The sequence below is a fragment of the Sphingobium sp. Ant17 genome (assembly GCF_000588875.1).
Taxonomy (GTDB): Bacteria; Pseudomonadota; Alphaproteobacteria; order Sphingomonadales; family Sphingomonadaceae; genus Sphingobium.
Genome location: NZ_JEMV01000036.1, coordinates 1 through 42,232 on the forward strand (window position 1 = coordinate 1; position 42,232 = coordinate 42,232).

At 61.8% G+C, this 42,232-nt stretch carries 47 protein-coding genes and 2 pseudogenes; 33 read left to right on the forward strand and 16 right to left on the reverse strand.

The features are described 5' to 3' along the window. The 7 genes and pseudogenes from BF95_RS30745 to BF95_RS15880 form a co-directional block, all read right to left on the reverse strand. Nucleotides 1-291 (reverse strand): annotated as a pseudogene (locus BF95_RS30745) (TraB/VirB10 family protein); the annotation flags it as partial. Nucleotides 292-550: 259 nt separating this feature from the next. After that, on the reverse strand, nt 551-1,339 hold the full coding sequence (locus BF95_RS15855; protein ID WP_051520068.1) for a type-F conjugative transfer system secretin TraK: 789 nt from the start codon (nt 1,337-1,339) through the stop codon (nt 551-553). Further along, on the reverse strand, nt 1,329-1,928 hold the full coding sequence (locus BF95_RS15860; protein WP_200866986.1) for a TraE/TraK family type IV conjugative transfer system protein: 600 nt from the start codon (nt 1,926-1,928) through the stop codon (nt 1,329-1,331). The genes BF95_RS15855 and BF95_RS15860 overlap by 11 nt, the downstream gene beginning before the upstream one ends. 41 nt (nt 1,929-1,969) lie before the next feature. Next, complete coding sequence (locus BF95_RS15865; RefSeq protein WP_043152464.1) at nt 1,970-2,236, reverse strand: type IV conjugative transfer system protein TraL; 267 nt, start codon at nt 2,234-2,236, stop codon at nt 1,970-1,972. A 107-nt stretch (nt 2,237-2,343) separates the two neighbouring features. Further along, the gene (locus BF95_RS15870; RefSeq protein WP_043152465.1) at nt 2,344-2,661 is read right to left on the reverse strand and encodes a hypothetical protein; all 318 of its coding nucleotides are present in this window, start codon (nt 2,659-2,661) and stop codon (nt 2,344-2,346) included. 187 nt (nt 2,662-2,848) lie between these two features. Then, complete coding sequence (locus tag BF95_RS15875) at nt 2,849-3,613, reverse strand: DsbC family protein (RefSeq protein WP_043152466.1); 765 nt, start codon at nt 3,611-3,613, stop codon at nt 2,849-2,851. After that, a complete protein-coding gene (locus BF95_RS15880) occupies nt 3,597-3,914 on the reverse strand; it encodes a hypothetical protein (RefSeq protein ID WP_161774312.1) in 318 nt (105 codons plus the stop codon). The genes BF95_RS15875 and BF95_RS15880 overlap by 17 nt, the downstream gene beginning before the upstream one ends. Nucleotides 3,915-4,258: 344 nt before the next feature. On the opposite strand from BF95_RS15880, the gene BF95_RS15885 reads away from it, so the two are divergent. The 6 genes from BF95_RS15885 to BF95_RS15905 all read left to right on the forward strand — a co-directional run bounded on the left by BF95_RS15885 (nt 4,259) and on the right by BF95_RS15905 (nt 8,685). After that, nucleotides 4,259-4,708 carry a hypothetical protein gene (locus BF95_RS15885; protein WP_152542760.1) on the forward strand — a complete coding sequence of 150 codons (450 nt, stop codon included), beginning with the start codon at nt 4,259-4,261 and terminating at the stop codon, nt 4,706-4,708. 112 nt (nt 4,709-4,820) lie between these two features. Next, nucleotides 4,821-5,240, forward strand: a complete 420-nt coding sequence (locus tag BF95_RS15890) for a helix-turn-helix domain-containing protein (RefSeq protein WP_200866987.1) — start codon at nt 4,821-4,823, stop codon at nt 5,238-5,240. Next, entirely contained in the window at nt 5,237-5,869 is a 633-nt protein-coding gene (locus BF95_RS15895; RefSeq protein WP_152542762.1) for a GntR family transcriptional regulator, read from the forward strand. Before BF95_RS15890 ends, BF95_RS15895 begins: the two co-directional genes overlap by 4 nt. Nucleotides 5,870-6,054: 185 nt before the next feature. Beyond that, entirely contained in the window at nt 6,055-6,189 is a 135-nt protein-coding gene (locus BF95_RS27435) for a benenodin family lasso peptide (protein WP_152542764.1), read from the forward strand. 370 nt (nt 6,190-6,559) lie between these two features. Beyond that, nucleotides 6,560-6,913 (forward strand): lasso peptide biosynthesis B2 protein, encoded by a 354-nt coding sequence (locus tag BF95_RS31130; RefSeq protein ID WP_405053681.1) that lies wholly within the window; start codon nt 6,560-6,562, stop codon nt 6,911-6,913. A gap of 2 nt (nt 6,914-6,915) precedes the next feature. Further along, a complete protein-coding gene (locus BF95_RS15905) occupies nt 6,916-8,685 on the forward strand; it encodes an asparagine synthase-related protein (RefSeq protein WP_043152472.1) in 1,770 nt (589 codons plus the stop codon). On the opposite strand, the gene BF95_RS15910 is transcribed toward BF95_RS15905, so the two are convergent. The 5 genes from BF95_RS15910 to BF95_RS15930 form a co-directional block, all read right to left on the reverse strand. After that, nucleotides 8,626-10,620 (reverse strand): Atxe2 family lasso peptide isopeptidase, encoded by a 1,995-nt coding sequence (locus BF95_RS15910; RefSeq protein ID WP_161774320.1) that lies wholly within the window; start codon nt 10,618-10,620, stop codon nt 8,626-8,628. The two genes, BF95_RS15905 and BF95_RS15910, sit on opposite strands and share 60 nt — an antisense overlap. Nucleotides 10,621-10,776: 156 nt before the next feature. Continuing rightward, a complete protein-coding gene (locus tag BF95_RS15915; protein WP_161774322.1) occupies nt 10,777-13,350 on the reverse strand; it encodes a TonB-dependent receptor in 2,574 nt (857 codons plus the stop codon). Between the two features lie 108 nt (nt 13,351-13,458). Next, entirely contained in the window at nt 13,459-14,523 is a 1,065-nt protein-coding gene (locus BF95_RS15920; protein ID WP_043152521.1) for a FecR family protein, read from the reverse strand. Continuing rightward, nucleotides 14,516-15,064 (reverse strand): RNA polymerase sigma factor, encoded by a 549-nt coding sequence (locus BF95_RS15925; protein ID WP_043152475.1) that lies wholly within the window; start codon nt 15,062-15,064, stop codon nt 14,516-14,518. Before BF95_RS15925 ends, BF95_RS15920 begins: the two co-directional genes overlap by 8 nt. Before the next feature lie 276 nt (nt 15,065-15,340). Continuing rightward, nucleotides 15,341-15,691 (reverse strand): hypothetical protein, encoded by a 351-nt coding sequence (locus BF95_RS15930; RefSeq protein WP_235209798.1) that lies wholly within the window; start codon nt 15,689-15,691, stop codon nt 15,341-15,343. 441 nt (nt 15,692-16,132) lie between these two features. On the opposite strand from BF95_RS15930, the gene BF95_RS15935 reads away from it, so the two are divergent. Further along, on the forward strand, nt 16,133-16,768 hold the full coding sequence (locus tag BF95_RS15935; protein ID WP_051520073.1) for a hypothetical protein: 636 nt from the start codon (nt 16,133-16,135) through the stop codon (nt 16,766-16,768). A gap of 189 nt (nt 16,769-16,957) precedes the next feature. Next, nucleotides 16,958-17,887, forward strand: coding sequence for a DUF7146 domain-containing protein (locus tag BF95_RS15940; RefSeq protein ID WP_043152480.1), 930 nt, complete (start codon nt 16,958-16,960; stop codon nt 17,885-17,887). A gap of 128 nt (nt 17,888-18,015) precedes the next feature. Here BF95_RS15940 and BF95_RS15945 read toward each other — a convergent pair whose 3' ends face one another. From BF95_RS15945 to BF95_RS15955, 3 genes are all read right to left on the reverse strand, one after another. Further along, nucleotides 18,016-18,480, reverse strand: a complete 465-nt coding sequence (locus tag BF95_RS15945) for a GNAT family N-acetyltransferase (protein WP_043152481.1) — start codon at nt 18,478-18,480, stop codon at nt 18,016-18,018. A gap of 641 nt (nt 18,481-19,121) precedes the next feature. Continuing rightward, on the reverse strand, nt 19,122-20,165 hold the full coding sequence (locus tag BF95_RS15950) for an IS110 family transposase (RefSeq protein WP_152542766.1): 1,044 nt from the start codon (nt 20,163-20,165) through the stop codon (nt 19,122-19,124). Between the two features lie 11 nt (nt 20,166-20,176). After that, nucleotides 20,177-20,752, reverse strand: a complete 576-nt coding sequence (locus BF95_RS15955) for a MucR family transcriptional regulator (RefSeq protein WP_200866988.1) — start codon at nt 20,750-20,752, stop codon at nt 20,177-20,179. Nucleotides 20,753-21,112: 360 nt separating this feature from the next. Between BF95_RS15955 and BF95_RS15960 the strand changes: the two genes are divergently transcribed. The 25 genes from BF95_RS15960 to BF95_RS16075 all read left to right on the forward strand — a co-directional run bounded on the left by BF95_RS15960 (nt 21,113) and on the right by BF95_RS16075 (nt 41,330). Continuing rightward, on the forward strand, nt 21,113-21,319 hold the full coding sequence (locus BF95_RS15960; protein WP_043152484.1) for a hypothetical protein: 207 nt from the start codon (nt 21,113-21,115) through the stop codon (nt 21,317-21,319). Between the two features lie 279 nt (nt 21,320-21,598). Next, a complete protein-coding gene (locus tag BF95_RS15965; protein ID WP_043152485.1) occupies nt 21,599-23,236 on the forward strand; it encodes a PRTRC system ParB family protein in 1,638 nt (545 codons plus the stop codon). Between the two features lie 38 nt (nt 23,237-23,274). Next, nucleotides 23,275-23,706, forward strand: coding sequence for a PRTRC system protein E (locus tag BF95_RS15970; protein WP_043152487.1), 432 nt, complete (start codon nt 23,275-23,277; stop codon nt 23,704-23,706). A 48-nt stretch (nt 23,707-23,754) separates the two neighbouring features. Continuing rightward, nucleotides 23,755-23,961 carry a PRTRC system protein C gene (locus tag BF95_RS15975; RefSeq protein ID WP_043152489.1) on the forward strand — a complete coding sequence of 69 codons (207 nt, stop codon included), beginning with the start codon at nt 23,755-23,757 and terminating at the stop codon, nt 23,959-23,961. A gap of 75 nt (nt 23,962-24,036) precedes the next feature. Next, on the forward strand, nt 24,037-25,128 hold the full coding sequence (locus BF95_RS15980) for a hypothetical protein (protein ID WP_043152492.1): 1,092 nt from the start codon (nt 24,037-24,039) through the stop codon (nt 25,126-25,128). A 7-nt stretch (nt 25,129-25,135) separates the two neighbouring features. Continuing rightward, a complete protein-coding gene (locus BF95_RS15985) occupies nt 25,136-25,951 on the forward strand; it encodes a PRTRC system protein B (RefSeq protein WP_043152493.1) in 816 nt (271 codons plus the stop codon). Further along, nucleotides 25,948-26,607 (forward strand): PRTRC system protein A, encoded by a 660-nt coding sequence (locus BF95_RS15990; RefSeq protein ID WP_043152494.1) that lies wholly within the window; start codon nt 25,948-25,950, stop codon nt 26,605-26,607. Before BF95_RS15985 ends, BF95_RS15990 begins: the two co-directional genes overlap by 4 nt. Beyond that, nucleotides 26,597-27,355: a PRTRC system ThiF family protein gene (locus BF95_RS15995; protein ID WP_043152525.1), complete on the forward strand. Its 759-nt coding sequence runs from the start codon at nt 26,597-26,599 to the stop codon at nt 27,353-27,355. The genes BF95_RS15990 and BF95_RS15995 overlap by 11 nt, the downstream gene beginning before the upstream one ends. A 124-nt stretch (nt 27,356-27,479) precedes the next feature. After that, entirely contained in the window at nt 27,480-27,755 is a 276-nt protein-coding gene (locus BF95_RS16000) for a hypothetical protein (protein WP_043152495.1), read from the forward strand. Continuing rightward, on the forward strand, nt 27,752-27,952 hold the full coding sequence (locus BF95_RS27440) for a hypothetical protein (RefSeq protein WP_048578449.1): 201 nt from the start codon (nt 27,752-27,754) through the stop codon (nt 27,950-27,952). The genes BF95_RS16000 and BF95_RS27440 overlap by 4 nt, the downstream gene beginning before the upstream one ends. Before the next feature lie 122 nt (nt 27,953-28,074). Beyond that, complete coding sequence (locus BF95_RS16005; RefSeq protein ID WP_043152496.1) at nt 28,075-28,317, forward strand: AbrB/MazE/SpoVT family DNA-binding domain-containing protein; 243 nt, start codon at nt 28,075-28,077, stop codon at nt 28,315-28,317. Next, the gene (locus BF95_RS16010; protein ID WP_043152497.1) at nt 28,314-28,706 is read left to right on the forward strand and encodes a type II toxin-antitoxin system VapC family toxin; all 393 of its coding nucleotides are present in this window, start codon (nt 28,314-28,316) and stop codon (nt 28,704-28,706) included. Before BF95_RS16005 ends, BF95_RS16010 begins: the two co-directional genes overlap by 4 nt. A gap of 157 nt (nt 28,707-28,863) precedes the next feature. Beyond that, a complete protein-coding gene (locus BF95_RS16015) occupies nt 28,864-29,640 on the forward strand; it encodes a Mom family adenine methylcarbamoylation protein (protein WP_443018380.1) in 777 nt (258 codons plus the stop codon). 24 nt (nt 29,641-29,664) lie between these two features. Next, a complete protein-coding gene (locus BF95_RS16020) occupies nt 29,665-30,903 on the forward strand; it encodes a hypothetical protein (protein WP_043152498.1) in 1,239 nt (412 codons plus the stop codon). Nucleotides 30,904-31,051: 148 nt separating this feature from the next. Beyond that, nucleotides 31,052-31,534: a hypothetical protein gene (locus BF95_RS16025; RefSeq protein ID WP_043152499.1), complete on the forward strand. Its 483-nt coding sequence runs from the start codon at nt 31,052-31,054 to the stop codon at nt 31,532-31,534. Further along, nucleotides 31,531-31,896 (forward strand): hypothetical protein, encoded by a 366-nt coding sequence (locus BF95_RS16030; protein WP_043152500.1) that lies wholly within the window; start codon nt 31,531-31,533, stop codon nt 31,894-31,896. The genes BF95_RS16025 and BF95_RS16030 overlap by 4 nt, the downstream gene beginning before the upstream one ends. Continuing rightward, nucleotides 31,889-32,107: a hypothetical protein gene (locus BF95_RS16035; RefSeq protein WP_048577606.1), complete on the forward strand. Its 219-nt coding sequence runs from the start codon at nt 31,889-31,891 to the stop codon at nt 32,105-32,107. The genes BF95_RS16030 and BF95_RS16035 overlap by 8 nt, the downstream gene beginning before the upstream one ends. After that, entirely contained in the window at nt 32,104-32,385 is a 282-nt protein-coding gene (locus tag BF95_RS16040) for a hypothetical protein (protein ID WP_043152504.1), read from the forward strand. The genes BF95_RS16035 and BF95_RS16040 overlap by 4 nt, the downstream gene beginning before the upstream one ends. A gap of 64 nt (nt 32,386-32,449) precedes the next feature. Next, nucleotides 32,450-32,950: a hypothetical protein gene (locus tag BF95_RS16045; RefSeq protein ID WP_051520072.1), complete on the forward strand. Its 501-nt coding sequence runs from the start codon at nt 32,450-32,452 to the stop codon at nt 32,948-32,950. Nucleotides 32,951-33,165: 215 nt separating this feature from the next. Then, entirely contained in the window at nt 33,166-38,319 is a 5,154-nt protein-coding gene (locus BF95_RS16050; protein ID WP_043152506.1) for a lactate dehydrogenase, read from the forward strand. A gap of 59 nt (nt 38,320-38,378) precedes the next feature. Further along, nucleotides 38,379-39,074, forward strand: a complete 696-nt coding sequence (locus BF95_RS16055) for a DUF5983 family protein (RefSeq protein WP_043152508.1) — start codon at nt 38,379-38,381, stop codon at nt 39,072-39,074. Nucleotides 39,075-39,149: 75 nt separating this feature from the next. Then, entirely contained in the window at nt 39,150-39,797 is a 648-nt protein-coding gene (locus BF95_RS16060) for a hypothetical protein (RefSeq protein WP_043152509.1), read from the forward strand. Nucleotides 39,798-39,809: 12 nt separating this feature from the next. Beyond that, nucleotides 39,810-40,271: a hypothetical protein gene (locus tag BF95_RS16065; protein WP_043152512.1), complete on the forward strand. Its 462-nt coding sequence runs from the start codon at nt 39,810-39,812 to the stop codon at nt 40,269-40,271. 46 nt (nt 40,272-40,317) lie between these two features. Beyond that, nucleotides 40,318-40,902, forward strand: a complete 585-nt coding sequence (locus tag BF95_RS16070) for a hypothetical protein (RefSeq protein WP_235209800.1) — start codon at nt 40,318-40,320, stop codon at nt 40,900-40,902. Between the two features lie 53 nt (nt 40,903-40,955). Beyond that, nucleotides 40,956-41,330 (forward strand): DUF3560 domain-containing protein, encoded by a 375-nt coding sequence (locus tag BF95_RS16075; RefSeq protein ID WP_043152513.1) that lies wholly within the window; start codon nt 40,956-40,958, stop codon nt 41,328-41,330. A gap of 334 nt (nt 41,331-41,664) precedes the next feature. On the opposite strand, the pseudogene BF95_RS16080 reads toward BF95_RS16075, so the two are convergent. Next, nucleotides 41,665-42,232 (reverse strand): annotated as a pseudogene (locus BF95_RS16080) (IS110 family transposase); the annotation flags it as partial.

Here is a 42,232-nt window from a genome sequence, read left to right on the forward strand (position 1 = left end):
CGGCGCGGGTGGTGCCGCCGGAGCAGTAGGCGGCGCAGGGATTTCGTCGGCTGCGCCCCTGGCGTCGGGAGGAGCGGGCGGGTAGGCGGGGGCCTCGCCGGGTAGGGCAGGCGGAAGGTCTCCGTCGCCGCTCGCGCTTTGGGCGTGGCCGGTGTCGGCGGCGCCCGGGACCACCTTGCCTTCCTCGATCGCAGTCACCCGGTCTCCGAGCAGCGTCTGTCCGTCGAGGATCTTCTGGAGATCGCCGCGCAGCTTCACCTCGAGGCTGTCGCCGCGAAGGCCCGCGCCCATGTCGAGATTGGAGGCCTGGGGCGCCTTGGGCGCCTCCTTCTGGCCGCTGGTGCTCGCCGTGTAGAGACCGAGGCAAGCAGTGCGATCGTCGATACGACACCCAGTTGCTTGGCGCGTAACTTCTGGTTGGAACTGAGCTTCGACCACTGCGCCGGCAGATCGAGCAGAGCCGGGCGCGCGGTATTCGCCGTCTCGTTGACGTCCCCACCCTGACGGGCCGACGGGCCAGCCTCTCCCTGAGGTTTCTCTTCGGGCGCTGTCATGGCTGGACACTCCGGCGAACGACGATCAGCCGAGCCGTCTCATTGGGACCCAGCGTCAGTCGGTCGATCGTGATGGCAAAGATGTCGGCCCCGAGCGCCGTATCGAGGAAGTCGCGTTCATCGAGCGTGATCGCGACGCTGGTGCGGACCAGATATTCACTGACCGAAAGCCCGGCGCCCTCGACTTCGAGACGCCGCCGTTCGCTGAGCGACGCCGTGGGAAGGTCGGCAAGGGTGAGCCTGTCGTGGGACGGTGCCACCTCGGAGAACGACGCGGGCACCCGGTCCTGCAGGATCGCAAGCGCAATCCCGACAGCCCGCTCTTCCTCCACTAACGGACCCAGAAGCGCATCATTGGCGCGCGCGCGCTGTGCCCCGCCGGGGACCAGCGTCACGGTCTGGGCCGGAATGTCGGCGGGCTCGGTGTAGAGCGGATAGATTGCGCCGTTGCACGAGACGAAGAATTCGGACGGTGTCGTCACGTAGGTGCGCGTCTTCATGTCGCCTGGCGCCGCGCCCGGATCTTCGGTTTCGAGGACGAGGAACTTGATCCATGCGTCAGATCCACCGCGTTCGACCGCGAGGCCCTTCTCGGCCGAGAATTTGACGTCCTCGATGTCGCCGCCGATGCACACGACATGATTGACGTCGCGATTGGAGAGCCGGATGCGGCTCGTCTGATCGGGCAGTGCCGCGATCGACTGGGCGAATGCGGGAACGCAAGCGGGAAGGGACGCGACGAACGCCCCCGCGAGGCAAGCGAGCCTCGCGCGGTTACCGGACATCGGCACTGAAATTCTCCTCCTGGAGGGCGGTCAGCCAGAAGCGGCCGTTCTCGAGCGCGTAGCGAATGCGCAGATTGCCGCGGAACTTGCGGATGACGCCGCCGATCACACGGACCTTTTCGACGGGCACGAGGATTTCGCTGCCCGTCCATGTGACGGGCTGGTCGCCGCGGATATAGGTCGCGATCGAGAGCGTGGGATTGTTGCCGAGCTCATCGAGCAGCCGATTCAGACTGTCGCGCAGGCCATTATACGCGGTGGGATGCGCGATTCGCAGCAGTTCCTGGAACTGCCGGTCCGCCGAATAAGCGGAATAGGTGCCGGCGAGACCCACGATGTTGAACGTGATCGAGCGGAGATAGCTCTCCGACGGTTTGTTCCCCGTCACATAGAGGTCGCCGTCTGCGCCGAAGGGCACGATCACGGTGCGCGTGTTCTGGTTCGAGGTGTAGATGAGCGTGCCGAGCACCGCGGTGATGCCGAACAAGCCGGCGATCGCCACCTTGAGCAGCCGGTTCTCCTCGAACAGGTTGGCTGATCCCTGCAGATAGCGATGCAGGTGCCAGCTCGGGCGCGTGTCGCCGATCATGTCGGCCGCTGCCTTGCGTCGGAATGGATGTGCCATCTCGCCTACTCGAAGAAGCGGGTCTGGGTCGGACCCGGATAGTTGCGGAAGCGGGCAAGGCCCCATCGCCAGGCCAGGTGCGGGATGAAGCCGCGCGGCTTGGTCCGCTTCCAGGGAATGAAGAGGAGAAGAGCGCCGATGAGCGACCAGCCGATGATTCCGCCGACGATGACCGCGACGAAGATCACGCTCATCACGACGATGAACTCCTGACTGTCGAACCAGAGGATCTGGACCGGCCGGTGCAGGAACTGCGGAAGTCGTTCGTCCACGCCCTTCTCCCTTGCTTCACCACGCTGCTGAGCGTGGTCTTCGGAAGGCGACCATCACCTTCCGTTGCGGTGGACGGGCGCCGGCGGACCGGCCACCCGACCTGTCTTCAGATCAGCATGCCGAAGGTCTGGAGGATCGAATCCGCCTTGATGAGGCAGACCGCCGCCACGATCGTCGGGATGCCGATCATGATGTTCGAAAAGAGCCGCGAGACGCCGAACAGGAAGGCGGCAACGCCGCCCACGAAGCCGAGCGGTCCCTTCACGCCCTGGTTCACGACAATGTCGTAAATGTCGTAACCAAGGTCGCCGGCGGCCGGCGCCTGGAAGGCGTGGGCGACGCTCGTGCCGGCGATCGCGGTCAGAAGGAAAAGGACGGCCGCGTCGATCGTGCGGAACGTCCTTCCCCGAAGCAAAGTCAACATGTTCAGTCTCCTTGTGGTCACCAGAGCCGTCCAGATCATGCTTGCCGGTACCGATCGGTGGTCGTGTCCGGCCGGCGGCTTCGCTGGACGGCCCCTGGAGGCGCGCTGCCGCCGGCATCCCGGTCCTCGCCAGCGCGGCATTCGCCGCGCACGTGCGAGATCCGCCAAAGTCATTCGGGCCGACCCTTCAGGGACTGGGCTTGGGTTTCCGGCTTTCGGTCTCGAGGAACGCTTCGAGTTCGGCCTGCTGGAAGCCCGAAACGAGTTTGCCGTTGACGAAGAGCGTCGGCGTGCCTGAGACGCCCATCTTGCGGACGGTTTCGGCGTCGCGGGCGACCTTCTCGGCGCCGGGACGGCATTTGTGCAGCGTGGCGGGCTGAGCACCGGAGTAGACGGATTTGAAGGCCGCTTGGCTGTCCGGGGAACAGAGGATATGCTCGGCTTTCGCTGCCGCCTGCGGGTGAATACCGCTCACGAAGTAGACGAGGCGCTGGACTGGTTTCCCCTCGGCTTCCTTGGCCAGCCAGAAGCGTTCGAGCGCTTGGCAATAAGGACAGTCGGGATCGGTGAACTCGATGACCTTGGGCGCGCCTGCAGGCCCTATCACAAGGGCCTCTGCGGGATTGATCGCGCTGAGGCGCTTCCTGGCGCTCGCATCCTGCGCCAGCGCTGTCAGGTTGACCCCGTTCTTGTCGTAGATCGCCGCAAAGAGCAGATGCTGGCTCTCCGGCGCGAAATAGATGACTCGTCCACCGGCAATAGCCTGATATATCGGACCACTGACAGGCGCCGGACCGAAGTCCTCGAAGGTCAGATTGGTGAAGGTCTGGCGCAATTGACGCTGAGCCTCCGCGGCGGCCGCCGTGAGCGGCTCGGCGCTGTTCTCTTGCGCATTGGCGGGAGCCGACGCGCAAAGTAGCGCAGCCAGGATCAGTTTACCGCTGCGGGACATCGGAGGACTCCGGACGAACGAGGGAGGTGCGCGCGAAAATTCGCCTGTCGAGAGTGAGCGAGTTTCCGAGCTTGATCGCCGCCGACAGAGGCGCCGGTGTCGCCGCAGGGGGAGGCGGGACAGAGTCGGCCTTTTCGCGGATCGAAAAGCCGGTCTCGCCCTGGACGACCGCGAGTTGGGCGGTACGGGCGCAAGGATAGGCTTCCGCGTCGGGACGATAGCTCTGGCCGCTGGCGGGATTGGCGCCGATGACATGCAGAAGGGCTGCTGCAAGCATGGGCGGGGAGCATGGAAAGTCCATGGCACGCGTCTCCTCATGGCGCCGCAAGGCGCTCGGGTCTGGGGTTTGGATGGTCCGGACGGTGGAGCTGGAGTTAGGTTCTAGACCTCCCCCAATCCGGTGCGTTCACAGCAATGGCGGTCTCGAACGACTGCCGCAATAGGCAGGGCACTGAAGTGCCGAAGCGGCGCAACAAAGAAGAGATAGAGCAGAACGGATCGAATGAAGTCGAGGAATGTCGAGACGATCAGATTTGGCGTAAAGCGGCACTATAATGCCGCTTTTGCCTCCGTTCGTCTTGCAAAAGCACCTGTTCGGGTTCGCGAACGGGTGCCGGCGCACTAGTCAGGCAGGAGAGACAGGCAATGGGTCGAGCACGACGCAGCTTCAAACTCCGGCTTTCATCCGCAGGCCTTGACGTCCTGATCGATTCCCACTGCCATCTGATTCGCGTTACGCGCTCGCTGATCGCCTGGGGAACCACGCTTCACGTGGCGATCGAACATCTGAATACCCTACCACCGAGTATAATTGCCGACCAACTGAAGGAGCCGGAACTTGCCGGCTTTGGTGGAAATGAGGAGCATCATGTCGGGGCGTCGCACCAGCTCTGGAATATCGCCACAAGCATTACCGAACGCGTCCAGGGTCACATGGCGGAAGGCCGGGCGCCGACCCTCGGCATGATCTACATCCTGGCGCTCCGGCAGATCACCACGGCCGACCAGTCGGCGCTGTTGCGCGCGTTTGATCGCGCTCTACAATCGGGAGCCAGAACGCCTGCTATCCGGGATACCCATGATCTTGCTGGATAAATCCCGACAAGTTGGCCGAGGTTCCATATTGACACTAGTGGTAAGTACACCTTAGCGTTCGACCTTACGGAAATGCCTTGGCGGGCGGAATCTCCCGTAAGGAGACGCGGATATGTCGCATTTGATAGCGACTTCCGTTGCTGAAAGTCCGATCCTGTATGTGAAGGTGCAATCGGGGCGGCAAATTGAAGAGGCACGGAAGAAACGGCGCCTGACCCAGCGCGATCTGGCGCGCGAGCTCGGCATGGGTGTGCGTTGGCTTCGTGAAATCGAAGCCGGCAATCCCCGTTCGCGGCTCGATGATCATCTTGTCTGCGCCTACAAACTGGGGCTCTCGACCGGCCACATCCTCATTCCTCTGCTCTTCGCGGGGCAGAAGATGTGCTTTCCACGGCAGTTGGCAATGGGAGACCTCAGCGATCTTGAGCGCATGTGCATCGAGATGATTGCGCAGCGAAATTTGGATCACCTGACCCAGGCTCTCACCCCGGCGTGGGCGAGTCCCCCGGTCCCGGCCGGAGCCGGACTATGATGTCGGCAATGGACCCTCCATTGCAGGAGCGTGTCTATCTCGGGCTTAAGGCCGATTACCTGGCCGGTCAGTTCGTCCCGGGCAAACGGATCGACATTCAGGATCTCGCGAACCGGCATCATTCGAGCAAGACACCGGTTCGTGAGGCCGCCTTCATCCTCGTTGGCGAGGGGCTTTTCACGCATCATTCAGATGGGGGCTTCCTGGTTCCGATCCTTGAGCCGAACGAGCTCATCGAGCTTCTCGCATGGCACTTGCAGTTGTTGATGACGACCCTGTCGAACCTGAAGGAAACAACATTGCGTCGTGCCCTGCAGCAATACTCAACCCTTAGCGAACAACCCTCGTCGGTAAGCACCGCAGTACGGGCAACCGAGATCTTTTCCTCACTGGCTGAGGCAACAGGAAACCGCCAAGCTTCTTTCGAGGTGCGCCGGTTAAACGAACGACTTCACTATAGTCGGATCAGTGAGGCGGCCAAACCGGCCCTTGCCGAAAAGGAGTTGGCAATACTCGCTAGCATGGAGGTTGCGAATTTCCGCAAGGCAACTCGGCGACGCATTGAAGCGTATCATGCGAGGAAAATCGCCAATCAATGGAAAATTATCCAAGATTCTGCGGAGCACTGACAAAGGTAGTTAATTCAAAGTGATAGCGACTCTTCCTCGATCGGCCTTTCACTCGGGTCAAGATCGTGGGGCACAGCAAACGGATATCGCGTCAATTTGGCTGGATATATTCGTCACAAGTGCAGCTTCGACACCGTTAGCGTGGGGCTGCCGCTTTTGTCGCGGCAGATGAAGAGGAGTGTGTCATGGAACGCAACGATGATCGCAACGTCGATGAACTGATCGACCTCGGGTCGGTCACAGAAGAAACCAAGGGCCCCGGCATCGGCGGCAACGACGGCGCTGGCGAGCAGGTCCTGATGGGCCTCACCGACGAATAACCGCAGCGGCGCGCGGGCCTCGGCTCGCGCGCCGAATACCGGAGGAATAGGCGTCATGCCCTATGCTCTTCGAGACGGCCTCACCTTCTGCCGGGTAGGCGAGAGACATCTGTTTCTTGACCTGCATGACGATCGATACTTCGGATTGAGTCTGAAGGCCGATCATCAGTTTGACGCGTTCGTAGCTGACAATGCGGAAGCAGTTGAAGCCCCCTTAACTCTGGGTCGCTTGCTGGCCTGGGAGCCTCTGGCCACCCAGCACTCGACCGGAAATCTTAGCCCCTGTCTGCTTCCCGATCGACCAACTTCAACGGCATTAGATGAGATCCCAACCATCGGACCGAGCATTCACGCCATCGGCATATGGTCCATGCTTAGCAACACGGCGTGGCATTTACGTAGAAAGAACATCAGGGGCCTAATCGACGATCTCCGAGCCAGGAAGACGTCACGACCGAAGTCACCGGAGGGTGGTTGGCGTTGTACACTTCAGACTATCTGGGGCCTCCAAGCAGCTCGGGCTCTGATCACAGCCGAGAATAAATGTTTGCTGCGGTCAATGAGCTTGGCAAGGTATTTGGCAGGCAGAGGGATCGACGCAAAATTAGTTATAGGAGTGAAACTGGCTCCTTTTGGCGCCCACAGTTGGGTGCAGGATAATGATCGTATACTCAACGATCGACACGAGATCGTGAGAATATTTACACCAATCCTAGTTATCTGAATATGAGATATGTTTTACTCCGTAAAATCGATAACGACAAGACTGTCGATCTTAATCGAATCTGTGCTGCATTGAGCCTGGAGCTAGTTTACTCCGGGCGACATGTTGCCGTCTTCGCACATTCGAACTCCCAAATTGTTGAGCTGCCCGGTGGACGTGGAATTGTACTAGGCAAGCTGTACGAGCGCGAAAACTCGCAACCGCTTGTCAGCATGACCGATGCTCAGGCGGAACGCATCCTCGACAGCCATGGGCGCGTTCTGATGTCCGATTTTTGGGGCGGATATGTTGCAATTCTCACAACCCAGGAATTGGATCTCGTTATCCGCGACCCGTCCGGATCGGTGCCCTGCTATTATCTTTCACGACACGATAGTATCTCCCTCTCTTCTGACCCAACCCTTCTAGTTGAGCTTGGTCTGCTCGATCCCGACCTGGATCATTCCTATCTGGTCCAGCACTTACGCGCGATCTCACTACGGCCATCGCAAACGGGATTCCGCGGGCTGGTGGAACTTCTCCGTGGGGAGCGCCTCTTGATTCGACCTGCCTCGGTCGTGCGGGATACGCTTTGGTCGCCTTGGGAGTTTGCGATTCAAGCCAGCAATTATCATGAGCAGGACGGCGAGGCTGAGGAATTGCGCGCTCTCGTAGAAACCTGCGCGCGCAGCCTCACCGCCGGCATGGACCATTTGCTTGTGGATCTGTCGGGAGGCTTGGATTCTTCAATTCTTACAGCAGCCCTAGCCCCAGCAAATCGCGTGACATGTCTGAACTTCCTTACTTCTCAGGCATCGGGGGACGAGATTCATTTCGCTTCGGCGGTCGCGGGCGCATTTGGACTACCAATGGAAACGGTGCAACTTGATGTGGAGGAGGTCGATCTATCGACATCTGCCGCCAGCAGCCTTCCCCGACCGACCACGCGCTCTTTCGTTCAGGCCTGGGATTGCCGGGCGCGTGAGGTCGCCCAGCGGATCGGCGCCGATGGTTATGTAAATGGGGCGGGTGGGGACAATGTATTCTGCTCCCTGCAATCGGTCGCCCCCGTTGCGGACCGACTTCTCGTCTGGCGACATATCGGCGGAGTTCTTCGCTCGGCAGGCGACCTAAGCGAACTCACTGGCTGTTCCGCTCTCACGGCACTGACTCGGGGAATGCGTCGCGCCTGGCGAATGCCGCCGACTTACAGGTGGCTGGCAGATCGAGAATTTCTCCTTGAGCGGGTGGACGAGCCACATATTGATCCCTCACTGCATCCCTGGTTCAACGTACCGGAGGGAGGTCTGCCCGGAAGCGCAGCGCATATCGCGCTGTTACTCCAAATCGAGAACCATCTGGAGAGCTTTTCACGGAAGCCGATGATCTACCCGCTCCTTGCTCAACCAATTGTTGAGTGGTGCCTGAGCAAGCCCAGTTGGCGGTGGTGTCAGGGCGGTCAGAATCGAGTGCTAGCACGAGAGGCGTTTTCAAATATATTGCCGGATGGTGTTGTCCGGCGCCGCGACAAGGGCACCCCCGAGAGTTTCTTGGTTGATCTCTTCGAGGCTAAGAAAACCCAGATTCGGGAGATCGTTGGCGACGGGATGCTCGCCTCCTGGGGAATTATCGATCGCGAGGCTATTCTGCGCGCGATCGATCATGCCGGGCCGGCTCGTGGTCTGACCCATTCGAGAATACTCAGGATCGTGGACGTCGAGGCTTGGATACACTCATGGACTGAGAGGCGCATGTCCAGACAGGGAAAGACACCGCTGCTTTATAGCGCGTAGGCGGCTCCAACGGTCATATTGTTCGCGCTTGGCATCCGCGTTATCTTCTTGTCCGCGGAGCCAGTAGTTGAACCAATCGAGACTTCGCTCGTAGACCGCTAGGCGGTGTGCTGGCTGCCACTTTACATGGCGCTCATCAGGAAAAACATAGAGCTCTACGGGAGAGCCGGACTCACGGAGAGCATTAAAACTTTCCAGGCCCAACAGATACTCATCACTTGGAAGCTGCATCAGCACCGGCGCTTTCACGCGCGATGCGTTCAATGCAAGCGACATTGGGCGCCAGAACGCTTCGTCACGATCGACGGTGCGGGGAAAGCCCCGACTCCGATTGACGCGCGCCCAACGCTCGCCGCCATAGATCATGACCGTGTTGGGGTCGATGCAGCAGGAACTCACAGAGACAGCCGCAAAGGTTCGACTGTTGATCAAAGCAAATTGGGCCGTGGTTGCGCCGTCGCTCAGGCCTGTCAGCCCGATCCTGGCTGGATCTACCACGCCCATGTCGATGACTTTCGCGACCCCAATTTCCAACGATGATAGGAGACTTCGGCGTTCTCTCCATGCGGTCTCATCCTCCCGATTAGCGTCATCCCAATTCCGAATGTTCGGCAGGATGCGGGCGATGAAGTTCGGCTGCTCGAGACTGAGGACCGCAAATCCCGCAGTCGCGAATAGCTGGATTGGGTACTCGTCTCCGGTGCCACCCCGAAGAAATCCGTCACTATGATACTGCACGACGACTAGCGGAAGCTTGCTCTCCCCGTCGTAGCCGGGGGGCAGCACGAGATCTCCCCAGACTTCCAGACCATTCGCGTTTTTCCACCGGAGACGCTGAACCGACCCTAACGCGATCGATTCAAACTCTGGATTGGGATCGAAGAGTACGATGCCCTTGCCCGATTGCAGGTCGATGCTCACCAGCCTGCGTGGCGCTGTCGCACCATCTTTCAGGCACAGCAGGGCCGACGATGAGACCTTGCAGTCCGCCAGAGTGTCGAGCGTCGCGTATAGCGTCTTCGGAGCATCGACACCGTTCCAGAGATAGACAATCGTCTCCTCATTTTTCCATCCGCGACGGACCAGGAACACGAGCGATTTTCTGCTGTCGCTCCAATCGAGGGCGAACACATCCCCGCTGCATTCCTCATATTCGCAGCGCAATGGTTTCCCGTTCGGTGCCGTCGACCATACGACGCTCTCGCTGAACAGGGTATCATCGAGCTTTGCGATCCATGCCCAGCGACCGTTCGGACCAATCGCAACGGAATTCTCCTCGCTTGAACTCAGTGCAGCTTGTCCTTGAGGACGGGTTGCCAAATTCCCAATCGACGGAGCGTTTCCAACCGCGACGGTTTCCGTCACGGTGCGAAGAGGCTCCATCAGGAGTGGCCGATCTCCCTGGTTCGGCATGAACCGATCATCATAGTGGAAGCCGCGCCGTGCTTCATCGGCGCTTCGCGTGTCTCTCTGCGCAAGTTCGGGGCGCGTCTTGAGAACGAGAGACCGGCCATCGGCAGACCAAGCGACGCTTTCAACATCCGAGGCTAGTCCCGTTGCCAGGTGCGACTCTCCAGTCGCGATATCGACTATCCATGCTTCAGTGCGGCGATCCGACCGCTTCAACCAGGCGAGAGCCCGGCCATCCGGCCGCCAGACAGGTCTGTTCTGGGCCGGCATTCCCGAACTGACCACCAATTGGCGGATTGCGAGCGGCGGCTCGGCCAAGAAACCCCGCCACACGTCCATCAAGTGCAGGCCCTTGTCCGCCAGGTCGAGGATGACCAGTCCGTTGCAATAGGTGTTGCTCGCCGGATCTGCACGGCGGACCACAAAGGCAAGCCGGTTGCGGTCTGGCGAAATTGCCATCGGATGATCATACCGAAAGAGGGAACTTTCCGGTGATCCGATATCGCGCAGTTGCACAAGGTCCAAGGCGGTGAGGTTCCGCTTTGGGCCGGCCATATCCTTCTCCGGAAGGAGACCAGGACACCGGTTCGAAGTGGCAGCCATTGCGGACGTCGCTGAAAGCAGGCTCATGACGAGCAAGCTGGTACGAGCGCCCGTAAACGCGCAATCGATGATCATGATTTACCAGCGCTTTGTGATCGAGAGGCTAACGAACCGTCCGACGGCCGAATAATTGGTTGAATCGAACGGTGTTGCGTAGACGAACGTCTTGGCGATCATGTCAGGTTTGTCGTTGAATAGGTTCTGCACCGTGGCGGAGATCTCAAGACTAGGGCCGTCTCGGGATTCACCCATTGCCAGATGGCGAGCGCTCAAATCGACAGTCGTCATCGACGACACGCCGGGGCGGGCTGCCGACCGATTGTCGGTTACGCCTCCGATATAGTTGATGAATAGAGAGCCGCTGGTCGACCTGTTGTCGAATGAAGCCCCGCCGCGCGCTCTGAAGTGTGGCGGATTGAAAATCGTGCCGGCAAGATCGACCATGGGTTGACCGTCCGATAGCCGCTGCTTGCTCTCTATATAGCTGGCGTCGGCGTGAAGCGTGAGCCGCCCGGCCCTCGGTAGCTCGAAGCCGTATCGCCCGGAGAAATCGACGCCCTGGACCTTCTGGCTGCTCGCATTACGGTTCACGCCGTTCACGATCGCGACGACGGTTCCAAGGTCATATGGGCGACCGCTGGCGTTGAAGACCTGATCGGCAGAAGAATAAGTTCCAGCAATCTCCGTGGCGGTTGGATCCAACGCGACCAACGATCCAAATACCGGATTGGTCAATGCATTCGCGGAGGACGGAAACGGCGATACGACGCGGTTGCGATAGTCTACATGGAAATAGCTTATCTCGAGTGACGCATTCGGTATTAATCCGGGATCAAGGCTTGCTGTGGCGGTCCAAGTCGTGGCGCGCTCCGGGCCAATATTCGGATTACCGCCGGTGAGGAAGAGCACAGATGACCCAGCAGGATATGTTGATCCTCCAACTGCGCTAGCGTCATATATTGTTGCATTCCTGAGGGAGTATTGTTGATAGAACTGCGGAGCCTTGAATGAACGCCCCCACGATCCCTTGAGAGAGATGCCGGATATGGGCGAGTAGATCATGCCGATCTTTGGGGTCGTGACATTGCCGATATTATCATAATCCTCATGGCGAGCTGCAAGGTTGACCGTGAGGCGATGCACGAACGCGATGTCTTGGCTGGGGCCGATCAATGGGAAATTCAGCTCGGCGAACGCGTATTTGGCGCCCTGCGATTCATCGATTCCGCGTGGTTGACGCACACGGGTGGAGGTATAGTCGTTGTTGCGATAGCCTACGCCCGATGCGAGGCGGACAGGACCTCCAGGGAGGTCGATGAGTTTTCCCTCGACGCCGAGTTCGACAGACTTGGTCGTGTTATGGTAGGTGCCAGCGATAACCGAAACGACGGACCCGTTCTGGTAGGTCTCGGACCCATAGTCGGTATTGTCCTGAGCATAGACACCCGTCAATGAAACATTCCAGTCATTTGAAACGTCGAACTTGAGGGATGGAGCCAGCGCGAAGGCTTGGGCTTTAAACCAACCTAAACTGCCAAGAACCTTGTAGTCTCTGGTGTTCGTAAATGGAACGTTATATCCGGAATCGCGCCAATTATAGAGGGCATCGACCTTGAACTCGATATTAGGGGCGAGCATTTGATGTCCACTGAGGATCGCATTGTGCCGTTTTATTTCGGGCAGGATGGTCGTATCGCCCCACAGGCTGAAGGTGTAATCTCGCTGGCGGGCGATGACCGGAATTGTCTTCGCGAACTCATAAGCAAGCAGCACTCCTCCGGTCGACCAGCGCTTTCCACCGACCGCTGAATATTGCTGCTGTTCGTTGCCACCGTCGGTCGACGCGCCAAATCTCGCGGAAGTCGAAAGACCATCGAAGTCACGGGACAACACGATATTTGCCACACCGGCGACTGCATCCGATCCATACACTGCGGAAGCACCGTCGGCGACGATCTCGATTCTATCGACCGCCGCAAACGGGATCGTCGAGACGTCGATGCCTTGGAACGCCGAATTATAGGCGAGGCGGTGCCCATTCAGCAGCGTTAATGTCGCATCCTGGCCCAGACCCCTTAAATTGATCGAAGAACCCGAGCCATAGTTCGCGCCATTCCGCTCCGGGACACCCTGGGCCACACCGGGATTCTGGCCGCCGCTGAAATTCTGGGGAATGCTACGGATCGCTTCGTCCACATTGGACATGCCGGCGATACTCATCTCTTCTTGGGAAATCACTATCACAGGTGATGCAGCGGCAGCGCCCCTGATCCTTGATCCTGTCACGACAATATCTGATCCATCCGCCGAGCGATCACCTAGTCCGCTCGACGCCTTCGATCGCCCCCGGATGATGACAACATCCCTTCGGTACTGGGCCGTAAGATCGGAGCCTTCCAGAAGCGCCCGGACAGCTTCATCCGCGCTAAAGCTTCCACGCAGCCGCGGCGCGTGCCTTCCAAGCACCGCCTCGGAGTGGAAGATGATCTCCTTCCCCGACAAGCGGCTCACGGTCTTGAGAGCTTCACCCAGGTCGCCGGCCTCAATGTTGTACTCGATGCGGTGCTGCTCCTGGGCGAATGCGGGAGCGACTGGCACCAGCGTACCGATCGCCACCGCTGCAAGGAGAGCACACCGAAACCGATACCCCATTCGAACCATCTTGTGCCCCCTTCGAAACTCCCGACAATTTGGCGAGATTTTCAGGGAGCATCGCAACAAAACTGCAACCTACGGGGTAAGGGACAAAAAAGTTTTCGGTTATCGCTTCCGGAGCGTGATCTCGTCCGGTTTGGTCCTTTCGACTTCAAGATCGAACAGAGTTGCAAGTCGGTCGGCGACCTGATCGGCATCATTTACCCGGAATCGGCCGCTAACTCGCAACGTCCCGATACTCGGATCGCCCAAACGGATAGCGGTTGTAGAATCCATGTTGGCTTCGGCCACGACCGCAGCGAGGGGCGTGCGCTCATACTCACGCACGGCCGAGATGGCCGGTAGCGGGGCTATAGGCTGAAGCTCGGCTCTTCCCGGCGCGGATCGAAGCACGGTCGGCGTGATAGCCGCGAAGCTGAGGGTCTCGCCCGGTTCAAGACGCGCCACGGCTGTCCGGCCGGTCGTTCCCTTGATAGTGCTGGGGCGTTCGACGTCGACTGCACCGCGCAGCAGCCTAACGGTTACACGCTCATAGCGATCTAGACTGACGTCGAAGATCGTCCCGCGTGCAGTCACGCTTCCTCCACCAGCTAGGACGACAAAGGGGCGCGTCTCATGCGCAACATCAAAGCGGGCACCACCACGTTCGAGTTTCAACTCGCGCCGACCAGTGCTGAAGCTCGTGAGGAGTTCACTGTTGGGATCGAGATCGACCGACGAACCATCTGCGAGCCGCACCGTCTTTCGGGAACCGTTCAGCGTCGCATAGCGCTGGCGCTCGGCCGTTTGATCAACCTTGGGCTGTGCCACCTGGACCGGAGCGTCTCCAGCGCCTGGTAACTCCACCTTTGCGATCCATCCTCCGATACCGACGGTCAGGAGGAGACTGGCTGCGATTGCCACCCATTTCCAAGCGCGGCCGCTCTCTTCATTGTCGTTGGCTTCACCGGTTTGCTCTTCGTCCTGAGCCGCCATGAAGCGCCCCAATGCGAATATCTCGCCAGCTTCGTTGTATGCGCCTCGATGCGATGCCCCGAGGGCGAGCCACTGCTCGAACTGGGGGCGCCACTCCTCGGCATCAGGACCCCGCATCCTGGCGAACCACAGGGATGCCTCACGCATCTGCTGGTCCATCCTCGGCATAGCCTCCGGCATCTCATCTTCAGCCATGGGCATTTCCGATAATCTTGCCAATGCGCACAATGGCCTCCGCCACATGCCACTCCACGGTCCGGATACTGATATCGAGTTGTTCGGCTATCTGCCTATACCCGAGTTCTTCAGCGCGATGTAAAAAAAATACCTCTTTCGTCCTTGGCGGGAGGCGCTCGACAGCCAGTCGATAGCGGTGCCGCATCTCGTTCATTTCCGCGATGGCGTCCGGCCCGGCAATCTCCTCGCCGGCCGAATATACCACGGGATCGAAGGATTGTGCCTTGGTCCAGGCGCGCACGCGATCGGCCAGGAGATGTCGAACAATGCCCTGCAAATAAGCCCCGGGATTGCTCAAGGCGGCGGTGGATCGCGAAGCGACCAACCTCGTGAAAGCCTCCTGCACCAGATCATGCCTGTCCTCCTCGAGCCAGATGCGCCGCTTGAGAAAGGAAAGCAGCTTCGGCGCCTCCCTTCGATAAACGGCTTCGAACTGGCGGTCTTCATAGCGTGCAGACGCACGCGCGCAGATGCCATCATCCCCGTTGCCGCGAAACATTGGTCTACGCGCACGTTTGGAGGGCGAAGCGCGCCAAAGGGCGACGCCAGAAAAGTAGCGAAGACAGCATGACAGGACCACCCAAGGGTGGCGGGCAATAGCGTCCAATGCGTGCGCCCAACCGTCATGGATGGACACGTTGTCATGCCTGGAAGGTTTATCCTGCAGGCGGTCCCCAGCCGTTTCCCGCGCTGCGCGAAAACTCTGCAACGATTTCCAGATGGTTGCAAGGCGCTACAAGAAGGGAACTCCCATTTTCCCATCTGCATCGCCTCATCAGCCCTCGTTCTGCTTGCGCGCTGGCGGAACCGCGACGAGTTCGACCAACCGGTCAAAGAAGCGGTCGAGCAATTCTCTCGCCGCCGGCTCCAGCTCGACAAGGATCCTTCGGCCATCGTTCGGATCGCGTCGGAGTTTGACCAGCCCGCGTTGAGCCAGTCGGTGGACGATCCGTTGCGAATTCCGTTCCGATGCGCTCGATGCTGCTGTTAGAGCGGTCAGCGAACGCGGCTGGCGACTCCTGCAGGTATAGAGATCGAGGAGCATCTCGAATGCGGGAATCGTAAATAAGTCCCGGCCGAACTCATCTGCTCGCAGCCGCTGCACCTGTTCTGCAAAATCGACCATGCTGCACCTGTTTACGGTGGCTGTGATGCGCGAACCCTCCATCATTTCAACTGCTCCCGATCCGACTTGTCGGATGGGCGGGAACCGACGGGAATCATCTTAGGGCGAATGGGCATGACACGCTCCTTTCTCAGGCGAGAAAGAATCTCATGTCTCCACGCGCCATATTGTAAGTTCTTGCCCGTAAATGGCTTCCGGACTGCATTGATCCATTCTGGATGATTATGTGGGGGCCGCTAAATCGGACTCTGAGTTCGAGTGGGGCGTTCATGAAGCAATGCATTGCATCAGCCAAACGCATGCGCGACAATCGCCGTTGGACCGTTCGCGCAGGCGGCTCACGTTGTCCTGTCTGCACCAGATGGTGATTCCTCGCCGTGCTACGCTCGCTTAACGGTGCTCGGTATAGATGCCGCGCTCGATGTGGTTATGGAGCTTACCTTGATCGAGATCGACCAGATCATGTCCGAAATGGCCAGGCGGCGTCCGGTCTTCTGTTCGGAGGCCGATCTCCAGCACGAACTCGCCATGGAGCTGCGCTTGCGCCAACCACACAAGCAGATCCGATTGGAATATCCGCTTGGCGGTGACCTGCGCGGAGCGATCGATGTCCTCCTCCTTGGGGAGCGACCCTTTGCTCTGGAGTTGAAATATCTCTGCAAGGGGCTTGTTGTCGAGGTTAACGGAGAGCGATTTACACTCCGCCAGCAGAGCGCCCATGACATTCGGCGCCATGATGTCTGCAAGGATGTCGCGCGAATGGAGGCCTTTGTTCGCCGGACAAACCACGGCGCTGCCGTTCTGGTCGTTTCAAACGACCCTGCCTATTGGCAACCCCGCCGGCGCACCGATACGGTCGATGCGGCCTTCGATATTGCCGAGGCGAAGGAGCTCGCCGGGACACTCCAATGGGGCGCCAGCGCCGGCGCCGGAACGATCAGGGGACGAGATGTCCCTCTGCAGCTGACTGGCCGGTACCCGCTCGTCTGGCGGGACTATTCTGATCTAGGCGTCATGGCCGGCAGGTTTCGCTACCTGTGGATACCAGTATCGGCTCCGGGGGCCGAGGCTCATTGACGGAGCGTTGATCGGGATAGCGGCGCGAGCGCGTTCGGGAGGGGAGGGAGAGCAGGGTTGCCGGATGATTTCAAGGCTGCTTCAGCCCTGCGATTGCCAGCACTTGCCTGAACCGCCTGTCCGTCCAAGCCGTCGTTGAGACTTCGCTCCGGGACCGAGAGCGGCTGGGCCAATCGCTCGGATATCCCCATGGTACGCACCAGCAACAACCGAAGCCCGGAATTAGAGGCGATCGGTTCCGACATCGTTAAACGGCTCGGCGGCACATGGAAGCCCGGTGGGGCCATGTGCCTGTGCCCCGCGCACGCGGACCGGGCTCCGAGCCTCTCGGTGCGGGTCGGGGACCATGCGCTGCTCTTCAAATGCTTCGCCGGTTGCGACACGCGTGACGTCATCCACGAGATCCTGCGCCTCGACGAAAATGCCCTTCACCATGTCGAGAAAGCCGCAAAGGCGTCCTCAGCCATAGGAAAGGATTTGTGGCGGCGCCAGCGTGCGCAACGCATTTGGGACGATGCTCGGCCGCTCAGCGGGACGCCGGCCGAACTATACTTACGGCGCCGTCGCATTGCCATTCTGCCGCGCGCGCTCCGTTTCCATCCCCGCACACCTCTAGGCCAAGCCGACGCGGTGGATTTCCGTCCCGCAATGATCGCGGCGCTGCACGACGGCGGTTCCCACCCCGACGGGCGCTTCGTGGCGATCCAGCGGACCTTCTTCGACCGCGATGACGCACGCCGCGCCCGCGACCTGTCCGATCCAAGGATGATGCTCGGGCGGCCCGATCGCGCCGCCGTGATGCTCGCTCCAGCGACATTCGTTCTTGGTCTTGCCGAGGGCATCGAGACCGCGCTCTCGGCGATGATCCTGTTCGGCATTCCGGTATGGGCGACGCTGGGCAGCGACCGTCTGCACCAGGTTGCGATACCCGATTACGTGAGGCGGCTCGTCCTCTTCCCAGACAATGACATAGCGGGCGAGATCGGCGCCGCGAGCGCGATCGAGGTCTACGCGATGCCCGGACGCCTCATCGAGACCGAATACCCGCCGATGGGCTTCAAAGACTGGAACGACGTGCTGCGATTGGGAGGGGAGCGAATGAAGAGGCTGGCGAGCTAGTGGTCAAAATCGGACGCTTGGCACTCGGCACAGGCATGGCGGAACGACAATGAGTGGTGGTGAACGGTCTGACCGTTTCCGGGGACACGGCGGGCGATAGTTGTCGCCATCATCGGGCGCCGAATCGACTACAGGTGAAGGCCGAGGAAGGATGCGCCGGGGACCGGATTGAACGAGATCGGCTCCGCCGGTACGAAGCCGAACGCCGCATAGAGTTTACGAGCAGAGACGGACTTTTCCTGCACGTCGAGCCTCATTTCGCGGTATCCAACACCGCGAGCCTCCGCGATCAATCGTTCCACTAGCTTTTGGCCCACGTTACTGCCTCGTGCGGAAGGGCGCACATACAACCGCTTCATCTCGCATATGGCGGTGCTGACTTCGCGCAATGCGATGCAGCCTTCGATTTCGCCGTCTCGATCTGCAAGCAACACGCATCCTTTGGGTGCTGCATACTTGCCGGGCAAATTTGCGAACTCGGTGTCATTTCCCTGATAGTCGAGATTGACCGGGGAGTTTGCAATGAACTCACGCCAGATGCTCAGCACCGAAGCTGTGTCATCGGGAAAGATCGCGTACCTGATGATCGTCATAGCATGGGAGGTTAGCGACGATCATGGCGGCAATTGGACGAGGTCGTGGCAGCTCTGGAACGGCAGAGAATGGGGCGACAGTTGGGTGCCAAGCGTAAGATTTTCACCACTAGCCGGCCGCAGGCGCCTCGACGGGCGCTGTATCCGGTAGCGTCGCTGCAGCGTCGCCGGCCTTCGGTGCCCGGCTCCGTCTGGGCTTCGGTGCGGCCTTGGCCGCAATGGGCTTGGCGTCGCGATTCGCCGCATTACGCTTGGCATTCTTTGGCGCGACCGCCGCGGCTTCCACCGACGCAGCCTTTGTTCGAGCGAGCCGAACCGGTACGGCCTTAGCGGGAGCAGCCTCGACAGCAACCGGCATATGTGGACGGCTCCCTCTTGCAAGAGGCTGAGAGGATAATTTGATCGGATCGCTTGCGATCATATGTCCGGCCTTTTGTTGCGGCCACTGAGGACCGCTGGCCAAGATGGTTTCCGCAGCACAAGCTCCTAACACTGCCGCGGCCTAGAAGGCCATTGCCGGTTGCGGATTGTCTTGGGCCTTGGATCGATCGATCACACCATCTACTCGTTTCTTGCAAGATCCGGCATCAGGTCAACACGATAGCGCCTAGGATTTGCTCATCGTGTTTGGCTGATTCCTTTCACGCTGCGGCGGCTTGAACTGCCCGCGTAGTGCTTCGATGATACTGCTCGCCACTCACCATCATCTTCCAGGCGATCCGAGCGATCTTGTTGGCAAGAGCCACCGCTACAAGCTTCGGCTTTTTCCGATCAAGCAAGCCCAGGAGCCAGGGAGAGGCGTTCCGGCCTCGCGTCCGGCGAACATGGCCAATGACCGCAGTTGCTCCGACGATCAGTGTGCTTCTGAGCAACTCATCACCAGCCCGCGTGATGCCCCCAAGCCTGGTCTTGCCAGCGGTCGAATGATCTTTGGGCGTAAGCCCCATCCAGGCCGCAAAATCACGCCCGGACTTGAACAGCCGCGGATCGGGCGTCTTCATCATCAGGAAGGAGGCGCCGATCGGTCCAACACCTGGGATCTTGGCCAATCGCTGGCTGCATTCATTGCTGCGATGCCATGCCATCAGCTTCTCCTCGACCCGCTCGATCTCGCACTTAAGGGCACCGTACTCCTCCGCATGGAGCGCGAACAGTTCACGCGCCAAAGCTGGGATTGTCTCATCCGCGGCTATCGTTTCAAGCAAGGGCTCGATCCTGCACATTCCGGTTGCCGTGGTCACGCCAAACTCGGCCGCGAACCCGCGGATTGCGTTCGCAAGCTGAGTGCGCCGCTTAATCAGACGTGCGCGCATGCCTACCAGCATGAGCGCGGCCTGCTGGTCTGGGGTCTTCGCTGGCACGAAGCGCATCGTCGGGCGACTCATCGCCTCGCACAGCGCCTCGGCGTCAGCTGCGTCATTCTTGCCTCGCTTCACGTAAGGCTTGGCCAACTGCGGAGCGATCAACTTCACCTCATGACCGAACGAACCCAACAGCCGCGCCCAATGGTGGGAAGCTCCACAGGCCTCGATCGCGACGACCGTCGGCGGCAGCTTTTCAAAAAACCTGATCATCTCGCGGCGGCTCAGCTGCTTGCGTAACACCGGTCGTTCCGAAGCATCTACGCCATGCAACTGGAAAACGCTCTTTGACGTGTCGATGCCGATGCGGATAATATTTGTCACGGGCGGCTCCTTCATGTGAGTGTTTCAACGACCTCATCCTGGCACATCACGATGCCGTTGGGAGCCGTCCAACCCAACACTGCCGCTTCTGCGACACTTGCCGGCGCGGCTTCGGGTTCGGGCGCTGGAGGCGGCGACACGCCCTTGCGCTTTCCACCCAATCCAAGCCGCATCGCGACTTCGCGCCGCGCCGCGGAATAGCCCGGCGCGACCATCGGATAGTCGGCGGACAGGCCATAGCGCGCGCGATATTCGGCCGGCGTCAGTCCATGCGTCGAGAGATGACGCTTGAGCGCCTTGTATGGCTTCCCGTCGATCAGGCTCAGGATCTGGTCGGGCGAGGCAAGGCTTTCCTCCACCGTCACGGCCGGCCTGAAATCGGATGCGGGAGCGGGGACTTCGACCCCGTCTTCCTCGGTCTTCACTTCGGGCGCCGAGGCAGCGACTGGTGCGCCGCCCAGCAGGGCCCGTCGTGTGCCCTCGACGAGTGCAGGCAGTTCGCTGCTTGGGACGGTGTTGTTCGCAAAATAAGCGCTGAGTAGCGTCACGGTCAAAGACATGACGCCCGCTTCTTCGGTCTCGGCCATGCAACGTCCTTCTTCTGGCTGGAAATAGCGGTCTTGAACCGGGCTCACTTGCGCAAGCGTAAACGACAAGTGCCGAAATTCATCGCGCGAGTCAAAAAGGGAGGGGAGGAGGGCGGTCATGGTTGGCGTGGTTATTGGGCCGCGCAGTATCGTCCTGGAGAAGGCCCATGGCGGATCGGTTCCCGCGTAAATAGCCATCGACGGGCAAATCCCGCTCGCATGTATTTCCGAACTCATTCGGCATGTTCGCACTCGGTCAGCTGCGGACCACGGTGCGGCCCCTCCAGTTTCAACCCCGCTCATGCTCGGCGGCTTCGACCTTGGTCGGAGCCGCCCTTTTCGTTTCGAAAGGAAGTCATCATGCACGCATCTTCGCACATCGAGCTCCACAGCTTCACCGTCGAGATCGAATTCTCAAGCGGCGGTGAGCCCTATGCAACCGAGACCTACAAGGTCGAGGCCACCGACTGGTATCGCGCGCAGCGTGACGCGCTCGAGATGTCGGTCAGCAGTCCCTATGACAATGTTCGCATCCCCGACCTCACCCGCCGCGTGATCACGCGATAACCAACGGCGCAAGTGACGCGCACCGTGCGAGATTTCTCAACGCTCGACGTGGGGAAGCTCAACCCATTCGAAAACGACTGCCCCTCCACCGGGCCCTCCGGCCACGGGAGGGAAGGGGGAGGGGTAATGGTGATCCGACCGAGGTTGCCGTCATCCCCACCAATTCGGTGACCTGACCGATATCGATCGCGCGACTTCGCCATCGACAGCTCGACCCGCAGCAGCCGCACACACGGCCCGGCACGACGGGGCCTGTCACATTCCACGAGGAGATCAGCCATGGACGTACCGCAACCGACCTATCCCACCACGCTGCGACTCTCCAGGATCGTAAAGGGGGATAACCCCCGCCGCTATTTCGACCAGAAAAAGCATGATGATCTCGTAGCCTCGATCCGGCTGCGTGGCGTGCTCCAGCCCATCCTGCTTCGTCCGAAGGGCGACGTCTTCTCCATCGTCGCCGGCGAGCGCCGCTACCGGGCCGCGCTGGAAGCCTATGGTCCTGACGGTCACGTTCCTGTCGTCATCCGCGAAATGACCGATCAGGAAGCACTCGAAGCCGCGATCGCCGAGAATGACGACCGTGACGACCCTTCGGAAACCGAGCAGGCGGATGCCGCCGTCCGCTACCTCGCAGCGTGCCAGGGCGACCGTGCCGAAGCCGCAGGACGGCTCGGTTGGTCCCGGGCCAAGCTCGATCGCCGCCTGGCGCTCGCCGAGCTCAACGACTCCGTCAAGCTCGCACTCGATGAACGCCGGATCAAGATCGGGCATGCCGAGCTGCTCGCGGCCGTGCCCGGCGACAAGCAGGACAAGGCCCTCGAAACGATCCTGAGCGCCGGCCTCGACGTCGCCAAGACGCGCGAACTGCTCATGCGCGTCACGCAGAACCTTGGCAACGCCTGCTTCGATAAGACCGAATGCACCACCTGCCCGTTCAACTCGGGTGCGCAGCGCGTCCTCTTCGAAACCCATGTCGACGACGGGCACTGCACCAATCCGACATGCTTCGAGTTGAAGACCCAAACCGCCGAAATGATCCGTTTCGAGGAGCAGGAACGCGCCGAGAAGGCAGCAAGGGCCGCGGCTCCGCCTGCTGGCGATGACGGTGATCACGACGAACAAGAGCCGTCCGTCGACGATACCGCGTCGGCGGGAGACTCCCGACATCCGTCAGCCGACGATGCCCGATCCTCCGGCGGGAACGAGACGCGCTCATCCGCCCGTTCGCCCTCGGTCCCTTCCGCGAGCAGCACGTCGACCGCGCACAAGCAGACCGTCACGGCCCAATCGATCGCGCGACGCATCACCGACCTGCGCGAGGCGACATGGCGAACCGCGCTCGCGCGTGCGCTTGCCGGCAATGGTGGCCGCGCCCACACGACGATCCTCGTCGCCGCGATGTCCGGCACGCTCTCGCAGATCAAGGCCGAGACCCTGACCTCGCGCGCCGGCTTGCTGGTCGGCGCCTCCTTCCCGGACCTTGACTATGGCGCCAAGATCACCGCGATCCAGGCGCTGCCCAACCGCCAGGCGGAAGTCGTGCTTTCGATCATCGGCGCCGCCTACGCCAAGGATGTTCTCGCCTTCGGGCATGTCGCCGACCTCGCAAGGGTCTTCGAGGTCGACCTGCGCGACAGCTGGCAGGTCGATCAGGCGTTCCTCGAACGCTACACCAAGGACGAGCTCAAATTCATCGCCCAGGAATGCGGTCTGGTCGCTCATATTGGCGAGAAGGCCTTCGCCAGGCTCCTCACCTCCAAGAGGGTCGACCTCATCGCGGGCATGCTCAACCGAACCGGGTTCGATTGGGCCGGCCGTCTGCCGAGCGCCATGACGCTCGACGGCCAATATGGCCCGCCTCCGATCCGTGCCGTCCCGCCGGCCCAAGCGCCGATCCCCGAAATCGCTGCCTGACCCGCACCCACGCTCTTCCAGGACAAGGACTGACCACCATGCTGATTGCAAGCCTGCTCCCGCTGCTCACCCGCTACTCGCTCGGCTTCGACCTCATCGCCGGCCCCGACGACACCGTCACCCTGACCGTCATTCCCCGCAAAGCGGAAGGCCCGGGTTCCAAGCTCGAATCCGGCGAAACCCGGCCGATCTCGATCACGGCGAGCGCCGCCGAGATCGATGCGGAACTCGCCAAGGGGCCGGACGGCGCGCTCGGGCAGCTCATCGCTTCGCGCAAGACGCTCGCCGACCAACTCGCCGAGCAACGGCAGGTGGCCGAAGACGCGAAGGCCGCCGCCGCGGAAGCCGCGAAGGCGAAGACCGCGCCGCCGCCGCCCAGGTCGACCGCGCACGCCGTCGCCACGAAACCTGCGGCCCCGAACAGTCCGCCGGCCAACGCAAAGCCGGACGAACCCGCCAGCCTCTTCTGACGGACGTCGCTCAGCCTGCTCCACGATCACAAGCCCGAGAGACTAACCATGAAGATCAATCATCTCACCCGCACATATAGATATGACGGCATCGACCTTCCGGTGCCGCCGCACCTCGCGAACGACCCGGAAGGCCTGCGCGCCTACCATGCCACGCTCTATCCGGCGATCCTCAACGCCGAGATCGCGGATGCCGGCGTGTCGGGCAGCGCGCACGTCACCGAATATCGCCGCGCCGTCGGCACCAAGGGCTGATCATGCCCCACGGCAAGCGCGCGGCCATTCCGGCAGCGCCCCGCAAGACGCTCCTCCAATGGATCGAGTCCGACGATGGCGACACGACCGACTTCACCTCGCCTGCCTGCAGCACGCACGTCCAGGCCCTCCACGCGCGGCTTCTCCTCGACCCGGAAGACCACTCGAGCGAAGCCACCGAGCCGCTTCAACCGCCTCCGGGCCTCAGCCTCCCGCCCCTCGGCTGATCTCGCGGGACGATCCGTCGCGCTCTCCGACGATATTCCCGCCCTCTTCGACCATCCGCTGGGACCGCATCACAAGCTGATCGGCGGCTGGGTCGCGGCACGGGAAACGTCGCCGAGGCAATATACCCGCGCGCAGGCCCGTCGCCGCATCGAACAGGTCTTTGGTGCAGCGGTGCTTGAAATCCTCGCGCCGGTCGACCTCGCCGACTTCCGGATGACCGTCCTGAAGGGCGAGGACGGCGACCCGCCGGCGATCGCCATCGTCTGCGACAGCATGGGGCAGATGGACCTCGGGTGGATCGAGACCAGCGATGCGCCGATCTCCTGGCGCGCCGCTGCCTATCGCGCGCTCGAGCAAAACCTGGGCTGCGTGCTTCCGGTCTTCGGCTACCAGGACCTCTTCGACCAAATCGCCATGTACTATTGGGACGGAGAGACGGAAGACGAAGGCGCTCGTCAATCCCTGATCTACTACCATGGCGCGGACGAGGCCGACCTCGAGGAGCAGGCGCTGCCGTCCACGATGAACGCCCGCCGCCTCGATTGGATGATCACGGCGAACGCCGCACCACCGGCGCAACTCCCTACCGGCCTGCGACAGAAGCTGCGCAGCCTCCATCATGCGCGGCGCGCCTTGAAGCGGCTGCAACCGGAACGCAATGCTTGGCACTTCGACATCGATCTCATCTACCAATACGTCCCCGGCTTCGAGGAATGCTCGTCATTGCCGCCGCTGACGCTCGTGCCCACAGAGCAGTTCGCGCCCGAACTCGACGATGTCGGCCGCCACGGCATGGAAATGGGCTTCATGGACATCGCCGGACTCTGCCCGCTGCCGGAAGCGGGTCGGATCGACGACTGGCTCACCTCATTGCGGCTTGGCGCGGAATTCCTGCTCGCCGCCCAGCATCTGATCCAACTGGATCCCACCAATCTGTGAGGCCGATATGCCCGATCATAACACCCATTTCGAAGCGAGCGGCGGCGGCGTGGTGCTGACCAACGCCATCCTGCTCTACCGGCGCGACGCGCCCCGCAACATCAATTCCTACGGTGCGACCCGACGGGATGCGCCGGCCTTTGCCAGCATCCACGCGGTAGGGCACGATGACGAAGGCCAGCCGTCGATCGGTGCGGGGGCTCCGCTGACACGCGCGCACTTGCGGCAATGGACCGAGGCGCTTGGCCGGACCGTCCTGCCCGAGATACTGCCAGCCAACGTGCTGGTTGCCCATCCCGACATGCTCGCATGGTGGATTCCCGCACAGGTGCGCTCAGCCTATTTCGCCCTGTCGGGCCCGCCTGCCGGCCTCAAGGCCCTGTCCGAGCGAACGATCCTGCCGGTCCCGTACCCGGCGCATCTGTTTGTCGCCACCCGATCCGGTCTTGGCGTCTATGCTATTCCGACAGACGAGCGCCCCACCGCCGACACCGAGCTGCTGCACTCGCCGGTCCTCAATGTCTACGTCGACGGGCGGCTTTGCTGGGGGAACATCCCGCAGCCGAAATCGCCGACGATCGCGTCCATCCCGGAATTCGAGCGCGCGGTATTCGACTCCTGGTCGACGCACCCCAATACGGGCCAGGAACTGACCGTCACCGGCAAGGGGGGACTTGTCAGGCTCTGGGACGATCTCGCCGCGCGACGGGCGGTCCGCTTTCCAGTCCGCCGTCTCAGGCCCTTCCGCGGCCAGCAAACCTCGCGGGCAGCTTCGGCCGAGCCGATGACGGTCGGGATGCTTATTGCGAGCGCGCGGCGATGACCCTGCTTGCCGATGATCCGACAGCCGCCGCGGTGCTCTCCGCTGTACCCTGCTACCCGGTTCCGCCCCACGGGCGATCGCCCGCCCTCGATGCGCTTCGCGCCGCACGCACCGGCCACGGTCTCGCCATCGGGAACGACGGTGTCATGCTCATCCTGCGCCGGGCCTGGCTCGCGCTCGATGTTCCTCTAACGCCGCCGATCTCCGCTTATCTCCCCTATGGCAGCGCCGGCGAGCCAAGGGCCGATCTGCGGTGCGGACTGATCCCGCGCGAGCATCTTGTGTCCATTCTCGAGCATTTCTATGCGGCCTTGCCTAACGAGGCCGCCGGGTTCGTGGTCTGGAACGAGGCGACCAAGGCCTTCTCGTTGCATTTCCCCGCCATCGACGAGGCAACGCCTTCGCGCCTCGTGTACCGCACGCCTGTCCTGGCGCCTGATTGGCATGTCGTCTGCGACATTCACAGCCACGGATCCGGTCGTGCATTCTTCAGCGCCACCGACGATGCCGACGACGCCGATGCCACGAAGATCGCGATCGTGATCGGCCGGCTCGACCACGCGGACGGCCTGGAAATGGCGTCGCGCCTCTGCGCCAACGGCTTGTTCCTGGCTGTCCCGCGCAGTCCTTTCTCAGGAGATGATGATGCAGCCTGACCACAAGGACCGCCACTATCTTCCCGCCGCCTTCGACAATCGCACCATAAGGATACTGCTCGCCGGCTGCGGAGGGAACGGCGCTCAGATGTTGATGGGTCTCGCCTCACTGGACACGGCACTGCGGGCGATCTCCTCCCGATCGCTCCATGTCACCGTGGTCGACGATGATACCGTCAGTGAAGCCAATCTCGGCCGCCAGCCCTTTTACCGTTGCGATCTAGGGAATTCGAAGGCGCGCACACTGACCGAAAGGATCAACCTCGCACACGGGCTCTCCTGGGAGGCGGTTCATGGTCGCGCACCCGGCGCGATCGGTGTGGAAGACGCCGACATGCTCATCACCTGCGTCGACACCGCCTCGGCCCGTCGCACGATTGGTTCGGCGCTTGGCGCGAGGAAATCCATGCCCAGCTACTGGATGGATCTCGGAAATCGCGCGACCGACGGACAATATCTTATCGGCTGCCCGGGCCGTGCCAATGACAAGGCCGTCCGACGTCTTCCGACCGTGCTCGAATATTTCCCGGAACTCGCAGACGAAAGCTCGGCCGACGACAATGCCCCGTCATGCTCGGTTGCCGAGGCGCTCGAGCGTCAATCGCTGTTCGTCAACCGCGTCCTGGCGAGCCACGCTCTCGCGCTTTTGTTCGATCTCCTCGGGCGCGGCTCCATCGGCCACGCTGGCGCCTTCCTCAACCTCGCCAGCGGGCAAGCCGTCCCGATCCCGCTGCCGCGAAGCGACTGAAGCAGCGCGCCTGACCACCCGCCTTCGCAGGCAAAGACATTTCCTATGTCCTCGATCCGGATTTCCCCATCCCGCGGTCGCGACGCACCGTGGACCTCAACGAACTTTTGGAAGGAGGATGTGTATGACACACATTACCGGCAATGGCTGGACGCTCCATTACACGATCGGTCGCGAACTGGCTGCCAAGGTCGAGCCAGGCGACATGGTTCATTTGCCTGGCGGCCGTGGCGACTTGATCGTGCTCGGCGGGCGAGCGCCGCTGCGCGTCAATGACAGCGGCGGCGTGATCGTGCGTGATCCCGGCACCCGGACCATCGATGGGCAAGAGGCCCGACCGGGAGCATTAGGCATGGTCTGGATCAGCGCTGCTGGCGGCTGGTCGGAGATACCGGCATGACCGAGAATTCCCCAACCGGCTACAGCGCCGAGGCCGTGCAACAGCAAATCGAGCGCGATCGCCAGCGCCACCGGATCAGCAAAAAAGAAGAGCGGCTGATTCATGCGCTGCTGAAAGGCTCGGCGAGTAATCGACCGCCTCCGACTCAACCCTCACACAGCGATGAGGGCTGCGGCCCAATGGCCAAGAAACCCTGACCGCCGCTGCTTCACGCTTCTGTGGACGGAACGCCGGGCGGAGAATGGCATGTTGGCGCTTCCGGTACGCCCCGCACCGTGATATATATCTTTGATACCTACCACAGGCATAGGAGGCGAACATGGAAATCGCCAAGATATTCAAGACCGGCCGCTCCCAGGCCGTGCGTTTACCCAAGGAGTTTCGCTTCGAGGGAGATCAGGTTCGCATTCGACGCGAAGGAGATGCCGTCATCCTCGAACCGATCTCGTCCGACTGGAACTGGCTCAAGGCGCTGGTTGGTCCGGTGGACGAAGATTTTGAGGCCGCGGTCAACGAGCCACAGAAGTTCGAAATTCGCGACGCCATGGACCCTGACGCATGACGTTTTCGCTCGATGCCAACACAATCATCGCGCTGTTCAAGGGGAACAAGCAGGTCTGGAAGAATCTCGAGCGGCACAGCACGCTCGATTGCGTCGTGTCGTCGATCGTCATGCACGAACTCTATTTCGGCGCGTTCAACAGCGCGCGGGTCAAGGAGAATCTGGATCGGATCGGGGCCTTGCGGTTCGAGGTCGTGGACTTCGCGCGCGGAGATAGCCGAACGGCCGGAGAGGTTCGAACGAACCTGGCCCGTATAGGTAAACCCATCGGGCCGCTCGATACCCTGATCGCGGGCCAGGCGCTCGCGCGCGGGTTCACCGTGATCACCCGCAATATCCGCGAGTTCTCCCGCGTCGAGGGGCTTTCTTTCGAGAATTGGGAAGACTGAGCCGCCGAAGAGCAGAGCGAGGGGAGGAAGAGGGCGGAAGGCAATCCAAAAGGAGATTGCCATGCTCACCACCCGCACCCAACGCTGACGCGATCGGCGCTGCCGCTGGATCCCGAACGCCACGGAAATCGATCCCAAGCACCTCGCCGTCGATGTCATCAGCACCAAGCGCCAGGCGGCGCCCTTCGTGCAGGCGCATCACTATACGGCCTCTATACCTGTCGCGCGCCTTTCGGTGGGCCTCTTCGCAAATGGCAAGGGCGGTCGTTCCGAGCTGGTCGGAGTGTGCGTCTTCTCGCACCCGGTCAACAACGCCAGCGTGCCCAAGAGCGCGGGTCTCACCGATCCACGGACGGCTTGCGATCTCGGGCGTCTCGTCATCGACGATTCCCAAGGCGGCAACGCCGAGACTTTCATGATCGCCCGAGCATTCCGGCTCCTGCGGCGCGAGAAGCCTGAAATCCTCTCGGTCATCTCCTACGCGGATCCCGTGCGACGCGTCGACGCCGATGGCCGACTGGTCCTGCCCGGGCATATCGGCCTCGTATATTGCGCGGCCGGGAGCCAATATTCTGGGAGATCGAGCCCGCGCACCGACTTGATCCTGCCTGACGGCCAGCCGATCTCCTCGCGCACCATATCCAAGATACGCAACGCCGAGTGCGGCCAGCGCTATGCGATGGACGCGCTTCTCGAAGCGGGGGCGAGGCCTCCGCACTTCGGCGAGAACCGCGCGGATTGGCTCGCCGACCTTGAACGAACAGGGTTCCTGCGCAGGCGGCGCCACCCCGGCTGCCATACCTTTCTTTTTCCTCTCACGAAGGCAGCCCGGATCGCGGCCCGAAAGGTCCCGATCCTGCCTTACCCGGTACTCGATCGCGCCGCGACGCAAGGCGATGTCACCGCGTTGCCGCTGCTTCAGTTCGCAGCTTGAACGGCCGCGCAAAGGACTCCCGACATGATCGACATCTTCGATCCCGCCGACGCGGGATGCTGGATAGCGCGCGGCCGTCCGGCCCACCACGCTCGAGCGATAGCCGATGCCTGGAGATGCTTTCCCGATCTTCCGCACGACGCGCCGCTGGACGTCCGCATGGCGCGGACCCGCGAGCGCGTCCAGATGCTTGGTCCGCTGCACGAAGCGATCCGACTGGAGACCGAGCAACAGCGTAGGGCTGCGAACTTCACCTTTGTCGAACGGCAGATCGCGCAGGGCAGCACAGACAGTCGCCATGTCGCCATTCTCCATGCTCGCAACATTCATGGTTATGACTGGGACGCCGCCGTTGCGTATGCCGATGGCCGCTATGCCGCGCGCGCCGGATGGTTGGCACGGCCGCCGTCGTCGCCCCGTCCGGACCAACCGGATGTTCGCCGACCCGCTTACCATCAGGGCTTTCTGGATGGCGGCGGCCAACCCGACGACGTCTTCGACGTCGCCCGACGATCCTTCGCGGCCACTCCGTCCGAGCCCATTCGCGCGGATACCCCGCGAGCCGCACGCCCGCTTCCCAGCCAATGGCCAAGCCCGAGCGACGTTCCTCCACCCGTTTCATGGCATCGGCGTCTGCTTCTGCTCGGCGAATCCGAAATCACGGCAGGGGCTATCGGCATCCTCGCGATGCTGCACCAACGGCCCGGATACGAAGCCGCGGCCCTTTTTGTGGTCAACGCCGAATCCGGGCTCCGCCCGCTATGGACATCGACGGGCCCGGCACCTGGCGATGGTGCTACGCTTCGCCAGTTCCTGCGCCAAGGCGACTATACCGATATTCTGGTCGTTGCCGACGACGCGGAACTCGGCCGCATCGACGCTGATGCCGATATGCTGCCTCTCGCCCGAACAATGGAACGGACGCGCAATTCAGTGCTCCAGCAGCGCGCGCAGTTCCGCCATTGGCTCGCGCGCGGCCGCGCGCCCGGCGACCAATTTGCCGCCGGACACATCCGCTGGAGCAAGATGGCCGCTGGCCTTTCGGGGCGCCTCGGGGATTTCACCGCGCGTTACGGTGGCCCAGCGGAGCCTCGTGGCCACCGCATCGTCGTCGAGGACGCAAACGGTCAATTGGCGCTCGGTTACCGCACCGCGCTCGGCCGGGAACTCCAGCCCGAGATCGTCATCGGCAATAAGGGCCATGCCCGAAGCGCGATGGCCGACCTGCTACGCCAATATGCCGCTGCGCTTCGCCTGGGATGATCCGATCCGGTGCCAGCTAGCCATTTGATCGCTGACGCTCAGACGCAGCTGTGCTGGCCATGCCCAGCCGCTGCTCCGAGCACATCGAAATCCAAAGCAGTCCGATCCAGCCCCCGTGTCAGGCGGGAGCAAACCTACGGAGGTTATCATGGCCAATCGAGTACCCGCGTCCATCCGATTGGGTGGAACGCTCTCCGCAACCGCCTATGACGAGTTGGCGGACATCATCCTCGCCGAGCGGCTGTCGGTCGAGTGGGATGGCGAACCCTTCGATCCGTCCCATCGCACGCCCGGCCAGCCACTCAACCTCTATGCTCACGGCGTCGTGGGTGGACAATTCGAGGACCTCGAAGCGCGATGCATCGAGCTGAACCTGCCTTTTATCCGCTCGTGCGACGGCTATCCCGGCGAGTGGAATCCCGAACGCGTCGTCTTCACCGGCGAGGGCGGGCCGGCTTCCTATCCGGCCGACGAAGGCGGCTACGTCGTGTTGAACCGGGGAACTGCCGAAAAGCTCGGCTCGCTCGAAGCGATCATCGCCTGGTTCGACGCTGCCGATTTTCGCCTGCCGCCCCTCATCGTCGAAGGCGATCCCGCCGACACGTCGCTCTCAGAAAGGAAATCATCATGACAATACAACGCAAGGTGCTCGTCGTCATGCGATCCAGCCATCTCCACACCGAGCTGGTCGAGATCACCGCCAAGGTGAACGTCATCGGCGACGCCATCAGTCCCAGGGTCGGAGCCGACCTCGCCGCGATCGAACGCGAGGCGCGCAAGGCCTTGCGTCGCCAGGAGCCTCTTCCCGGACAGACGGAGTCAGGTTTCGGTCCCTGGTACGACCCCGAACGCGCCTTCGAAGTCGACTTCGTGCTTTGCGCGCCCGTCGACGCGGCGATGAACCGGGGCCGGATCGTGCCGGTCGAGCAGGTCGAGACCGAGACCGAGACCGTCCAGCGCTGGGGCAAGGGAAGGGAGACGAACGATGCCTAGATACCAGGTCGACGTGAAGGCGTTCATCTCCGTGATCGTCGATGCGCAAGACGCCGCCCAGGCGCAGGGTCGCGCCGACCGTTTCGTCGAATGGCTGTCCCCGACAATCGAGCAGATCGACGATTACAGTTCCGACCACGAGCCGATCGACACCGACACCGGCCCGTTCGACGTCGATGGTGAAAGCAGCGTCGAGGAGATCGACGAATGAGCAAGCTTCATCATGTCCATGTCTATGCGACGATCAGGGTCAAGGTCGCGGTAACGGCGGAGGATCACACCGACGCAATGCGGCAAGCCGAAGGAATCGTCGGGACGGGGATATTCCCTGTCCGCCTGCTTCCCAATGCTGCCGCAGTGCTCGACGCAGAGCCTGCCGAGGAGATCACCGGTTTTCTGGTCGATGAAACGGACGATCCGGAGTTCGAGAAGAGCTGTTCCTATGACGCGGAATACAGGCCCCTCGGAGCGCAGGACGGTCCGCACTGACCGAAAGGAGGGGAGGAGGATGGGGAGGGGCGCTCCGTTTGCTGGAGCGGTCTGGAGCTTCCCCATGAAAATCGAGCTAAAGCACATCCAATATAGCGCCGCGCTGTCGCAAGAAACGGCTGCTTACACCGCTGAGATCTGGATCGACGGCGAGCTGGCCTTTCACGCCCGAAACCAGGGAACCGGCGGCGCTGATTTCTATCATCAGGTCGGCCGATGGACCGAAGGCGAAGTCGACGCCTGGCTCAAGGCCAACCGGTCACCGCGCTCTTTCGGCGACATGACCTTCGATCATGATCTCGAGGCCGAGATAAGCGACCTTCTTTCGCGCGCCGTCGAAGGCCGTCGGCTGAAGCGCTTGCTGCGCACCAATCTTCTCACGATCGAGAATGATCAGATCCTGCAATATCCGCTGCGGAAGCGGCCGCTTGCGACCATCGAGCGCGCAGTGCGCGCCACCAATCCCGACGCTGTCGTCGTCAACGACGCCGGCGATGAGGTGTTCGGGCGAGCTTGGACCTTCTGCTCTCAAGCCACTGACACTCCAAATCGGAGATGGCCATGATCCTGGTTCTTGCGACCGTGGCCTCTGGAACGACGGCGCGCCCTCGATAGCGATCGTCCGACGCACGTCTGGCGAGGCCAGTTCTTTGCCGGCCGCTGGAATCCGGGCGCGCGCAAATCCGCCTCTTTGCCCTTCCGACCACATCGCTGCCCGGTGTCCGGCACGAACCCGAGACGCCGTGCGGCACCCTTGAAATCACCGAAAGGAAGCACCCCATGCGAAACAGTGCATCCGCGCTGGCTCTCCAGCTGAGCCTCGACTTCGACCAGATCGTTGCGTCCGCCAGCGAGGCCATTGCCCGCGACATTCGGGAAACGGCGCTCCTTCCATCGGCCGCGATCTCCCTCACCGCTGCCGCATCGCCAGTTTCGTCCTTCGACTTCTCGCTCGCTGCGGGGCGGGACTTGGCGCCATCCTGGAAGGGCCGCGCACGGGACAACGTCGAGGCGATCAAGCTTTTGAACCTCCTGGATCAAGAGCAAAGACCGGCAACACCGGCCGAACAGGAGCGCATCGCCAGGTTCATCGGGTTCGGCGCTTCCGAGCTTGCGAACAGCATCTTCGCGGATCGCTCGGAGACATTCCGGGAGGGCTGGGAAGACCTCGGAAAGAGCCTGATCACCGAAACCACCGACCGCGAGCTCCAGTCGCTCAAGCGCGCTACGCAATATGCCCACTACACGCCCGAGTACATCATCCGGGCCATGTGGGACGCCGCCCGGGTCCTTGGCTTCAGCGGCGGGCATATCCTTGAGCCGGGATGCGGAAGCGGCCTGTTCATGGGGCTTCGGCCGCCCGATCTCTCCGACGGCACGGTGTTCGTCGGCATCGAGAACGACCCCGTCACCGCCCGCGTCGCCAGCGCGCTCTATCCCAACCAGGTCATCCGCTGCATCGACTTCGACAAGGCATCGCTGCCCGGCGATTTCGACCTGGCGATCGGCAATCCGCCTTTCTCGAACCTCTCTATCCACAATAAGACGCAACTCGGCCGCCTGGGTCTGTCGCTCCACGACTTCTTCATCGCGAAATCGCTCGAACACGTCCGGCAAGGCGGCATCGCGATGTTCGTGACGTCGCGATATTCCCTCGACAAAAGCGACCCGAAAGCGCGGCTCCATATAGATTCCATCGCCGATTTCCTCGGCGCGGTGCGCCTGCCGAGCAAGGCCATGAGGGAGGAGGCCGGCACCGACGTCGTCGTCGATATCCTGCTCTTCCAGAAGCGCGCGCCCGATACTCCGTTCGCCATGCGAAACTGGATCGAACTGGCCGAGGTTCCCGACAGCGACGAAGGGTTCGGGTCGCTCCGGATCAACAGCTATTTCCTCGACAATCCCGACCATGTTCTCGGCGTCCACCAATGGCAAAGCGGCCAGTACGGCATGGAATATTCCTGCGCGGCCGAGCCCGGGGTCGACCTGAGGGACGCGCTCTCGTCCACCTTGTCGGCGATCGCATCAAGACAGGCAGGCATCTATCGCCCCGTCGAGCGCACCACGTCACTGCGCGACAAGTTCGACGTCACCTTCGACCTCGACGTCGGCACCGCCGCCGACGAAGCGGAGTTCAAGGAAGGCAGCTATCTCGTTTCGGACGGCATTCTGCGACAGATCGTCAACGGACTTCCGACCGCGGTCGAGGTGAAAAACGGGCGCGGCGGTTCGGGCATGTTCGCCAAGCATGCCAACATCGTCAGGGGGCTGATCCCCATCCGGGATACGGTCCGCGCGATCCTGCGCGCCCAGCTCAATGACCGGCCCTACGCCGACTGCCAAGAAAAGCTGCTCAGCCACTACAGGCACTTCATCAAGAAGCATGGGCCGATCAACCGGACCATCACCAGCATCCGCATCGATCCGGAAACCGGCGCCGAGAAGGAATATCAGCGCCGCCCTAATCTTCAGCCCTTCCTCGATGACCCCGACGTATGGCTGGTAGCCTCGATCGAGAATTATGACGAGGCGGATGACGCCGGCACGCCGGGTCCCATCTTCACCGAACGCGTCGTCAAGCCGCCGGTTGTCCAAGAGATCCAATCGGCCCAGGATGCCCTGGCGCTGTCGCTCCATGATCGCGGCCGCATCGACATTCCGCTGATCGCCGGGTTGCTCGGGATCACCGAAGTCGAAGCGCTCGCCGACCTTGCCGGTGATGTCTATCTCGACCCCGTCCGCAGCACGCCCCATTTCGACAATTGGGTTCCGGCCGACGAAGCCCTTTCGGGGCCTGTCCGCACCAAGCTGGCCCTGGCGCGGGAGAAGGCCGAAACTGATCCGCGGTTCAATGCGACCGTAACTGCTCTCGAAGCCGTCCAGCCCGTCGATCTCAAACCGAGCGAGATCACGGCGCGTCTCGGGGCGCCCTGGATTCCGGTGGACGTCATCGAAGCGTTCGTCGCCGAAGCCATGGAGGTCCAGACCCGGATCCGTCATACCGTGGCGCTCGCGAGCTGGACGGTGGACAAGGCCCCGTTCCTCGGACACGTCAGTTCAACCTCGACCTGGGGCACTGCGCGCCGCAGCGCGGCCGACCTGCTCGAAGACGCGCTCAATTCCCACATACCCAAGATCTACGACATCCACCGGGAGGCGGACGGTTCGGAGCGCCGGGAACTCAACACGACCGACACCGAAGCCGCAAAAGAGAAGCTGGCGGCGATCAAGTCGACCTTCGAGACCTGGGTCTGGCAGGAAAGCGATCGCGCCGACCGGCTCGTGCGGATCTACAACGATGCCTACAACAACCTCGTACCCCGCGCATTCAACGGCAAGCATCTGCATCTGCCGGGCGCATCGACGGCGATCAGGATGCGCGATCACCAGAAGCGCGTCATCTGGCGTATCCTAGCCGCCGGCTCGACCTACGTCGCCCATTCGGTCGGCGCAGGAAAAACCTTCAGCCTGTGCGCCGCCGTGATGGAGCAGCGCCGGCTAGGTCTCGTGAACAAACCGATGATCGCGGTGCCCAATCACTGCCTGGCCCAGATCGCGCGCGAGTTCCTGATGCTCTATCCCACGGCACGGATCCTCGTTGCCGACGATACGAACTTCGTGCGCGAGAAGCGTCAGCGATTCCTGGCGCGCGCGGCAACCGGCAGCTGGGACGCCATCATCATCACGCATGATGCCTTCAAGTTCATCCCGACGCCCGCCGCATTCGAGAAGCAGCTGATCGAAGACCAACTCGCCAGTTACGAGGTGCTGATCACGGGCATCGACAACGAGGATCGTGTCTCCCGCAAGCGCGTGGAGCGCCTGAAGGAAGGGCTGAAGAACCGACTCGAAAATCTGCAGGCCCGCAAGGACGACCTCGTGCATATCGGCGAGATCGGTATCGACCAGATCCTCGTCGATGAAGCCCAGCAATTCCGCAAGCTGACCTTCGCGACAAATCTGGGCGACCTCAAAGGGGTCGATCCGGCGGGTTCGCAGCGCGCCTGGGACCTTTATGTGAAGAGCCGTTATCTGGCCGGGATCAATCCCGGACGCGAGTTGATCCTCTCGTCTGGAACGCCGATCACCAACACCCTCGGCGAGATGTATACGCTGCAGCGCTTCATGCAGCCCGACGAGCTCACCGCGAAGGGCTTGCACGAGTTCGACGCCTGGGCGGCGAACTTCGGCGACACGCGCACCGAACTCGAGCTGCAGCCGAGCGGTAGCTACAAGCCGGTCACCCGCTTCTGCGAGTTCGTGAACGTCGCCGACCTGATGGCGATGTACCGCAGCGTGGCCGACGTCGTGCTGAAGGACGATCTGCGCCAATATGTCCGGCTGCCCACCATCAAGGGCGGGAAGCGGAAGATCATCGTCGCCAAGTCGGGCGCGCCCTTCAAAGCCTATCAGAGGGTGCTGGCCGGACGCATCAAGGCCATCGAGAACCGCAGCGGACGGCCACAGAAGGGCGACGACATCCTCTTGTCGGTGATCACCGACGGCAGGCACTCCGCGATCGATCTCCGCTTCGTCGACCCCATGATGGGGAACGAGGAGGGCAACAAGCTCAATCTCCTGATCGAGAACGCATACCGTATCTGGCACGAGACGCGCGACTATCGCTACACGGACCCCGAAACCGGCAAACCTTACCCGCTGCCCGGCGCCGTACAGATGATCTTCTCCGACCTCGGCACCGAGGCCGCGCTCGAGACGCGGGGCTTTTCCGCTTATGTCTGGATCCGCGATCGACTTGTCGCGATGGGCGTGCCTGCGGACCAGATCGCGTTCATCCAGCACTACAAGAAGAACAGTGCGAAGCAGCGCCTGTTCAACGACCTCAACCAGGGACGAAAGGGTTTCGTCGTCGGCTCGACCAGCATGATGGGCACCGGGGTAAACGCGCAACAACGCCTGATCGCGATGCATCATCTGGATGTCCCCTGGCTCCCCTCCGATATCGAGCAGCGCGAAGGCCGGATCGAGCGCCAGGGGAACCAGAACGACGAAATCGAGCTCTACGGCTACGCCACGAGCGGCTCGATGGATGCCACCAACTGGCAAATGCTCGAGCGCAAGGCGCGCTTCATCAACATGGCCATGTCGGGCGACCGCTCCATCCGGCGGATCGAGGACGTCGGTTCCAACGTCAATCAGTTCGCCCTGGCAAAGGCGCTCGCATCCGGCGACGACCGCCTGATGAAGAAAGCGGGTCTCGACGCCGAGGTGGCAAGACTCCTGCGCCTGCGCGATGCGCATATCGACGACCAGTTCAATATCCGCAGGACGATCAGGCGAACGACAGATGATATCGAGAACTGCCGCCGGCAGATCGCCTGGCTGGAATCCGACATTGATCAACGTATTCCCACCGATGACGACGAAATCATCTTCGCTTCCGACGGCACGATCATCGCCGACCGCAAGGCCGCCGGGGAAAAGATCCTCCGACAGGCTCACGAGATGCGAGCGAGCGGCATTCCCACGCGCCAGATGCTCGGAAACTTCAACGGCATCGACCTGGAGATTTCGGGCTATGAGGCCAGAGATGACGACGGGCATCGGTGTATCTGCACCACGATCGCCATTCAGCACCACGGCGAACATCGCGGATTCGAAGTCACCGACAAAACGCGGTCGAGCACCGTGGTTGGCCGCATCGAGTCTTCCATTCGCAATCTCGACGCCGACCTCGCCAACCTGAGGGCAAACCTCGAAGCCGATGAACGGCGCCTCCCGGCGTTCGAGGCGCGCCTGGGTCAGGAATTCTCTGACACTGAATTGCTCGAAGACAAACTTCGGGAACTCGCTGACCTCGAAGCCGAGCTGGCAAACACCAAGGGCGAGTTCGAACCAGGCAACGATAACGCGCCCTTGGCCGAGGGCACCCAAGGCGACCTGCTGCCCGACCCGGCTGTCTCTGCCGCCTGAGGGCACCGATGGAGCGTGACCTAAGTCCTCGCCAGAATCCATATGTGAAAGGATATCCTATGGCTGATCACACGCGATCCGCGCATCTCGCGCTGCTGGCGCGCGCCAAGACCGCCCTGGCACCCCATGCCGGGGCATCCGGTGACATTGCCGACACCATTGCCGATCTCGACGCCGCCATGGGACGGATCAACCAGATGCCAATTCCCTGGGGCCTTCCTGTCCATCTCGCCATAATCAGCCATGGTCACGGGACCAATGTCGCCGCCGCCGTCAGCCACAAGGGGCTGGTGGAACAGGTGGCGGTCTTCTGTCGATCGCGATGGGGTGAGATCAACGACAGCCGTGATCCCGACCGCGTCGATGATCCCGCTGTGGTGCGCGACTATTTCAATCTTCACCCCGAAGACCAGCTCCTCAGCCGCATGGAGTGGATCGAACCGGAAGTCGGTTATGATCGCGAGCGCCTTGAGATCGGAAACTATCTCGCCATGTCATCGTGCCATGTTTCATGGCCGACGACCGCGATGATCGACGAGTGGATGACACGCGAACCGTCCGACCGTCCCATGAGCATCGCCGATACGCATTATGGCTGGCTTATATGCACCATTGCGTCCTCGTTCGGCGACCCATTCGCGATTCCGGCCGACCTAACCGATACGCTGACATTCGCGCAAAAAAAGGGTTGCGACTACCTGATCCTGGATCGCGATGCCGCCGCGACCGACCGGCTGCCACATTTCGAGTGGTGACCACCTGACGGGAGGGAAGGGGGGAGGGGATTTGGGCGGGCGTGAAGATGCGTCCGGACCCCAGGAGAAATCCCCATGTCCTATGACCTGGCCTTTCGGCACCAGCAGGCGCTCGACCCTTCGGCGCTTCCTACCCTGGCAACCGCCCTCTACGCGCTCAATGCCGCGATCGAGGACTGCCGCAACGCCGGGCGACCGCAAGACAGCGATCCGGCCGTCATCCTGCTCGCACGCCACCTCGGCACCATCGCCTCGGAGATCGAGGACTCCGATGTCGAACTTCGACGTGCCTGCATCGACGCCATCGCCGATATTCGGCGCAGGCCCGCACTGATCGCGCTGGCCCACAAGGGCGTCGCCTATGACGAACCCGCGAAGAAGCTGTTCCACAGCGACGGTCGCAAGGCATTGCGCGCGCTGGCCGACGCGCTCGGCCTCGCTGAAGACAGTTACGATATTCGTTCGAACCGTGGGGGCATCGCCGTAAGCGGTGAAGTGATCCTCCACGGCGTGAGCATCTACGTGCAGCTCAGCCTCGGCGCGATGGGTTTCAGCCGCGAAGTGATGTTCCGCAAGGTTGCCGGCCGCAAGGACTATGTCGGCGATCGCAACAACTGGGCATCGGTCGACGAGCTGGTCCAGCCGGTGCGATTTGCGGCGCGCATCCGCCGCGAACTGCATCTTCCCCGCTCCGACGCTGCGGCAACGCTGCTGGTCGCCTGAAGGAGATCCACCATGGACATCATCGTCGCCCGTTCCCGCATTGCGGGGACGCTGCCTCACTATGTCTATCGCGCGCTGGTGCCCGCCGACACGGTATCCGCCGAACGCCGGGCGCTTGCCGGTACCGTTGCCGGCCCGAAAAGCGTCGGGCGCGTCCCATGCGTTCGCATAGCCCTGCTGCTGGCGCCCGTGCGCTATTTTGCGATGGAACATGCCGAGCGAGGCGGGCTTGCTCCCCGCATCGGTCTCCTCGCGCGCCGGATCGAGACACTGATCATCCGAGCCAATTTCCCCGAGATGACCGCAGGCTCGCTGCCCATCGTGTTCCAGCTCGATGATGACCCCGGTGATGCGTTCACCTGGATCAATATTGACGATCTTACGGACGCTTTCGACCGTCTCGAACCCGATTTCGACATCCTCACCGCCTTCGATCTCGGACTTCGCGACGCCGATGGCCGCCGCGCCGCGTGACGCCGGGCGCCCAACTTCCCTCACCCCGAACCGGAGAATCCATGTCATGACCGTTATCGGACACAATTTGATCCGCAGGGTCGAAAGCTTCGACGGCTATGAAATCCTCGCCCATCCGCTTCCCAGCCGCGACGACCGCGTCTTTCATCGCGGTGAATTCGAAGCCTCACGCGTCTCGGTCACCTATGCCTCCCATGATGTGCGGATTGCCCGACCGACGGGCACCGGGAGCAGAGGCCGACTTGCAATCCTGATGCACCATGGCGGTGGCCGTCATGTTCTCGAATTCTACGAAAGCGCGTTGCCGATCGCTTCGGCGCTGCTCGCCCTCCCGGAGCGGGAGCAATATGCCCTTGCCTATACGCTCTTCGAGCAGGCGGACGAATGCGCCGACGGCGCCCGCGCCGCCGAAGCAAGGCGATGGGCCGATGCGTTCGTGGACGGCCGCATTCGCAAACGCCGCAGCGGCGGCAAGCGCTATGTCCATATCGAAACTCCGGACGAAAAGACGCTTCGGCTTTCCCAGCCCTGCCTGAAGTTCGGGTTCCCGCCCGACCAGTTCGCCGGCTCGCCGCCAGGCGATCGCTCAGACTCTCAAGCCATCAGCCGCGCCGATCCCCCATCGGCGTGATGCACCGATTTGCCCCCGGCACATGACCGCCGCGCCCCTTGAAAGGACGATCAATGACCAGCTTCACCGCAACATATAGCCCCGAGGACAACAAGATCCGCCTCTATGCGTCGTCGCGTCTCGACGCCGAGACCTATGCACGGGTCAAGGAGGCTGGCTTCCAATGGGCCCCGAAGCAGGAGCTTTTCGTTGCTCCCAAATGGACGCCGCAGCGCGAGGACCTTGCCGTCGAACTGGCGGGCGAGATCGAAGCCGAAGAGATGACGCTCGCCGAACGCGCCGCGATCAAGGCCGAACGTCTCGACGGCCTCGCGCACAAACGCCACGCCGAAGCCAATGCCTTCGCCCGCCGTGCCGACGAGCTCTCGCAGGCCTTCCATATGGGCCAGCCCATCCTTGTCGGTCATCATAGCGAGCTGGACTTGTAACGGTTGTATAATCGCATCCCTGCAGTCAAGCGTGGTTGGCATGGGAAGGCTAATCGCGTCGGGCAGGGCGTCGACACGTTAATCAACCTTGTGCTTGTTTTTCTCAATACGGCGTGTCGCGCGAGGGTTTTCGTATGCCGGGAGCAGGGTTGTCTTCGCGGTCGGCATAAAGCCGCCGCATGATGGGTCTCCGCAGGCAAGGTCTTCCTATGTTTTGTGCGCAGTCTTTAAAAAGCTGCAGCCGTTAAAGCGGAATGACCTGACCCACGTCCGCGGCAGGGACGCCTCAATACGTCAGATGCTGACGCGCTGAGAAGTTAAGCWGGTGAATTGGTTATGCGGTGACGCCAGCCGATGTGTTGAATGCCTCTCCTGTTTTGAGCATTGTGTGCATGATGACTGCCAGTTTGCGGGCCACAGCGACCGCGGCGCGCTTGAAGCCCAGCCGCTCGCGYAGCCTGAGGCCCCAGTCTCTGAGGCCGCTCTGGTTGCTAGCGCTGGTGCGCGTGAGAATGACCGTTGCCGCCTCGTATAAGAGGCGCGCAGATGGTTGTCGCCTCGCCGCGAGATGTGGCGTCATAATCCACTTCGCCTGATTGGTAACGCCGCGTGGTAAGCCCGAGCCAGGCGCCGACCGCGCAGTGAGTTTGAAGTTTGCGGGGTCTTCGATCGCCGCAGCATAGGAGACGGCCGTGACCGCCCCGACTCCCGGGATCGTCATCAGCAGCTTGATTGCCTGGCTTTGCCGGGCTGCGGCGAGCAACTGACGATCAAGTTCAGCGGCGCGCTTGCGGATGTCGCGCCAGSCTCCAGCAAAGGCAATATGATCTGTGCCAGGCCATCCCTGCCGTCCAGAAGCTCGCGGACATTCCCGTCGAAATACACGGCCTGTACCCTTGGGA

What these genes read in the sequence shown, in the direction of transcription:
- BF95_RS15855 (WP_051520068.1), bottom strand. Translation starts at nt 1,339, where the DNA reads ATGTCCGGTAACCGCGCGAGGCTCGCTTGCCTCGCGGGGGCGTTCGTC.
- BF95_RS15860 (WP_200866986.1), bottom strand. Translation starts at nt 1,928, where the DNA reads ATGATCGGCGACACGCGCCCGAGCTGGCACCTGCATCGCTATCTGCAG.
- BF95_RS15870 (WP_043152465.1), bottom strand. Translation starts at nt 2,661, where the DNA reads ATGTTGACTTTGCTTCGGGGAAGGACGTTCCGCACGATCGACGCGGCC.
- BF95_RS15875 (WP_043152466.1), bottom strand. Translation starts at nt 3,613, where the DNA reads ATGTCCCGCAGCGGTAAACTGATCCTGGCTGCGCTACTTTGCGCGTCG.
- BF95_RS15880 (WP_161774312.1), bottom strand. Translation starts at nt 3,914, where the DNA reads ATGGACTTTCCATGCTCCCCGCCCATGCTTGCAGCAGCCCTTCTGCAT.
- BF95_RS15885 (WP_152542760.1), top strand. Translation starts at nt 4,259, where the DNA reads ATGGGTCGAGCACGACGCAGCTTCAAACTCCGGCTTTCATCCGCAGGC.
- BF95_RS15890 (WP_200866987.1), top strand. Translation starts at nt 4,821, where the DNA reads ATGTCGCATTTGATAGCGACTTCCGTTGCTGAAAGTCCGATCCTGTAT.
- BF95_RS15895 (WP_152542762.1), top strand. Translation starts at nt 5,237, where the DNA reads ATGATGTCGGCAATGGACCCTCCATTGCAGGAGCGTGTCTATCTCGGG.
- BF95_RS27435 (WP_152542764.1), top strand. Translation starts at nt 6,055, where the DNA reads ATGGAACGCAACGATGATCGCAACGTCGATGAACTGATCGACCTCGGG.
- BF95_RS31130 (WP_405053681.1), top strand. Translation starts at nt 6,560, where the DNA reads ATGCTTAGCAACACGGCGTGGCATTTACGTAGAAAGAACATCAGGGGC.
- BF95_RS15905 (WP_043152472.1), top strand. Translation starts at nt 6,916, where the DNA reads ATGAGATATGTTTTACTCCGTAAAATCGATAACGACAAGACTGTCGAT.
- BF95_RS15915 (WP_161774322.1), bottom strand. Translation starts at nt 13,350, where the DNA reads ATGGGGTATCGGTTTCGGTGTGCTCTCCTTGCAGCGGTGGCGATCGGT.
- BF95_RS15920 (WP_043152521.1), bottom strand. Translation starts at nt 14,523, where the DNA reads ATGGCTGAAGATGAGATGCCGGAGGCTATGCCGAGGATGGACCAGCAG.
- BF95_RS15925 (WP_043152475.1), bottom strand. Translation starts at nt 15,064, where the DNA reads ATGTTTCGCGGCAACGGGGATGATGGCATCTGCGCGCGTGCGTCTGCA.
- BF95_RS15930 (WP_235209798.1), bottom strand. Translation starts at nt 15,691, where the DNA reads ATGGTCGATTTTGCAGAACAGGTGCAGCGGCTGCGAGCAGATGAGTTC.
- BF95_RS15940 (WP_043152480.1), top strand. Translation starts at nt 16,958, where the DNA reads ATGGTACGCACCAGCAACAACCGAAGCCCGGAATTAGAGGCGATCGGT.
- BF95_RS15945 (WP_043152481.1), bottom strand. Translation starts at nt 18,480, where the DNA reads ATGACGATCATCAGGTACGCGATCTTTCCCGATGACACAGCTTCGGTG.
- BF95_RS15955 (WP_200866988.1), bottom strand. Translation starts at nt 20,752, where the DNA reads ATGGCCGAGACCGAAGAAGCGGGCGTCATGTCTTTGACCGTGACGCTA.
- BF95_RS15960 (WP_043152484.1), top strand. Translation starts at nt 21,113, where the DNA reads ATGCACGCATCTTCGCACATCGAGCTCCACAGCTTCACCGTCGAGATC.
- BF95_RS15965 (WP_043152485.1), top strand. Translation starts at nt 21,599, where the DNA reads ATGGACGTACCGCAACCGACCTATCCCACCACGCTGCGACTCTCCAGG.
- BF95_RS15970 (WP_043152487.1), top strand. Translation starts at nt 23,275, where the DNA reads ATGCTGATTGCAAGCCTGCTCCCGCTGCTCACCCGCTACTCGCTCGGC.
- BF95_RS15975 (WP_043152489.1), top strand. Translation starts at nt 23,755, where the DNA reads ATGAAGATCAATCATCTCACCCGCACATATAGATATGACGGCATCGAC.
- BF95_RS15980 (WP_043152492.1), top strand. Translation starts at nt 24,037, where the DNA reads ATGGCGACACGACCGACTTCACCTCGCCTGCCTGCAGCACGCACGTCC.
- BF95_RS15985 (WP_043152493.1), top strand. Translation starts at nt 25,136, where the DNA reads ATGCCCGATCATAACACCCATTTCGAAGCGAGCGGCGGCGGCGTGGTG.
- BF95_RS15990 (WP_043152494.1), top strand. Translation starts at nt 25,948, where the DNA reads ATGACCCTGCTTGCCGATGATCCGACAGCCGCCGCGGTGCTCTCCGCT.
- BF95_RS15995 (WP_043152525.1), top strand. Translation starts at nt 26,597, where the DNA reads ATGCAGCCTGACCACAAGGACCGCCACTATCTTCCCGCCGCCTTCGAC.
- BF95_RS16000 (WP_043152495.1), top strand. Translation starts at nt 27,480, where the DNA reads ATGACACACATTACCGGCAATGGCTGGACGCTCCATTACACGATCGGT.
- BF95_RS27440 (WP_048578449.1), top strand. Translation starts at nt 27,752, where the DNA reads ATGACCGAGAATTCCCCAACCGGCTACAGCGCCGAGGCCGTGCAACAG.
- BF95_RS16005 (WP_043152496.1), top strand. Translation starts at nt 28,075, where the DNA reads ATGGAAATCGCCAAGATATTCAAGACCGGCCGCTCCCAGGCCGTGCGT.
- BF95_RS16010 (WP_043152497.1), top strand. Translation starts at nt 28,314, where the DNA reads ATGACGTTTTCGCTCGATGCCAACACAATCATCGCGCTGTTCAAGGGG.
- BF95_RS16020 (WP_043152498.1), top strand. Translation starts at nt 29,665, where the DNA reads ATGATCGACATCTTCGATCCCGCCGACGCGGGATGCTGGATAGCGCGC.
- BF95_RS16025 (WP_043152499.1), top strand. Translation starts at nt 31,052, where the DNA reads ATGGCCAATCGAGTACCCGCGTCCATCCGATTGGGTGGAACGCTCTCC.
- BF95_RS16030 (WP_043152500.1), top strand. Translation starts at nt 31,531, where the DNA reads ATGACAATACAACGCAAGGTGCTCGTCGTCATGCGATCCAGCCATCTC.
- BF95_RS16035 (WP_048577606.1), top strand. Translation starts at nt 31,889, where the DNA reads ATGCCTAGATACCAGGTCGACGTGAAGGCGTTCATCTCCGTGATCGTC.
- BF95_RS16040 (WP_043152504.1), top strand. Translation starts at nt 32,104, where the DNA reads ATGAGCAAGCTTCATCATGTCCATGTCTATGCGACGATCAGGGTCAAG.
- BF95_RS16045 (WP_051520072.1), top strand. Translation starts at nt 32,450, where the DNA reads ATGAAAATCGAGCTAAAGCACATCCAATATAGCGCCGCGCTGTCGCAA.
- BF95_RS16050 (WP_043152506.1), top strand. Translation starts at nt 33,166, where the DNA reads ATGCGAAACAGTGCATCCGCGCTGGCTCTCCAGCTGAGCCTCGACTTC.
- BF95_RS16055 (WP_043152508.1), top strand. Translation starts at nt 38,379, where the DNA reads ATGGCTGATCACACGCGATCCGCGCATCTCGCGCTGCTGGCGCGCGCC.
- BF95_RS16060 (WP_043152509.1), top strand. Translation starts at nt 39,150, where the DNA reads ATGTCCTATGACCTGGCCTTTCGGCACCAGCAGGCGCTCGACCCTTCG.
- BF95_RS16065 (WP_043152512.1), top strand. Translation starts at nt 39,810, where the DNA reads ATGGACATCATCGTCGCCCGTTCCCGCATTGCGGGGACGCTGCCTCAC.
- BF95_RS16070 (WP_235209800.1), top strand. Translation starts at nt 40,318, where the DNA reads ATGACCGTTATCGGACACAATTTGATCCGCAGGGTCGAAAGCTTCGAC.
- BF95_RS16075 (WP_043152513.1), top strand. Translation starts at nt 40,956, where the DNA reads ATGACCAGCTTCACCGCAACATATAGCCCCGAGGACAACAAGATCCGC.